The 42429-nt window shown below is 68.3% G+C and carries 42 protein-coding genes and 1 pseudogene (1 of these 43 only partly in view); 11 read left to right on the plus strand and 32 right to left on the minus strand.

From position 1 onward, the window contains the following. The 4 genes from BLR21_RS07660 to BLR21_RS07675 form a co-directional block, all read right to left on the minus strand. A protein-coding gene (locus tag BLR21_RS07660) for a hypothetical protein (RefSeq protein ID WP_090004957.1) crosses the window boundary here: on the minus strand, window positions 1-261 show its 5' end (the start). The gene continues 291 nt to the left of window position 1, outside the view; only the first 261 of its 552 coding nucleotides appear in the window; its start codon is at window positions 259-261; its stop codon lies off the left edge, out of view. 14 nt (window positions 262-275) lie between these two features. Next, the gene (locus tag BLR21_RS43610) at window positions 276-581 is read right to left on the minus strand and encodes a Scr1 family TA system antitoxin-like transcriptional regulator (protein WP_256334541.1); all 306 of its coding nucleotides are present in this window, start codon (window positions 579-581) and stop codon (window positions 276-278) included. Then, complete coding sequence (locus BLR21_RS07670) at window positions 503-1084, minus strand: Scr1 family TA system antitoxin-like transcriptional regulator (RefSeq protein ID WP_143027643.1); 582 nt, start codon at window positions 1082-1084, stop codon at window positions 503-505. The genes BLR21_RS43610 and BLR21_RS07670 overlap by 79 nt, the downstream gene beginning before the upstream one ends. 92 nt (window positions 1085-1176) lie before the next feature. Then, window positions 1177-1965 carry a bestrophin-like domain gene (locus tag BLR21_RS07675; RefSeq protein WP_090004960.1) on the minus strand — a complete coding sequence of 263 codons (789 nt, stop codon included), beginning with the start codon at window positions 1963-1965 and terminating at the stop codon, window positions 1177-1179. 254 nt (window positions 1966-2219) lie between these two features. Here BLR21_RS07675 and BLR21_RS07680 point away from each other — a divergent pair, with 254 nt between their 5' ends. From BLR21_RS07680 to BLR21_RS07700, 5 genes are all read left to right on the plus strand, one after another. Next, window positions 2220-4277 carry a hypothetical protein gene (locus BLR21_RS07680; RefSeq protein ID WP_090004961.1) on the plus strand — a complete coding sequence of 686 codons (2058 nt, stop codon included), beginning with the start codon at window positions 2220-2222 and terminating at the stop codon, window positions 4275-4277. A gap of 73 nt (window positions 4278-4350) precedes the next feature. Further along, window positions 4351-4905, plus strand: coding sequence for an EF-hand domain-containing protein (locus BLR21_RS07685; RefSeq protein WP_090004962.1), 555 nt, complete (start codon window positions 4351-4353; stop codon window positions 4903-4905). Between the two features lies 1 nt (window position 4906). After that, window positions 4907-5623, plus strand: coding sequence for a GNAT family N-acetyltransferase (locus BLR21_RS07690; protein ID WP_090004963.1), 717 nt, complete (start codon window positions 4907-4909; stop codon window positions 5621-5623). Between the two features lie 52 nt (window positions 5624-5675). Next, entirely contained in the window at window positions 5676-8072 is a 2397-nt protein-coding gene (locus BLR21_RS07695; RefSeq protein ID WP_090004964.1) for an ATP-binding cassette domain-containing protein, read from the plus strand. A gap of 18 nt (window positions 8073-8090) precedes the next feature. Then, on the plus strand, window positions 8091-8645 hold the full coding sequence (locus BLR21_RS07700) for an EF-hand domain-containing protein (RefSeq protein ID WP_090004965.1): 555 nt from the start codon (window positions 8091-8093) through the stop codon (window positions 8643-8645). A gap of 3 nt (window positions 8646-8648) precedes the next feature. On the opposite strand, the gene BLR21_RS07705 is transcribed toward BLR21_RS07700, so the two are convergent. The 14 genes and pseudogenes from BLR21_RS07705 to BLR21_RS07770 all read right to left on the minus strand — a co-directional run bounded on the left by BLR21_RS07705 (window position 8649) and on the right by BLR21_RS07770 (window position 24037). Beyond that, window positions 8649-9077, minus strand: a complete 429-nt coding sequence (locus BLR21_RS07705; RefSeq protein WP_090004966.1) for an SRPBCC family protein — start codon at window positions 9075-9077, stop codon at window positions 8649-8651. Between the two features lie 16 nt (window positions 9078-9093). Then, window positions 9094-10227 (minus strand): Glu/Leu/Phe/Val dehydrogenase dimerization domain-containing protein, encoded by a 1134-nt coding sequence (locus BLR21_RS07710; protein ID WP_090004967.1) that lies wholly within the window; start codon window positions 10225-10227, stop codon window positions 9094-9096. A 25-nt stretch (window positions 10228-10252) separates the two neighbouring features. After that, a pseudogene (rho, locus tag BLR21_RS07715) lies at window positions 10253-11269 on the minus strand (transcription termination factor Rho); the annotation flags it as partial. Between the two features lie 258 nt (window positions 11270-11527). Then, window positions 11528-12088, minus strand: a complete 561-nt coding sequence (locus BLR21_RS07720) for a DUF4360 domain-containing protein (protein ID WP_090004970.1) — start codon at window positions 12086-12088, stop codon at window positions 11528-11530. Between the two features lie 71 nt (window positions 12089-12159). Continuing rightward, window positions 12160-14148: an acetate--CoA ligase family protein gene (locus BLR21_RS44375; RefSeq protein ID WP_090004973.1), complete on the minus strand. Its 1989-nt coding sequence runs from the start codon at window positions 14146-14148 to the stop codon at window positions 12160-12162. Beyond that, window positions 14145-15311 (minus strand): acyl-CoA dehydrogenase family protein, encoded by a 1167-nt coding sequence (locus BLR21_RS07730; RefSeq protein ID WP_090004974.1) that lies wholly within the window; start codon window positions 15309-15311, stop codon window positions 14145-14147. The genes BLR21_RS44375 and BLR21_RS07730 overlap by 4 nt, the downstream gene beginning before the upstream one ends. 452 nt (window positions 15312-15763) lie before the next feature. Beyond that, window positions 15764-16117, minus strand: a complete 354-nt coding sequence (locus tag BLR21_RS07735) for a GntR family transcriptional regulator (protein WP_256334542.1) — start codon at window positions 16115-16117, stop codon at window positions 15764-15766. Between the two features lie 119 nt (window positions 16118-16236). Continuing rightward, on the minus strand, window positions 16237-16635 hold the full coding sequence (gene kal / locus BLR21_RS07740) for a 3-aminobutyryl-CoA ammonia lyase (protein WP_030476123.1): 399 nt from the start codon (window positions 16633-16635) through the stop codon (window positions 16237-16239). Further along, complete coding sequence (gene kamE / locus BLR21_RS07745; RefSeq protein ID WP_090004977.1) at window positions 16632-17384, minus strand: lysine 5,6-aminomutase subunit beta; 753 nt, start codon at window positions 17382-17384, stop codon at window positions 16632-16634. Before kamE ends, kal begins: the two co-directional genes overlap by 4 nt. Continuing rightward, window positions 17377-18948: a lysine 5,6-aminomutase subunit alpha gene (gene kamD / locus BLR21_RS07750; protein ID WP_090004979.1), complete on the minus strand. Its 1572-nt coding sequence runs from the start codon at window positions 18946-18948 to the stop codon at window positions 17377-17379. Before kamD ends, kamE begins: the two co-directional genes overlap by 8 nt. 3 nt (window positions 18949-18951) lie before the next feature. Next, window positions 18952-20499, minus strand: a complete 1548-nt coding sequence (locus tag BLR21_RS07755; RefSeq protein WP_218130811.1) for an amidohydrolase — start codon at window positions 20497-20499, stop codon at window positions 18952-18954. After that, entirely contained in the window at window positions 20492-21502 is a 1011-nt protein-coding gene (kdd, locus tag BLR21_RS07760) for an L-erythro-3,5-diaminohexanoate dehydrogenase (RefSeq protein WP_090004983.1), read from the minus strand. The genes BLR21_RS07755 and kdd overlap by 8 nt, the downstream gene beginning before the upstream one ends. A gap of 70 nt (window positions 21503-21572) precedes the next feature. Continuing rightward, window positions 21573-23081 carry an alpha-amylase family glycosyl hydrolase gene (locus BLR21_RS07765; protein ID WP_090004985.1) on the minus strand — a complete coding sequence of 503 codons (1509 nt, stop codon included), beginning with the start codon at window positions 23079-23081 and terminating at the stop codon, window positions 21573-21575. Then, window positions 23078-24037: a TIGR03885 family FMN-dependent LLM class oxidoreductase gene (locus tag BLR21_RS07770; protein WP_090004987.1), complete on the minus strand. Its 960-nt coding sequence runs from the start codon at window positions 24035-24037 to the stop codon at window positions 23078-23080. Before BLR21_RS07770 ends, BLR21_RS07765 begins: the two co-directional genes overlap by 4 nt. A 102-nt stretch (window positions 24038-24139) precedes the next feature. On the opposite strand from BLR21_RS07770, the gene BLR21_RS07775 reads away from it, so the two are divergent. Further along, entirely contained in the window at window positions 24140-24535 is a 396-nt protein-coding gene (locus BLR21_RS07775; protein ID WP_090004989.1) for an SsgA family sporulation/cell division regulator, read from the plus strand. On the opposite strand, the gene BLR21_RS07780 is transcribed toward BLR21_RS07775, so the two are convergent. Both BLR21_RS07780 and BLR21_RS07785 read right to left on the minus strand, forming a co-directional pair. Next, on the minus strand, window positions 24532-25092 hold the full coding sequence (locus tag BLR21_RS07780; RefSeq protein ID WP_218130788.1) for a GNAT family N-acetyltransferase: 561 nt from the start codon (window positions 25090-25092) through the stop codon (window positions 24532-24534). The two genes, BLR21_RS07775 and BLR21_RS07780, sit on opposite strands and share 4 nt — an antisense overlap. Further along, window positions 25089-25553, minus strand: a complete 465-nt coding sequence (locus tag BLR21_RS07785) for an FxsA family protein (RefSeq protein ID WP_090004991.1) — start codon at window positions 25551-25553, stop codon at window positions 25089-25091. The genes BLR21_RS07780 and BLR21_RS07785 overlap by 4 nt, the downstream gene beginning before the upstream one ends. A 130-nt stretch (window positions 25554-25683) precedes the next feature. On the opposite strand from BLR21_RS07785, the gene BLR21_RS07790 reads away from it, so the two are divergent. Further along, entirely contained in the window at window positions 25684-27072 is a 1389-nt protein-coding gene (locus tag BLR21_RS07790) for a KamA family radical SAM protein (protein WP_090004992.1), read from the plus strand. Window positions 27073-27313: 241 nt separating this feature from the next. Here the strand turns inward: BLR21_RS07790 and BLR21_RS44800 are convergent, their stop codons facing one another. Further along, window positions 27314-27577 (minus strand): four-helix bundle copper-binding protein, encoded by a 264-nt coding sequence (locus BLR21_RS44800; RefSeq protein WP_476737556.1) that lies wholly within the window; start codon window positions 27575-27577, stop codon window positions 27314-27316. Window positions 27578-27893: 316 nt separating this feature from the next. Then, window positions 27894-28181 carry a DUF2238 domain-containing protein gene (locus BLR21_RS44625; protein ID WP_420843859.1) on the minus strand — a complete coding sequence of 96 codons (288 nt, stop codon included), beginning with the start codon at window positions 28179-28181 and terminating at the stop codon, window positions 27894-27896. Window positions 28182-28231: 50 nt separating this feature from the next. On the opposite strand from BLR21_RS44625, the gene BLR21_RS07800 reads away from it, so the two are divergent. Continuing rightward, window positions 28232-28444, plus strand: coding sequence for a CBS domain-containing protein (locus BLR21_RS07800; RefSeq protein WP_218130789.1), 213 nt, complete (start codon window positions 28232-28234; stop codon window positions 28442-28444). Window positions 28445-28503: 59 nt separating this feature from the next. Here the strand turns inward: BLR21_RS07800 and BLR21_RS07805 are convergent, their stop codons facing one another. The 5 genes from BLR21_RS07805 to BLR21_RS07825 form a co-directional block, all read right to left on the minus strand. After that, window positions 28504-29211, minus strand: a complete 708-nt coding sequence (locus BLR21_RS07805) for a tail fiber domain-containing protein (protein ID WP_176929526.1) — start codon at window positions 29209-29211, stop codon at window positions 28504-28506. 89 nt (window positions 29212-29300) lie between these two features. Continuing rightward, the gene (locus tag BLR21_RS07810; protein ID WP_143027644.1) at window positions 29301-29957 is read right to left on the minus strand and encodes a hypothetical protein; all 657 of its coding nucleotides are present in this window, start codon (window positions 29955-29957) and stop codon (window positions 29301-29303) included. Between the two features lie 115 nt (window positions 29958-30072). Continuing rightward, window positions 30073-30525 carry a hypothetical protein gene (locus BLR21_RS07815; protein ID WP_143027645.1) on the minus strand — a complete coding sequence of 151 codons (453 nt, stop codon included), beginning with the start codon at window positions 30523-30525 and terminating at the stop codon, window positions 30073-30075. 995 nt (window positions 30526-31520) lie between these two features. Next, entirely contained in the window at window positions 31521-31742 is a 222-nt protein-coding gene (locus BLR21_RS07820; RefSeq protein WP_090005003.1) for a hypothetical protein, read from the minus strand. Window positions 31743-32104: 362 nt separating this feature from the next. After that, entirely contained in the window at window positions 32105-33706 is a 1602-nt protein-coding gene (locus tag BLR21_RS07825; RefSeq protein WP_176929527.1) for a flavin monoamine oxidase family protein, read from the minus strand. Window positions 33707-34375: 669 nt separating this feature from the next. On the opposite strand from BLR21_RS07825, the gene BLR21_RS07830 reads away from it, so the two are divergent. Together BLR21_RS07830 and BLR21_RS44630 are read left to right on the plus strand one after the other, a co-directional pair. Then, window positions 34376-35179 (plus strand): MBL fold metallo-hydrolase, encoded by an 804-nt coding sequence (locus BLR21_RS07830; protein WP_090005007.1) that lies wholly within the window; start codon window positions 34376-34378, stop codon window positions 35177-35179. Window positions 35180-35250: 71 nt separating this feature from the next. Then, window positions 35251-35586 (plus strand): class I SAM-dependent methyltransferase, encoded by a 336-nt coding sequence (locus BLR21_RS44630; protein WP_420843861.1) that lies wholly within the window; start codon window positions 35251-35253, stop codon window positions 35584-35586. On the opposite strand, the gene BLR21_RS07840 is transcribed toward BLR21_RS44630, so the two are convergent. The 4 genes from BLR21_RS07840 to BLR21_RS07855 are packed head-to-tail and all read right to left on the minus strand — an operon-like array spanning window position 35532 to window position 40394. After that, window positions 35532-36611: an XdhC family protein gene (locus BLR21_RS07840; protein WP_090005010.1), complete on the minus strand. Its 1080-nt coding sequence runs from the start codon at window positions 36609-36611 to the stop codon at window positions 35532-35534. The two genes, BLR21_RS44630 and BLR21_RS07840, sit on opposite strands and share 55 nt — an antisense overlap. Window positions 36612-36622: 11 nt before the next feature. Beyond that, entirely contained in the window at window positions 36623-38797 is a 2175-nt protein-coding gene (locus tag BLR21_RS07845; RefSeq protein ID WP_090005012.1) for a xanthine dehydrogenase family protein molybdopterin-binding subunit, read from the minus strand. After that, window positions 38794-39777, minus strand: coding sequence for an FAD binding domain-containing protein (locus tag BLR21_RS07850; protein ID WP_090005015.1), 984 nt, complete (start codon window positions 39775-39777; stop codon window positions 38794-38796). Before BLR21_RS07850 ends, BLR21_RS07845 begins: the two co-directional genes overlap by 4 nt. Further along, window positions 39774-40394: a (2Fe-2S)-binding protein gene (locus BLR21_RS07855; RefSeq protein WP_090005016.1), complete on the minus strand. Its 621-nt coding sequence runs from the start codon at window positions 40392-40394 to the stop codon at window positions 39774-39776. Before BLR21_RS07855 ends, BLR21_RS07850 begins: the two co-directional genes overlap by 4 nt. Window positions 40395-40502: 108 nt before the next feature. On the opposite strand from BLR21_RS07855, the gene BLR21_RS07860 reads away from it, so the two are divergent. Then, window positions 40503-41192 (plus strand): TetR/AcrR family transcriptional regulator, encoded by a 690-nt coding sequence (locus tag BLR21_RS07860; protein WP_090005018.1) that lies wholly within the window; start codon window positions 40503-40505, stop codon window positions 41190-41192. Between the two features lie 187 nt (window positions 41193-41379). Here BLR21_RS07860 and BLR21_RS42350 read toward each other — a convergent pair. Further along, window positions 41380-42429, minus strand: a 1050-nt coding sequence (locus BLR21_RS42350; protein WP_176929528.1) for a hypothetical protein, incomplete at its 5' end; no start/stop codon positions are given.

Here is a 42429-nt window from a genome sequence, read left to right on the forward strand (position 1 = left end):
GCGAAGCTGCGCCAGGCCGTGCGAGGCGAGGTTCTGCAGGTCCTCGACCAGCGCCACCACGAGGTCGTGGTTGGCCTCCTCGGCGGCCAGCTTCTCCGCGACCTTCCCGACCATCGGCAGCACGTCGCCGGGCGCCGCCCGGTTCGCGGCCACGTACGCCGTCATCGTGGCGACGTTCAGCTCGCTCTGGTCCTCGACGTGCTTCCAGGTGAACCCGGCCGACTCGGCCAGGCGCTGCGGCGCGGTCCTGCGTCCCCACATGTGCTTCCCCCAGGTCAGGCTTGTCGGGGGATCATCTCAGAGGCCTCGGCCGGTGGGGCCGGCGGCTTCTCGAGCACCTTCGAGTAGAGCGAGATCGATGCCCTGTCGTCGAGGAACAGCGCCGAGTTCAGACCCTCGACGTAGGCCATCGGCTCGTACTTGGCGAACGACAGCATGGTGAAGTCGCCTGTCAACGCCCGGCCGGCTGGCACGATCCGAACGCTGATGTACGGCCGAATCATCAGGCGCAGAATCTCGTGGAGTTGCTCCGCCAACACATCGAGACCTCCCACCGACGAGTACAACACAGGCTCGTACACACGTAGAAGACGAATCGCTTGGTGTCGTCGATGAGCTCTCGGCGCTCGACGCGAGCGGCGACGAGCGCCTCCACATCCTTCGCCTCCACAAACGGCGAGTCTTCGGCCAGAACGCGGATGTACGACTCGACCTGAGTCAGACCTGGCAGGAACAACGAACTCCAGGCCACCACCGTCTCGGCCATCTTCTGCTGACGGTTGAGCGCCCGAAGGCGGGGCGGCACCGGCGAATCGTAAAGCTGCAGCCAGCCTCTCTCCCTGGATTCCAGGTAGAGCTCCTTCAAGTACTTGAAATCATCCGGCGCAGCCTGACACATGCCCAGCAGGTAGGTGAAATCGTCGAGAGACACCCCGGCCTTGCCGTTGACCAGATCCGACAGCTTGGCGTGCTCCCACTTGACCCGCCGCGCCAGCTCACTCTCCAGCATTCCGGTTCGCGCGATCGCTTCCCGCAGGCATTCACCGAACTCGCGCCCCAGCACAATGGACACTCTCTTTGGCATGCCAGAGAAATTAGCCCCGCCGCTCCCCGCGCCTCCATCATTTCGGGCCCAAATTGACCTGAAAGAAGCAGATGTAGAAGGGTTCTACGACTTTATCGGCTCTCTTCCACGGGTATGCCGGCCAACTCCTCCGACAGGCTCGTGAACGCCTCCGGCTGCACCCGGAACCACCCGTCGAACGGTTGCGTCATCCCCACGCACAGCACACAGACGAACGCCAGCACGGCCGAGGTCAGGCTCATCTGCAGGATGTGCCGCTTGCGCGCCGTGAACCCGATCAGCATCGGGAACACGATCATCGCGACGGCACCCGCGATCGTGCCGATCAGCATGATCCGGCCGGTGTTGTCCAGGCCACCGGCCGAATCCAGCCGGTCGCGCCGCAGGTCGGTGATCTCCCGCATCCGTTCCAGCGACCGTTCGCGCGCGCTCTTCACCTGGTCCGGTGACGTGGGCAGCGACAGGATCTCGGTGTGCAGCGAGTTCAGCGTCTCGGTGGTCTTGTCGTCGGGCTCCCCCGTCGCCAGCTTGGGCCATTCCTGGTCCACCACCAGTTTCGGGTACTCGGTGAGCAGTGAGCGGATGTGTTCGCGCTGCGGCTGCGGCACGACGGCGGTCTGCCAGTAGACGTCGGCGACCGCGGCGGCCTCGCGGGCGGCGTTGTCCTCGGCGGCGCCGCCCTCCTCCCAGACGATCACCATGTAGAAGGCCAGCGCGACGATGAACAGGCCGCTGATCACCGCGCCGAGGAAGCCGCGCGAGTCCGCGTCCCGGTCGTCGGCCTGGTCGTGGGCACGGGAACGCCCGAACAGCAGGAGGGCGATCGCCGTGACGACCACCGACGCGACAATGATGACGAGCCCGGTCCACATGGCCTCCATCTCCCCACAGCGGGCACCGTTTGGCCACCGACACCACGCTTCCCGGCAGTCTTCCCCGCCCGACAAGAGCAACGGGCGTTGATCAAGTACACAGCAAGTCCACTTCGAACGGCCGGCTCGGAAGCCTTTGACACGAACAGGAGAACCGGCGGCGTCAGTCCTCGACGGAGAGTGAGGACGTGGTGATCAACGGGCGGTGACAACGCCGGTCCAACCGTGCCAACCTGTGCGGCGACCCGACCGGAAGGCCTGGCATGCGTGTACCGATCCTCATCGCCGTCGTGCTGCTGGTTCCGTTGCTCACCCCGGGTCCGCCGGTCGCCGCGGCCGAGGTGTGGCGCACCCAGTTCGACGAGGCGGTGTACGGAGACGTCACGGTCGTCGGCAACTCCGTTCTGACCTGCCCGACGCCCGAGCAGGCGGGACCGGACCCCAAGTACTCCCCGAAGTCCTGTGTGGATGCCTTGAACCGCAAGGGACACGGGCCGTCCGCGCTGAACAACAGCCATCGCATGTCGTGGACCGACGTCGACGACGACCCGGCGACGTTCAACTCGTCCCACGCCCAGATCGGCATCCCGGCCGGCGCGACCGTCGCCTACGCCAAGCTCGGCTGGGCGGGCAGCGCGACCTGCCGTGACGGTGTAACCCCACCTGGCACCCCACGAGACCCCGTCACCTTCAACGGCACCCGCGTCAGCCCCGGCCGGTTCGTCATCGACGGGCCGGACGACCTCTCGCACACCGACAACGTCTTCTACAGCGCCGAGGCCGACGTCACGCGGGCGTTGACGAGCGGCACCGTGACGGTCGGCAACGTCTGGGCGCCGCAGGGGTTCGACTGCTTCGGCGGCTGGTCGCTGACGGTCGTGTGGAAGTTCGCGAACGCCACCGCGGCAGCACCCGCGAAGCGGCACATCGCGGTGCACGGCGGACATGTCCGGCTCCCCACGAGGAAGCCGGTGCTGCACACCCCGATCGCGCCGACGCACCCCACCGGTGGGGTCATCCGTGTGGGTATGACCGCGTACGAGGGCGACTGGGCCACGGACGGCGACCAGATGCTGATCAACGGCACCGCGGTCGGCGGGCGCAACGCGTTCGTGTCGTCCGCACAGGGTGCCGCGTACCCCAACAACATGAGCGTCGACGCGCGCACGATCACCGTCGACGCCAACGTCCTCAAGCCCGGCACGAAGAGCGCCGAACTGGCGTTCAGGAGAGCGGAGGACGCGTTCCTCGTCCAGAGCATCGCGTGGTCGTTCCCACTCCCCGAACTCACCCTCGCCGTCGACCCCGTGAAGCCCGTCGCGCACCCCAAGGACACCGTCGCGCAGACCGCGACGGTCACCAACGCCGGTGACGCGCCCGCCGCCGACGTGACCGTGTGCGGCCAGCAGGTCGGCACGATCGCCCCGCACGCCACGGCGACGCGCACGTGCTCGTCCACGGCGGCCGACGACGACTACCCCACGACGGTCGCGGTGAGCGGCACCAGCCTCGCGGGCGATCCACTCGCGGCGCAGCAGTCGTCGACCGTGGACGTGCTGCACCCGGCATTGCGCGCGACCGCCACGACCGAGCCACTGACGGCGCTGCCGGGCCAGGCCGTGAAGTTCACGACGACGGTCACGAACACCGGCGACACCCCGCTCTACGGCCTCACAGCCCGTGCGGCTGCCGGGTGTGACCCCATGCAGGGTCAGCTCGACCCCGGAGCCACGGCGGCGGTCGCCTGCACGGCCCCGGCGGGCGACGAGAGCGGCGCGCTGACCGCGACCGTCTCGGCCGCCGACAGGATCGGCGGCAAGGTCGAGGCGTCGGCGTCCGTACGGGTCGAGGTGATCTACCCGCGCCTGACCATCAGCGCGGTCTGGTCGAAGGACCGCGCGCGGGACGGCGAGGTCGTCACCGTCACGGTCACGGTCGGCAACCCGTCCGGCCTGCCGATCGCGAACGTCCGGGTGGACGGCGAGCCCGCCGCCTGCCGCCGGACGTTCCCGGTGCTGGCACCCCGTTCCCGCGTCACCTACACCTGCCAGGTCACCGCCCCGATGAACTCCCGGCTGACGGTGTCCGGTGCGGGTGCCGGCGCGGCGATCAGCGAGACCGCGGTCGTCCGGATCGAGTCGGTGAACGCCCCGCCCGATCCCGCTCCGCCCGTGCCGACACCTGACGAACCACCGCCCCCGCGGCCGGTCGCGCACGTCCAGCAGGTGTCGAAACCCGCGGTCGGTGGTGTGGCGGCGGTGATCGGGATGATCGGCATGGTGGTCGTCGCGAGCGCGTTGGGCGGGCTGGGGCGTCGCTGAGGTCCGGCGAAATCGTTTTCGTGGTGTGGACACGGGCGTGTTGCTCCAGGGCCGGATGCGGTAGAAGGGTCCTGTGGAGATCACCGCCTTCCTCGACCGCAAGCTCGCCCGCAGGTTCCGGACGTACGACATCGACGGCGACGGGTTCATCGAGCGGGAGGACTTCACACAGGCGGGCGAACGCACCACCAAGGCGTTCGGGCTGGCGGCGGACGATCCGAAGGCCGTGCGGTTCCACGACATGCTGATCGGGCTGTGGGAGCACCTGTCGTCGGCCGCCGATCTGGACCGCGACGGGCGCATCAGCGTCGAGGAGTACAAGAACGCGTTCGCGAACGGGCTGCTGGAGACGCCGGAGTCGTTCGACGAGGGTTATGTGCCGTTCCTGGACGCGCTGATGTCGGTCGCGGACGAGGACGACGACGGCAAGCTCACGCTCGAAGAGCACGTGAAGTGGACCGGCGCGCTGATGAACCTCTCGGAGCGCGACGCGCGCGGAATCCACGACCTGTTGTCCGACGAGGACGGGCTGCTGCCCACCCAGGCCATGCTGGCGGCCATCCGGGAGTTCTACTTCTCCGAGGATCCCGCCGAGGCAGGCAACTGGCTGCTGGGGTCGTTGGACTGACGTGCTGCTGAAGACGCTGCAGGAGTACGCGGCACGGGCCCAGCCCGCCGCGCACGTCGAGGAGGCGGGCGGCTGGTGGCTGCGGCACTCCCCCGGCGACGCCTGGTGGGTGAGCGCCGTGCTGCCGCACGACCGCGAGGACCGGGTGGCGCTGGCCGAGGAGTTCTGCGCCGAACGCGGGGCCGGGGCGCGGTTCCAGATCACGCCGGGCGTGTGCGCGGACGATCTCGACCGGACGTTGCACAACCGGGGTTATGTGCGGGGTCATGACATGTCCCTGCAGATCGCATCGACCTCCGAGGTGCTGCGCCAGTCCCACGCGGACGCGGGCGAGGTGACGGCACGGCCGACCGACGAGTGGCTCGCGGCGTGGCAGGCGGCGACCACACGGGACGTCAGTGCCGAACGCGACCTGCTCAGCCGCGTCGAGCACCCGTCCGCGTACGCGTACGCCGAGGTGGACGGCCAGGTGGTGGCCGTGGGGCGTGCGGTGACCGAGGAGGGGTGGGCCGGGGTGTTCGGCATGGCGACACTCCCGCACGCACGCGGTCAGGGCGCAGCACGGTCCGTGCTCGCCGCACTGGCGTCGTGGGCGGCCGCGCGCGAGGCGAACCACATGTACCTGCAGATGGAGAAGGCGAACACCACGGCGTTCCGGCTGTACGAACGGACGGGGTTCCGCGAGGTGTGCACCTACCACTACCGGATTCGTGCGTAACCAATCAGGAATCAAGAAGGCAGAGCCGGGTGGCGCGAGTTAGTTTTGCGCCATGACCAGGACAGCACCGGCGGCGCATGATGCCGACACCCACGACCTGATCCGCGTGCAGGGCGCGCGGGTCAACAACCTGCGCGACGTCGACGTGGAGATCCCGAAGCGCCGGCTGACGGTCTTCACCGGTGTCTCCGGGTCCGGCAAGAGCTCGCTGGTGTTCGGCACCATCGCCGCGGAGTCGCAGCGGCTGATCAACGAGACCTACAGCGCGTTCATCCAGGGGTTCATGCCGACGCTGCCGCGCCCCGAGGTGTACCTCCTGGAGGGCATCACCACGGCGATCCTGGTCGACCAGCAGCGAATGGGCGCCGACCCGCGCTCGACCGTCGGCACCGCGACCGACGTGCACGCGATGCTGCGCATCCTGTTCAGCCGCCTCGGCACGCCGCACATCGGTGGCCCGCAGGCGTTCTCGTTCAACGTCGCCTCGATCTCCGGCGCGGGCGCCGTGACGATCGAGAAGGGCGGCCAGAAGATCAAGGAGCGCCGCGAGTTCTCCATCACCGGCGGCATGTGCCCGCGCTGCGAGGGACGCGGCCAGACCTCCGACATCGACCTGACCGAGGTCTACGACGACTCGAAGTCGATCATCGAGGGCGCGATCAAGGTGCCCGGCTACAACATCGACAACCAGTGGACCGTGCAGACGTTCACGCAGTCCGGTTTCATCGACCCGGCCAAGCCGATCCGTAAGTACACCAAGAAGGAACTGCACGACTTCCTGTACCGGGACCCGATCAAGATCAAGGTCAACGGCATCAACGTGACCTACGAGGGTCTGATCCCGAAGCTGCAGAAGTCCATGCTGTCCAAGGACCGCGAGGCGCTGCAGCCGCACATCCGCGCGTTCGTGGACCGCGCGGCGACGTTCGGCACCTGCCCCGACTGCTCCGGTACCCGCCTGACGGAGGCGGCGCGGTCGTCCAGGATCAAGGGCGTCTCGATCGCGGACCTGTGCGACATGCAGATCACGGACCTGGCGGACTGGATCCGCGGTGTGCAGGACAAGTCGGTCGCGCCGCTGGTGGACAAGCTCGCGCACGCCCTGGACTCGTTCGTGGAGATCGGTCTCGGGTACCTGTCCCTGAACCGGCCGGCGGGCACGCTGTCCGGCGGTGAGGCGCAGCGCGTCAAGATGATCCGGCACCTCGGGTCCGCGCTGACCGACGTGACGTACGTGTTCGACGAGCCGACGATCGGGCTGCACCCGCACGACATCGAGCGGATGAACAACCTGCTGCTCCGCCTGCGGGACAAGGGCAACACCGTCCTCGTCGTCGAGCACAAGCCCGAGACGATCGCGATCGCGGACCACATCGTCGACCTCGGTCCCGGCGCCGGCCGGGGCGGCGGCACGATCTGCTTCGAGGGAACGCTGGAGGGGTTGCGCAAGAGCGACACCGTGACCGGCCGCCACCTCGACGACCGCGCGGCGCTGAAGCCGTCGGTGCGGGAGAGGACCGGGGTCCTGGAGATCCGCGGGGCGTCCACGAACAACCTGCGCGACGTCGACGTCGACGTCCCCCTCGGGGTGCTGACCGTGGTCACGGGTGTGGCGGGCTCGGGCAAGTCGTCGCTGATCCACCGGTCGCTGCCGCGCGACTCCGGCGCGATCGTGGTCGACCAGACGCCCATCAAGGGTTCGCGCCGGTCCAACCCCGCGACCTACACCGGTCTGCTGGAGCCGATCCGCAAGGCGTTCGCCAAGGCCAACGGCGTGAAGCCCGCGCTGTTCAGCGCGAACTCCGAGGGCGCGTGCCCGAACTGCAACGGCGCCGGCGTGGTGTTCACCGACCTCGGCATCATGGCGACGATCGAGTCCCCCTGCGACGTGTGCGAGGGCAAGCGGTTCGACCAGGCCGTGCTGGAGTTCAAGTTCGGCGGCCGCGACATCTCCGAGGTGCTCGCGATGCCCGTCTCCGAGGCCGTGGAGTTCTTCGGCTCCGGTGAGGCTCGCACGCCCGCCGCGCACGCGATCCTGGAGCGGCTCAACGACGTCGGCCTCGGCTACCTGTCGCTCGGCCAGCCGCTGACGACCCTCTCCGGCGGCGAACGGCAGCGTCTGAAGCTCGCCACGCACATGGCGGACAAGGGCGGCGTCTACGTCCTCGACGAGCCGACGACCGGCCTGCACCTCGCGGACGTCGAGCAACTCCTGGCGCTCCTGGACCGCCTGGTCGAGTCGGGCAAGTCGGTGATCGTGATCGAGCACCACCAGGCCGTGATGGCGCACGCCGACTGGATCATCGACCTGGGCCCCGGCGCCGGTCACGACGGCGGCAAGGTGGTGTTCGAGGGCACCCCGGCCGACCTGGTCGCCGGCCGCTCGACGCTGACCGGCGAGCACCTCGCGGACTACGTGGGAGCCCCGGCACGCAAGAAGAGGCGCTGACGGGGTACACAAGGGGGCATGAAGATCACGCCGTTCCTCGACCGCAGGCTCAGTCGCAGGTTCGAGACCTACGACAGCGACGGGGACGGGTACGTCGAGCGCTCGGACTTCGACCTGGCGAGCGCCCGGCTGACCTCGGCGTTCGGCCTGACGGACGACGACGTGCGGGCGAAGCGGTTCCACGAGCAGTTGCTGGGCGTGTGGGGCCACCTCGCCGCCATGACGGACACGAACGACGACGACCGGATCAGCCTGGCCGAGTACCGGACGGCGTTCGTGCGCGGGCTGCTGGGACGCCCCGAGGCGTTCGACGACGTCTACGTGCCGTACCTCGACGCGCTGCTGGCCGTCGCCGACCACGACGGTGACGGCCGGCTCGGCGTGGACGAGCACGTGCGGTGGTCCAAGGCGTTGATGCACGTGTCCGAGGCCGACGCACGGGCCGTGCACGCGCGGCTCGACCACGACGGTGACGGGTTGATCGGGACCGAGGACCTGCTCGCCGCGTGGCGGGCGTTCTACTTCTCGGAGGACGAGGACGGGCCGGGAGCCTGGCTGCTCGGCCCGCTCTAGCCACTAGCTCTGGCTCTGCTCGGCTGCCTTCTTGATCGAGGCTGCCTCGGTCTCGACGTACCGCTTGGCCCGCGCCTTCGTCATCAGCCAGCCGACACCCGCGAGCGGGCCGGACACGGTCAGCGCGAGGGTGAGCCGGGTGCCGCCGGAATGCGGCTCGACGACGTGCGAGGCGACACCGAGGACGCCCGGCGACTTCGACTCCCACGTGTACGAGGTGCCGTCGGTCAGTTCGGTCACGGTCCACACGGCCTCGGGCAGCTTCGGCTGGCGGAGGCGGGCGCTGGAGCCGACGGCGAACGGTCCTTCGTCGAGGCGTTCCACGGAGTCGACCGTCGGGATACGGTCCGGCCAGCGCTCGATGTCGACGAGGATCGCCCAGACGCGGTCCGGCGGGGCCGCGATCGTGATGGTGTGCTCCAGGCCTGGCATGCGCCGAGTCTACGGCTCAGGGGAACCGCAGTTCGATCTCCGTCACGGCGGCGGCCGCGAGGTGCCGCGCCGCTGCTCGCGGTGACGGTTCGCTGATGACCGCGGTGACGAGCCGGCGCATGTTCGTGCCGATCTTCTCGAACGCCGACTCGGCCGTGGCGTCGATGTCGCCGAACAGGGTCCACCACCACCAGGAGTTCGTGGCGGAGTTCGCGACGACGTCCGGGATGACCAACGCGTCGATCATCGCCTCCGCCTCGGGTGTCACGGGCATGTTCGCCGCTTCGACGATGAGCTTGGCCCTGACCTGTCCCGCGTTGCCGCTGTCGATCGCGTAGCTGGTCGCGGCGGGGACGAGGACGTCCGCCTGGACGTCGAGCCAGCTGTCGCCGGGGAGTTCCCGGTCCTCTGGGCGGAGTTTCGTTCTGTCGATGGCCCCGTGCGCGTCGCGGGACAGCAGCAGGGTTTCCACGTCGAGCCCGGCCGGGTTGGCCACGACGCCGTGGACGTCCGCGAGCCCCACGACCCTGACTTTCGCCTTGGCGAGGTAGCGGGCGGTGGCGCCACCCATCGAGCCGAAACCCTGCACGAACGCGGTGGGGTTATGCAGGTGGAGATGGTCGATGCCGGTCAGCGCGGCCTCGGCCACGCCGTAGCCACCGGCCAGTTCGTCCAGGCTGACACCGTCAACGGTGACCTGGAAGGCGTCCGCGAGGCGTTGCCTGGCCTTCTTCTCGTCGTCGAGCAGCGGGTAGACCGCCTGGATGGACGACTGGAGGCCGATCTTCGCGATGGCCTCGTCGATGGTGGACTGCCGTAACCCCAGGTCCTCCCCCATCGTCCAGAAGCGTTCGATGTAGGGCGACATGGCGTGCAGGTAGGCCGTGAGGACGTCCTTCGCCCGCGGGTCGTAGGGGTCGAAGTCGATACCGCCCTTGGCGCCGCCGAGCGGGACATAGCGCGCCGCCGGGTCGTAGTTGAGGGCTTCCTTGGCGGTCATGCCCTCGGCCAGGGCGCGAACCTCGTCGAGCGTGCAGCCCGCGCGCATGCGCAGACCCCCACTGCTGACCCCGCGCACCAGCCGGTCGATGACCAGGTAGCCGCGCGCTTGGGTGGCCGGGTCGGTCCACGTGACCTGGAGAAGACTCATCGCCGCCAGTCAACCACCTGGAGCGTCACCGCGACATCTGCAGGAGGAACTCCGCGTTGCTCTGCGTCTTGCGCAGTCCGTCGACGATCACGTCGATGTCCCGGTCCGCCAGCGCGCGTCGCAGCGCGTTCGTGATGACGAGTTCCTGGGGCGACACCAGCAGTTCCGACTTGCGCGTGCTCGACTGCTGGAGGTCGATCGCGGGGTAGATCCGCCGCTGCGCCGCCTTGCGGTCGAGCTTCAGCTCGGCGTTGCCGGTGCTCTTGAGCTCCTCGAAGATCGCCGTGTCGGCGAGCGACCCGGTCTCGACGAGCGCGGTGGCGAAGATCGTGAGGCTGCCGCCGTCCTCGATGTTGCGTGCCGCGCCGAGGAACTGCTTCGGCGGCGTCAGCGCCCTGGCGTCGATGCCACCACTGAGGATGCGCCCGCCGTTGGGCTGCGCGAGGTTGTAGGCACGCCCGAGCCGCGTCAGCGAGTCGAGCAGGATCACCACGTCCTGCCCGTCCTCGACGAGCCGCTTGGCCCGCTCGACGGCGAGCTCGGCGACCCGGATGTGCTCATTGGGGTGCTCGTCGAAGGTCGACGTGAACATCTCGCCCGGAATGGTGGTGCGCATGTCGGTCACCTCCTCCGGCCGTTCGCCGACGAGCGCGACGATAAGGTGGGCCTCGGGGTGGTTCTTGGCGATCGCGGCCGCGATCTGTTGCAGCACAATGGTCTTGCCTGCCTTGGGCGGCGCGACGATCAGCGCCCGCTGCCCCTTGCCGACCGGCATGACCAGGTCGATCGCCCGGCTGGTGAGCTCGTTCGGATCGTGCTCCAGCCGCAGCCGCTCGTTGGGATAGAGCGGCGTCAGGTCCTCGAACCGTGGCCGCTTGTGCGGCGCACGTCCGTTGACCGTGTCGACGCCGACGAGCTTGTCGTTCTCCGCTTCGCCGCTGATCTGGTCGCCGCGCCGCAGGTCGTACTGCCTCACGAGACTCTGCGGGACCTGCGGCCCGTCCACGAGAAACGCCTTGTTGTTACGTACGTCGAGTACACCGATGTGCATCGGGTCTGTCCTTTCAGGAGGGTTGTTCGAGACGCGCTTCGTCGACTCCGCGCACGGGGTGCGACGGGAGGAGAGCGCTGCAGATGCCGTTGACCGACTGCATCTGATGTGGGTCCGCCGGCGTGAGAAGCCGGGGGTGGTGGCTGCGGCGTTGTGATCGTCCAGCAGCTGGTCGGAACTTACGTGCGCTTACCTGCGCACCGCCGGGTTATGAACGAACTGTAGCAGAGAACGCCGGCAGCGCGCTTGTTATTCCGCGCACCTCTTCCACGAGAGCCGGAACGTCGTGCTCACACTCGAGTCGGTCGAGTCCATGGTCATGAAGCCGCCACTCCCCTTGCCGGTGAGCTTCAGCTCGGTCTCCACGGTCAACGGCTTGCGATCCTTGCACGGCCCGTGCGCCACCCCGCTGGGCGTGTCGGTCACCTGCCAGTTGTCACTCATCGGCGCCTGATACGTACGGCTGCTGTGCCGCGTGGGAAATCCAGGGAACCAGTAGTCGTTGCGCACCACACCGCGAGCCTTGCCGGTCAGATGCGCGAACCCCCGGTAGTCCGTGGCCGCGATGCCGTACGTGTACCCGGCCGCGTGGTTGATCCTCAGCGCGATCGTGCAGCTCCGCTTGGCCTCGCTCCCGTTGCCCTGCACCAGGAAGTCGCTGTAGGTGACCGTGAACGCCTCGTTGTCCGGCGACATGGCGACGTTCGTCGTGCCGGCCGGGCACCCGGAGCCGCCGACGCCGGCCACGTCGATCGTCACCGGGCCGGGCGGCGGCACGAGGAAAGCCAGCAGCGCCACCACAACCAGCATCGAGGCCTCCTCACGTCACTGCAGGAGAACCTATCGGGGCCCGCAATCCCGCAATCGGACCAGCCTTGTGCTCAAGCCACGCGTCGCCCGCCCGTGTCGTTCACCGTCTCCTCCGAAGGGATGATCAGCGCGTCCACGGCCAGCACGCCGTCCGGGCCCACGCGCACGGGATTCAGCTCGATCTCGGCGAGGTCCGGGCTGGCCGCGAGCGTCTCGGAGATCCGGGCGATCACCTCGGCCAACGCGGCCACGTCGGCTGGCGGGGCGCCCCGCCAGCCGGACAGGAGCGGGGCACAGGTGAGGCGCGCCAGCATGTCCCGTGCTGTCGCGGGGGTCACGGGGGCGAGCTCGATCGCGGTGTCCCTGAACAACTCCGCGTGGACGCCGCCCGCGCCGACGAGAACGACCGGGCCGAACGAGTGGTCGCGCTTCGCGCCGATGATCAGTTCGACGGTGTGTTCGCGCGTGTCCATCTCCTCGAGGACGTACGTGCCGGGGCCGAGCCTCGCCCGCATCTCCTCGAACGCCGCCGCGGGGTCGGTGAGGCCGATCCGCACTCCGCCGTGCTCGCTCTTGTGGGGCAGCCAGTCCGCCTTGAGCGCGAACGGGCCCTTCAGGGCGGTCGCGGTGACCTCGGCGGCGGTCGTGACGGCGTGGGCCCTGGGGAACTCGACGAAGCTCAGCAGTTCGCGGGCCGCGAGGTAGCCGGGGCGGAAGGGGGTGGCGGAAGTAGTGCGTGGCACGACCTCCAGCGAGTTCCTGCCCAGCCGGCTGGCGTGACCCAGCGCGGCGACGGCACGTTCGATCGTGTGCTGCACGGGGATGCCGCCCGTTCGCAACGCACGCACCGCGGCGGAGTCCTCGCGCATGCTGTGCACGACGACGGTGACGCCCGTTTCCCTTACCAGCGAACAGATCCGGGCAGCCACCGCCACCTCCGCCTCCTCCAGCGAAGGCGCGTCGGGCCCGTAGCTGCCGAAGTAGCCCGACAGCACGACCGTGTCGACCTCACCTCCGCGCGCCAGCACCTCGACCGCCCTGGCGTAGTTCGCCAGGTCCTGCTCCCCCGTCCCGGCGAGGTCGATCGGGTTCCGCGTCGACGCACCCACCGGCAGACCGTCCACAACGGACAGAGCGGGCACCGTCAGGCCCGCCGCCACCGCGAGGTCCGCCGCGATCGCGCCCTGGCCGCCCGAGTCGGAGATGACCCCCACCCTGCCCCCACGTGGCACCCCGGACGTCAGTACCGCCGCCAGGTCCACCAGAGCCGCGGGTGTCGTCACGCGGACCGCGCCCGCCCGGCGGCAGGCCGCGTCCACCACGTCCGAAGACGAGGTCAGGGCACCGGTGTGGGTGCGGGCGGCTTCCCGCGCCGCGACCGACGTTCCGACGGTCAGCAGCACCACGGGCTTGCCGGCCGCGCGCAGTTCCGACATGGCCGCCACGATCCCGGCGCCGAAGCTCTCCAGGTAGACCCCCACGACGGTGGTCAGGTCGTGCGACACCAGGTCCAGCAACGCTTCCGTCGCCGTCACGTCCGCCTGGTTGCCCACCGAGACGAACCGCGAGACCCCGGTGCCCGACGACGCCGCGAGCCCGGCGATCTCCAGCCCGACCTGCCCGCTCTGCGACACCACGCCCAGCGAGCCGGCCTGGAACCGGCCCCAGGCGAGGTGCAGCGACGTCGCCGCGTCGAACACGCCCAGGCAGTTCGGCCCGAGCAACCGAGCGCCCGCGTCACGGATCCGGCGGATGACGCGATCGTCGATTCCCGAGGTGATGCCGACGAATCCGCGCACGCCGACCGCCAGCGCCTCGTCCACCACGGCCGGTACGTGCGCCGCGGGCACGGCGAGCACGACCAACTCGGGGGCCTCGGCGAGCTCGGAGAGCGAACGCACGGTGGGCTGCCCCAGAACGGCGCCACCACCCCGGTTCACCAGGTGCACGGCGCGGCGATCATGACCGACGAGCGCGCCGCGCGCGAGCCAGTGGCCCCACTTGGCGGGGTCGTCGCTGGCGCCGACGACGGCGACGGACGCGGGATCGGAGAAGATCATCTCGCACCGAGGCCGCGGGAGATGATCAGGCGCTGGATGTCCGAGGTGCCTTCCTCGATCTCCTCGAGCTTCGCGTCACGCATCCAGCGCTCGACGGGGTACTCGCGGGAGTATCCGTAGCCCCCCAACGTCTGCACGGCCGCGTGCGTGCACCACATGGCGTTCTCCGAGCCGACGAGCTTGGCCATCGCCGACTCCTGCGCCACCGCGTGCCCCGCGTCGTACAACGTCGCGGCGCGCACGGTCAGCAGGTGCGAGGTGTCGACGCGCGTGGCCATGTCCGCGAGCCGGAACGCCACCGCCTGGTGCTCGATGATCGGCACCCCGAACTGCACGCGCCCGGCAGCGTAGGAGGTGGCGAAGTCCAGCGCGGCACGGGCGAGCCCCGTCGTGGCCGCGCCGATGAGGATGCGCGACGCGTCGAACGTCCGCATCAGCCCGGCGAACCCCTGCCCCTCCTCGCCGAGCCGGTCCTCCACAGGCACGCGCACGTCGTCGAGGAACACCTCGGCGTTGACGATCGCGCGCTGCCCCATCTTCCGGAACGGCGGCCCGACCGTCAGCCCCGCCGCGGAGCGCGGCACGACGAATGCCGTGACACCACGGGACCTCAGCGACGGATCCACCGTCGCGAAGATCACGAACATCTCGGCGTACGGAGCGTTGGAGATCCAGGTCTTCTGTCCATTGAGGACGTACTCGTCGCCCTCGCGCCGCGCCGACGTCTGGATGCCGGCCGCGTCCGACCCACTGCCGGGCTCGGTCACGGCGACGGCGGTGAGCGGCGGGCACGCGGCCCCCAGCGGACTGAGGAACCGGTCCTGCTGCTCGGGCGTGCCGAGGTGCTCGACCGGTGCGCCGAAGAAGCCGTTGGACGTGACCAGGTTGCCGATGCCGATGTCGCCGTGGCACAGCTCCTGCTGGACGAGCACCTGGGTGAGCAGGTCGGTGACACCACCGCCGCCGAACTTCTCGGGGAGCATGAACGACGTCAGCCCGAGCGCGGACGCCTTCTCCCACACGTCGAGTGGCGACTCGGTGTCCGCCTCGTCGACGGCACGTCCCCGCGGCCGGATCTCCCTGGCGGCGAACTCCCTGGCCACCTCGACGAACTGCTCCTGTTCAGCCGTGAGCCGCAGCCCGTCGCGGACGGTCCGCCCCATCGCGCACTCCTAGATTGACTGACGAATCAGTTATTCACGACCCACGGGGCAGCCTAGCTCCGCCACGGCGGGTCAGCGGGGTCGCGAACGGGTGACTACCAGGGCAAATGCACAACGGTGAGTCGGTCCGACCGCCCTGCCGCGAGCCCCGAAGGAGTAGTGATCACCTGCATGGAGCAGCCCGAGGTCCGGGGAGCCCGAGCGGCAGCAGGACCTGGCACGGCACGAGAGCGCGATGGCACGAGAGCGCGATGGCACGAGAGCGCGATGGCCGGCCTGCGCGATGGCCGGCCTGCGCGATGGCCGGCCTGCGCGGAGGCGCCGGCTCCGGCCACCTCCGCGCGGCGAGAACTCGAAGCCAGCCTTCATGATCACACAGCCGGGGCGTGACCATGCCGGCGACCATTGTGGAACGTTGCTGTTCCAAAACCGCGATATACCCAGAAGAGTGACTACGCCCGCAGGGCCGCGCGCACGATCTCCATGGCCTCCTGGGACGAGAGGCCCAGCTCCGCGGACATCGCCGCGTACTGGGCCGCCGCCGCACGCACCCGCTCACGGTTGCTGTCACCGTTCGCGCTGACCACGGTGCCGGCCCGGCCCCTGGTCTCCACGAGGCCGGCTTCCTCCAGCTCACGGTAGGCGCGAGCGACCGTGTTCACCGCCAGCCCCAGGTCTTTCGCCAGGGCACGCACCGTGGGCAGCTTCGCTCCCACCGGCAGCTCTCGGTTCGCGATGGCGTGCGCGTAGTGCACGCGCACCTGCTCGTAGGGAGGTGTCTCCCCCTGGTGGTCGATCTTCACCACGCCGCATCCTCCCCGCATGTAGCTACTTCTGTATTGACCAACGGGAGAAGGCGGCGAAGGTTGCGGTCGATTCAGCGTGAATCGGTCCGAGCAGGGCGTCGCTGTGTGTTGTTTCCGGGTTATTCAGCGGCTTTCGGAGCAACGACCGTGCCGCGGGCGCGCGTTACGACGATCGGCTCAGTGAGCAGATCGGCCGCCGACGGACCGCGCTCGGGCGCCGAACGGCACACGACGCGCGCCTCGAACTCGATCTCACGCGACCGCTTGCCGATGCGCACCAGTGTCGCGGACGCCTCGATGACGTCGCCGGCCTGGATCGGCGCGACGAACTCCACGGAGCTGTACCCCGCGAACAGCCCCTCGTCGGAGTCGGTGTGGATGAGCAGCTCGGTGGCGACGTCGCCGAACATGCCGAGCCCGTAGGCCCCGTCGACCAGACTGCCTCCGTAGTGCGCGTGCGAGTGCGGGACGTAACGGCGGTGCGTCACCGAGAAACCTTCGACCAAAGCCCCGCTCACGCGGCAACCCCCTTCTTCTCCTGCATCGCGTGCACCAGGTAGCTCGCGACCTCACCCGGAGTGGTACCCCGGGAGAACACCCGATCGACCCCCAGTTCGCCCGCCATCAACGGGTCGAACCGCGGGCCGCCGGCCACCAGTAGCGGCCTGCGGTCCCCCATCGCCTCGCGGAACGCCGCCGACATCTCCTGCGTGTTCAGGATGTGCGCGTCGCGCTGGGTCACGACCTGGGAGATCAGCACCGCGTCGGCCTTCTCGGTACGGGCGGAACGGACCAGTTCCGGTACCGAGACCTGGGCGCCGAGGTTCACGACCTTCAGCTCGCGGTAGTACTCCAGGCCCTTCTCGCCCGCGAAGCCCTTGATGTTGAGGATCGCGTCGATGCCTACCGTGTGCGCGTCCGTGCCGATGCACCCGCCGACGACGACGAGCTTGCGCCGCAACACCTTCTTGAGCGCCGAGTTGACCTCGGCCGGGGACAGCAGCGGGTACTCGCGCTCGACGACCTTGACCTCGTCGAGGTCCACGAGGTGCCGCACCGACCCGTAGACGACGAAGAACGTGAAGTCGTCGCCGATCGGGTTCGAGTGGACCACCATCGCGGGGTCCATGCCCATCCTGTTCGCGAGCTGCAGCGCCGCGCCGTCCGCCTTGGGGCCGAAGGGGATCGGCAGCGTGAACGACGTCTGAATCATGCCGTCGCCGGTGGTGTCGCCGTAGGGGCGCACGTACCTCTTCGCGTCAGACACTCTGCGCCTCCAGCATCTCCGAAGCCGGGTTGAAGTACTCGGGCGCCTTCTCGACGACGCCGTCCGCGCCCTTGCCCTTGTGCGCCGGGCGTTTCATCAGGCCGAACGTGCCGTCCGCGATGGCGTTGAGCAGGCCGTCGTCGACGATGCGCTCCAGCAGGCCGACGGCCTCGCCGAGCACCTGGTGCGCCCGCTTGACGATGAGGCCGTCCGGCGCGGGACGGAAGTCCTCGGCGAGGCTGCCCGCCGCGTTCAGCACGTACCGGACGTTCTTCAGCGCCAGGTCGCGGTCCGACAGGAACGGTGTCACGACGGCCTCGGTCATCATGCCGACGAGCAGAATGGATTGTCCTGTCAGGACACCCGCGAGGTTGAAGAACCCGTCCAGCAGATAGCCGTCGAACACGTCGCCGGTCATGTGCTTGGTCGGCGGCATCCACTTCAGCGGCGCGTCCGGGAAGAGTTCGCGGGCCAGCAACGCGTGCGCGAGCTCCAGCCGGAACGAGTCGGGCACCTTCGGGTTGATCTCGAAGGCGTGCCCGAGGCCCAGCAGGTGGTCGGGCAGTCCCGCCTCGTGGGCGAAGTGCTCGTTCAACAACTGCGAAACCGTGACGGTGTGCGCGGCGTCGACGGCGTCCGCGGTGGTGAGGTAGTTGTCCTCGCCGGTGTTGATGATGATGCCCGCGCGGGCGTGCACCTGACGGGAGAACCGCTGGTCCACGAACGTGCGGATCGGGTTGATGTCGCGGAACAGGATGCCGTACATCGAGTCGTTCAGCATCATGTCCAGGCGCTGAAGTCCTGCCAGGACAGCGATCTCCGGCATGCACAGGCCGGACGCGTAGTTGGTCAGCCGCACGTACCGGCCGACCTCCTTCGACACGTCGTCGAGCGCCGCGCGCATGATCCGGAAGTTCTCCTGCGTGGCGTACGTGCCCGCGAACCCGTGGTGCGTGGCGCCTTCCGGGACGTAGTCGAGCAGCGACTGCCCGGTCGAGCGGATCACCGCGATGATGTCGGCGCCCGCGCGGGCCGCGTTCTGGGCCTGGACGACGTCCTCGTCGATGTCGCCGGTCGCGACGATCAGGTAGATCCACGGGCGTTGCGCGGGGTCACCCCACTTGGTGATCAGCTTGTCGCGCTGGGCCCGGTTGCGGTCGACCGACCTGAGACCCTTCGACACCGCGGACGTGGACGCCTTGCGCGCCGCCGTCAGATCCTTGCCGGTGGGGATCCTGAACTGGATCTGGCCGGCCGCCGTGGCTTCGGCGAGTTCGGTGAGGGTGCCGAGGTTGTGCTCGCGCAGCGCGTGGAACGCCGGCAGCACGACGCCGTGCTCCAGTCCGCACTGCTCGCGCACCGTGTCGATCACGCGGTTGACCCACGGGACGTCACCGGCGCGGTGCGTGGAGTCCGCGCCGGTGATGCCCGCCAGGCGGAGTGTGGCGCGCTCGACGGCGACGGTGGTGTGCGCCTTCGCGAGGGACACCACCGGTTCGGCCGCCCGCGCGGCGAGTTCGCGCGCGGTGGCGACCACCGAGGGGTCGAGGTCGAGCAACGCCATGAGTCACTTCCTTTCGTAAATCGTCCGGCCGTTCAGGACGGTGCGCACGCAGACCGGCGCCGGGCCGGTGAGGTCGGGCAGTCCGGGCACGCCCGAACGGGGGTCGGTGGACCAGCGCTGCACCCGCGCGTCGCTGCCCGCGACGACCAGGTCACCGGTCTCCCACACCGCGTACGTCGCGGGCGCGCCGGGCTGCAGGGTGCCGGTCAGGCCGTCGTTCACGCCCGCCGCACGCCAGCCACCACGCGTGTGCGCGGTGAAGGCGGCACGGGGAGAGACGCCGTGACCGTCGGTCTTGTGGTGCACCGCCGCGCGCACGGCAGCCCACGGGTCGATGGCGGTCACCGGGGTGTCCGAACCGAACGCGAGCACCACGCCCGCGGCGGCGAGCCGCGAAAAGGGGTTGAGCCCCACCCCGCGCTCGTCACCGAGTCGCTGCGCGTACATGCCGGTCGGGCCGCCCCACTCGGCGTCGAACAGCGGCTGGACGGAGGCGACGACGCCCCACCCGGCCAGTTTCTCGGCCTGTTCCTTCGACACCATCTCGACGTGTTCGAGGCGGTGGCGGGCCGACGCGAGCTCGGGGGTGCCGAGTGTCTTCTCCGCGAGGGAGAAACCTTCGATCACGGCGGCCATCGCGGCGTCGCCGATGACGTGGAACCCCGCCTGGATGCCCAGTTCGGTGCACTTGACCAGGTGGTCGGCGATCTGGCGTCCGTCGAGATAGAGCGCTCCGGACGTGCCGGCGTCGGCGTAGGGCTCGGTCAGCGCGGCCGTGCGGGAGCCGATGGCGCCGTCGACGAAGTGGTCGCCGGCGAGTCCGCGCACCGGCACCGCAGGCAGGTCGTGGGCGCCCCAGTAGGCCACCACCTGGGGGCCTTCGGTGAGCGCGAGGAGTTCGCGCAGGTCGTCCTCGCCGGAGATGTCCGGGCCCGCGCACTCGTGCACGGACGCGATGCCGCGAGAAGCCGCGTAGTTCAGGAACGCGAGTTGTGCGGCCTGGCGCTGTTCGGGCGTGATCGCAGCTTTCGCCGTGCCGCGCACGTGGTGGTGTGCGGCCCGCGAGAGAGGGCCGTCGGCGGAGAAGCCGTCGGCGGCACGTGCCTCGTCGCTGACCAGATTCGAGGAGACCAGGGCGGAGTGCACGTCGATGCGCGACAGGTACACCGTCTTGCCCTGGGCGGCCTCGTCGATCTGGGCGCGCGTCGGCGGGCGGTTCTCCGGCCAGCGCGTCTCGTCCCACCCGTGACCCCACACCAGGGGGCCCTCGGCGGAGCGCACCCGGTCGAGCAGGTCGTCCACAGAGGACGTCTTCGTCAGGTCGAGGCCGGTCAGGAGCAGGCCGGCGGACGTGGCGTGCACGTGCGCGTCGACGAACGCGGGCGCGACGAACGCGCCGTCGAGCTCGATGACCTCGGCGTCCGGGTGCAGTGCGTGCCCGACCGAGTCCTGTCCGATCCACACGACGACACCGTCCGTGACGGCCATCGCCGTCGCATCCGGTGCGTAGATGCGGCCGCCGACCAAAAGTTGCGTACTCACGTCACGCAGTCTGCCGTTGTTCGAACAACGCCCGCACACCCGCCCGCGTCCGGACCAGGTCCAACGCGAACTGGGCGTGACCAGGCACATACCCGTTGCCGACGATCATCTCCACGTCCGCCGCGAGACCCTCCGCTCCCAAAGCGGCGGCACTGAACGAGGTCGCCATCGAGAAGAAGATCACGGTGCCGCCGTCCGCGGTCGCGAGGATGGCGCCGTGCTCGCACCCCGGCACGTCCACACACACGACCGTGACGTCGACCTGCTTGCCCACGGCCTCGGCCACGGCCACCGGATTGCGTGCGTCCGCGATCACGACCTCGTCCGCGAGACCGGCCTCACGCACCTGCGCGGCCTCACGTTCGGTCGGCACCAACGCGACGAGACGCGACGCACCGGCCTGACGGGCGGCCGCAAGAGACAGCGACCCGGACTTACCGCCACCGCCGAGCACGACCACCGAGCCACCGGGGTGCTTGCGCACGACACGGTCGGTCAGCGCCGGTGCACCGCACACGTCGAGCACGGACAGTGCGAGCTCGTTCGGCATGTCGTCCGGCAGCACGGCCGCGATCGAGCGCCCGAACAGCACCGCGGTCCCCCGGCAAGGCACCTGCTCGTCCTCGCCGTCCCAGTCCTGCAAGCCGTCGTTGATCCGCAGCGGCGTCAGCGTGAGGCTGACCAGCGTCGCGATCCGGTCGCCGGCCTTGAGCCCGAGCGGCGACTCCGGCCCCACCTCGAGCACGGTGCCGAGCAGCATCCCGCCCGAGCCGGTGACCGGGTTCTGCATCTTGCCGCGCTCGCCGACGATGTCGAGCACGGCCTGCCGGACCGCCGCGCCGCTGCCGTGCTGCTCCCTGAGCTGCCGGAACGAGGCCGCGTCCAGGTTGAGCCGCTCGACCGAGACGATCACCTCGTCGGCGGCGGGCACGGGTTCCGCGTCGAGCCGCCAGGCCTGCTGCGGCAGCACACCGGCGGGCTCGATGACGCGGTGCAGTCCGTACGCGCTCACGCGAAAATCCTTCGGTCGACGACGCTGTCTCGAAGATATCTTCACGTGAGGCGTCAAGATTGCGCAAGTATCACTCCGGCAACAGGCGATACCAGCGGCAGTCGTAGGGCGCGAGGTCGACCTTGGCCCCGGTCTTCGCGGGCTTCACGCGGCCGCCCGTCAGCAGATCGGCGAGCACACCTTCGGCCGGGACCCGCACGGTGATCTCCCGGTCCGCGAGGTTGTGCACGGCGATCACCGAGCCGCCATCGCAGTCGGCGCGGTGCGCGAACACGCACGGCTCTCCCGTGTCGAGCACCTGGAACGTGCCCCAGGCGAGTTCCGGGCACTCCCGGTACCGCGCGATCATGAGCCGCATCCACATCAGCAACGACTCCGAATCGTGGCGCTGCTCCCCCGCGGCCTCCCAGTCCATCGGCACGCGCACCGCCAGCCTGCCCTCCAGCGACAGGTCCTCCACCAGGCCGACCTCCTCGCCGTAGAACAGCACCGGCGTACCCGGCAGCGTGAACAGCAGGCTGTAGACCATCCGGATGCGGCGCTGGTCGCCGTTCAGCATCGACGGCAGCCGCCGGCGCAGGCCCCGCCCGTAGAGCTGCATGGACTTCTCCGGGCCGAAGGCGTCGAAGACCTCCTGGCGTTCGTCGGTGGGCAGCTTGTCCAGGGTCAGCTCGTCGTGGTTGCGCACGAACGTCGCCCAGTGCCCGTCCCGTGGCGGCTCCGGGCGTTCCTGCAACGCCTTGACCAGTGGTCCGCTCGACCGCCGCGCCAGCGACAGGTACATCGCCTGCATCCCGACGAAGTCGAAGCACATGGTCAGCTCGTCGCCGACGCCCTGGCCGTAGAAGGCCATCGTGTCCTTGTACGGCAGGTTCACCTCGCCCAGCAGCACGCCCTCGCCGTTGCGGCGGTTGAGGAACGCCCTCAGGTCGGTGAGGTAGTCGTGCGGGTCGGGCAGCGAGACGGCGTCCACGGGGTCGTTGTGCTCCAGCAGGAACGGGACGGCGTCGACCCGGAACCCGCTCAGCCCCAGCTCCATCCAGAAGCCCATGATGCGCGCGATCTCGTCCCGCACCTCGGGGTTGGACACGTTGAGGTCGGGCTGGTGCTTGTAGAAGCGGTGCAGGTAGTACCTGCCGACCTCCTCCGAGTACTCCCAGAGCGACTTCTCCTTGTCGGGGAACGTGACTCCCTGCGGTCCATCGGCCTGGGGCTCGTCGGCCCAGACGTACCAGTCGCGTTTCTCCGGGTCGTGGAACCACGGGTGCTGGTCGGACGTGTGGTTGACGACGAGGTCGGCGATCACACGCATGCCTCGGTCCCGTGCGGCGCGCACGAACTCCACGAAGTCGCCGAGCGAACCCAGACGTGCGTCGACGGAGTAGAAGTCGGTGATGTCGTAGCCATCGTCGCGTTCGGCGGTCGGGTAGAACGGCATCAACCACACACACGTGACGCCCAGGGCGTTGAGGTGGTCGATGCGTTCGGTGGCACCCCGGAAGCCGTCTTCGGAGAAGGTCTCCACGTCCAGGCAGTACAGAACGGCGTTCTTCCACCAGACGTCGGACGTTCGGATCACGCGGTCACCTCCGGCAACACGTGCTCGCCGAACGCGTCGACGAACGGGATCAGGTCCTGGCCCACGTGGTGCAGGTAGATCTCCTCGAACCCCAGCGACGCGTACTCGTTCAGCCGCTCGGCGTGCCATTTCAGGTCGGAGGACACGTTCACGACCTCGGCCACCTCGGCCGGCGTGACGTGCTCGGCGACCACGTCGAAGTGCTCGGCCAGTTCCAGGTCCCAGCAGACCGGTGGACGGAAGATGTTGGTGCGCCACTGTTCGTGCGCGATCGCGAGAGCCGTGTCGTCGTCATCGGCCCAGCTCAGGTGTACCTGCAGGTGGAGCTTGCCCTTGCCGCCCGCGTCGCTATAGGCGTCCGCGACCTCGCGCAGTCGTTCGGGCGGGGCGTTGACGGTGATCAGCCCGTCGGCCCACTCGGCGCACCAGCGGGCGGTCGCCGGGCTCACGGCGGCACCGATCAGCAGCGGCATCTCGCTGGGCAGGGTCCAGAGCTTGGCGCGGTCGACCGTGACCAGGCCGTCGTGGCTGACCTCCTCGCCCGACAGCAGCGCGCGGATCACGTCGACGCACTCGCGCAGCCGTGCCGTGCGCACGTCCTTGCGGGGCCAGCCGTCGCCGGTGATGTGCTCGTTGCTCGCCTCGCCGGTGCCGAGCGCGGCCCAGAACCGGCCGGGGTTCATCGCGGCCAGCGTGCCGATCGCCTGGGCGGTGATCGCCGGGTGGTAGCGCTGCCCCGGCGCCGTGACCACGCCGAACGGCAGTTCGGTGGCCTGCAGGGCCGCGCCGAGCCAGGACCAGGCGAACCCGGACTGCCCCTGGCGCGCGCTCCACGGTGAGAAGTGGTCCGAGCTCATCGCCGCGCCGAACCCTGCCTCCTCAGCCCTGCGCACGGCGGTCAGCAGGTCTGCGGGGTGTATCTGCTCGTGTGACGCGTGGATGCCATAGACCGTCATGGGACTTCAGGTACCCAATGAAGAAGTTCGGGAAAGCTTTGAACCGACTCCGGACGGCGTCCGTGTTGAGTGCAGCACCCTCACCGCGGAGGAGGAACGGCGATGTTCAACGAGACCCGGGTCGGCACTGCCACCGTCGTCGAGTTCATCCGGCCGGACGGCTCGGTCGAGCCCATGAACGTCGACTTCCAGTACCGATCAGACGATCCGCATGCCGTGACCCTGCGTTTCCAGGCGCGGGACCAGGAGTCGACCTGGCTCGTCGGCCGCGAGCTGCTCGCGGACGGGTTGCTGTCGCCGACCGGGCTCGGGGACGTGCGGCTGCGGCCGGGCGACGGCGACGTGCTCGTGCTGGAACTGCTGACCGAGGACTCGCACGCGGTGTTCCACCTGTCCGCGGCCGAGTTGCAGCGGTTCCTCGACTCGACCTACGCGGCGGTCCCGGCCGGGCGTGAGGCCATCGACTTCGACCTCCTGATGAAGGACCTTCTCGGCTAGAGACGTAGTCCCAGAACGAGCTTCTCCGCGGAGTCGACCACGCGGAAGCCCATGTGCTCCCAGAAGCCGACCGCGTGTGTGTTGTGGTGCCGCACGTGCACATGGACGCCCTTCTCCAGGCGTTCGAGCACGCTGCGGACGAGCGCACCGCCGAACCCCGTGCCCTTCGCGCGGGGCAGCAGGTTCGCGTGCATGTGTGCCGGATAGTCGCCCGCGATCATCAGATCGGCACGGGCCGGGTGGTGGATCTGCTGCACGATCCGGTTCGCGTCCGGCATCATCGGGTAGCGGACGCGCAGGTCAGGCCACCAGTCGCGGTCGCAGCGGTCCTCGAAGGCCTCCGTGTCGGACGCCGCGAGCGCGTACCCGCAGATCCCCTCGTCGTCCTCCGCCACGAACACCAGGTCGGGTTCGAACGCCACGTACGGGCCGACATAGGCGTGGCCCATCAGGCGTGGATCGTCGAACAGGTGACGCGCGCCAAGGCCACCGTTGCCGGTGTCGAGGCAGATGTCGTACAGCGCGTCCAGGTCAGCGGGCCGGTACGCGCGGATCACCTGATCTCGCGCCGCTCCGTGATGACCACCGGGTCGGTGTCGACGTCGACGACCTCGCCCTCGACGACCTGACCGGCGCCGAAGCGGCGTTCGTGCTCGAACTTGAGCGCCGCCGCCTCCGCCTTGCGCGCGATCCGCCGGCTCACGAGCCTGCGCGTGGGCGGGAAGAGCAGGAACAACGCGGCCACGTCACTGACGAAGCCCGGCACCATGATCAACGCACCGGCCGCCGCGATCAGCACGCCGTCCGCCATCTCCTGGTGGGGCTGCTGGCGTTTGAACACCGACTCGGAGAACGCGGCCATCGTCTGCGCGCCCTGGCGGCGCACCAGCGACAGTCCGACGAGGGTGCCGAGCAGGAGCAACGCGATCATCCAGAGCCCGCCGATGGCGTTGCCGACGGCGACCATGACCGCGATCTCGGCGAACATCCCGAGCAGCAGCAGCGCGAAGAGGGGCATGCCCGTTCAACGCACGACAGGCCGTCTTTGCTCCCGACCGGCCTTCGACCAGGCCTTGAGCAGAAATATTTACGGCAGCCTAGCGATATGACAGGATATCTTTACGCGACCTCGACGCTGAGGAGTACGGATGACCGCGCTGCACGACGCCCCCACGGCGCTGGAGCGGCTGGACCGCCAGCCGTACACGTACGTCCGCCGTGAGCTGGTCGAACCAGACTGGCGACGGTTCCCCGGCTGGTCCCACGTGACCGAGGCGCAGTGGCGCGACGCCCAGTGGCAACGCGTGAACTGCGTGAAGAACGTGAAGCAGCTCCGCAAGGTCGCGGGCGACCTGCTGACCGACCGGTTCTACGACGACCTCGCCAAGGACATGGACGCCTTCGCGACGATGTCGATGCTGATCCCGCCGCAGATGTTCAACACGATGGCGGTCGACGCGGAACTTTCTCCCGACGCCTTCACCGAGGCGTTCCTGAACGACCCGGTCCGCCGCTACATGCTGCCGGTCTCCTCGGACCGCGACCCGAAGTGGCCGTCGCACCCGCACTCCCAGCGCGACTCGCTGCACGAGGCGGAGATGTGGGTGGTGGAGGGCCTCACCCACCGCTACCCCACCAAGGTCCTGGCCGAGATGGTGTCGACCTGCCCGCAGTACTGCGGCCACTGCACCCGCATGGACCTGGTCGGCAACTCCACGCCGTTGATCGACAAGCACAAGCTCTCGCTCAAGCCGGTCGACCGTCAGGACCAGATGATCGAGTACCTGAAGAAGACCCCGGGCGTCCGCGACGTGGTGGTCTCCGGCGGCGACGTGGCGAACGTGCCGTGGCCACAACTCGAGTCGTTCCTGATGCGCCTGCTCGACATCGAAACGGTCCGCGACATCCGCCTGGCCACCAAGGCCCTGGCCGGGTTGCCGCAGCACTGGCTCCAGCCGCGCGTGGTCGAAGGCCTGGAGCGCGTGGCCCGCACCGCGTCCCGGCGCGGCGTGAACCTCGCGATCCACACGCACGTGAACCACGCACAGTCCGTGACACCTCTCGTCGCCGAGGCCGCCCGTACCGCACTGGAAGTCGGCGTGCGGGACGTGCGCAACCAGGGCGTGTTGATGAAGGGCGTCAACGCGACGTCGGACGACCTGCTGGACCTTTGCTTTGCGCTGCAAGGGGAAGCGAACATCCTGCCGTACTACTTCTATATGTGCGACATGATTCCCAACGCGGAGCACTGGAGGGTGTCCGTCTGGGAGGCGCAGGAGCTGCAGCACGCGATCATGGGCTATCTGCCTGGATACGCGACGCCGCGCATCGTGTGCGACGTGCCGTATGTGGGGAAGCGGTGGGTGCACCAGCTCGCCGAGTACGACCGTGAGCTCGGGATTTCGTACTGGACCAAGAACTACCGGACCGGGATCGAGCTTGAGGATCCCGAGGCGCTCGACCGTCGTTACCCCTACTACGACCCGATCTCCACCCTGGGCGCGGCAGGCCAGAAGTGGTGGGCCGACCAGACCTGACGGGTCGCGATGGGGCCGTCTTCGGGACAACCTCCGAAGGCGGCCCCATCGGCATGTTTTGCCTGGTCATCACCCATAGAGTCCCATTGGACCCCGACGCCAAATGCCCCCAGAGTGCCCCGGGAGGTCCACAAAGGACACGACTGATAGTCTACATTGGACGCTTGAATTTACGGATTGGTCTAGCTCTCTGCGCCGACCCCCACTGGGACCCCAACGGGGTCGCGGACAGGAGGAGATCTCATGTCGACCGAGAGCAACCCCGATTCGGCAATGGTCGTGCATGTTCGCGTGCGCCTCGCACGCGAGCTCTTGCGCTGCAGACATCCGCGCAGTCCAAGTCCGTGCGCACGCACTTGGTCAGCTCCGCCACCGAGCTCTCGCTCAGACACGTGTTAGCGCACGCGGTGCACGCTTTAGCGCACGCGATCAACGCGTCGATCGCGGCGGCCAGCTTGCCTCGGTCCAGGTTGATCTTCGCGGGATAGCTCTCCAGCATCGGCATCGTCGTGGTGGTCACGTCAGCCCTCTGCCGTCGTATTCCGTTCCCGTGGCGGCTACCCAGGACGTGCCGACGAACCTCACGAGCGCAGCGATCGCGCTCCGAAGCGATGATCGATCATTGGAACCGGGCCGAGTCATCTGGCTGCCGATCCAACTTGAGATCCGGCCGTGCCCGCATGGTGAGAACCAGACTGAGAGACGTCAGCATGACCACGATCGCACCGACCATGATGCCCGGCTAACGCGGCGCTGCGTCCACGCCATGTTCGCGGTCTTCGCGGTTCCCTTCCCACGAGGCGACTGCTGGCACCGCGCGGTCAGCAGGACGACGTCACGCAGGTTTGTCCGCAGTCGGCCGACTGAATCTGCTGTCCGCAACAGACGGTCCGGCAGTGATCTGCCGGTCGTGAACGGAGGCGAGCAGCAGCTGAGAGCACTGCGCCGGCCAAGGCGTGGAGCATGTCCCACTGAGTATCCAGCGGATCACCTTGGGTGCCGAGATGGGCCTGACCGGCCTGACCGCTGAGCGACGCGGCCACACCCTCAACGATCTCGAACCACCGCTTACGCGCAGGCAGGCGAACGTGATGACACCGAACAACCACGACCTGGTCGTGCGCGATGGCCGACCGCGACGGACCTGTCCGACTGCTGCGTGCGCGACGTGTGCGGCGACCAGGTCGTCACCGCGGGTCTCGCGGAGGCCCTGGACACGGCGTTCTCGCGCATGCGCGAGAACGCCGTGCGCCGCATCCCGGTCGTCGACGTCGGCCGGCCCGTCGGAGTCCTCTTTCTCGGCGACGCCGCCGTGGAATGCGATCCCGACTCCGTCCTCGGCCAGGTCAGCGCCGCGGCAGGAAGCACCTGATGCAATGTCCACGCCCGTGTTGCGGGTACACGGACACGCCATCACGCAGCCGGTGATGACTACGGTGACCCGTGCGAGGCAGGGAGTGCTCGGCGTACCTCGCTGCGAAGCTGCGCAATCTCGGCCCGTAGTTCGCCGAGCTGGCGGTGGAGCACCTGGATAGATGCGAGCGTCACGCCGTTGACGTCCATGCAGCCGATGACGGTCGTGCCGTCACCCAGTCCGAAGGTCGCGTTCCAGTCCTGGGCCATCGGGCCCAGATGACGGATGTGGTTCGGCTCCCACCGGTAGCGCCATGTGCTGATGGGTAGGGTGCCTACCTTTTCCAGAATCGCCGAGCTGTCCGCTGTGACGCCGGTGATCGCGCGGATGTCCTCCTTGAGGTTGCGATCACTGGGGTTGCGACCGCTGCACCGGTGCCAAAGCCGCGTGAGTTCCGCGTTGTCACCGCGATCCAGTCCGTTCTTGTGCTTCTCATGCAGGAGCTCGGTGTACCGCACCCACTCCGCCAGGCTGCATGACCACCCCTCCTCGGGCGTGAAGGCGTCGATCTTGTTGTGCGCGGCCTGCCGCGCCTTCTCGATCCCCCGGACGCCCTCCTTCTTGGCCTCTTCAGCTATGTCGTCGATTTTCTTCTTGGACTCTTTGACGTTGGGCAAGCGCTCATTCCTGAGTTCGTTGACGAACAGGTTGACGCACCGCCGCATTCGTTCTTGATAGCGTTCGGCGGTGGCCGACAGGTCGATATCGGCACGGTTATCAGTCATGGCGCCAACGCTCCTGTTCATCGGTCACCTGCGCGTCTGGAGCGCAGGTGACCGAGCGAATACTGGTCTCGATCTTGCGAGATGCGTGGTCAGGCCGCGATGTAGCCCACCAGCCGTTTCATCCCGTCGATGATCTTGTTCCATTGATCGCGTATCCACTTGACGGCTTCCAGGAGCGCCTTCCGCAACTTGTTCCAGACCTCCGTCAAGACAGCCAGGATCTGCTCCCAGGCCTTCTTGATGATACCCACGACGGTCTTGAACGCGGTGACGATCATCTCGATGACGTTATCGTCGTCCTCATGTTCGTCGATCAGGGCTTTCGCCTTGGCGGCCCCATCGTCGATGGCCTTGCTGGACTCTTTCTTGGCCTTGGCGGCCTCCTGGTCGACCCTGCTCCTGGCGTTTCCGTTGCCCTTCTTCGGATCCTTCTTCTTCTCTTCGACGTATTCCGCGACGATTTCGGTGTACTTCTCGGAGGCCTTCTTGATGATGACAACCGTGTCGTTCGCCATGGAATCCCTCAGCTGTTTTATCTGCTCCGTGGCGTTGCCCGCGAACGAAACGGGATCAGCGGCGTCGTCATCGCGGAGGAAGCGTTCCAGCACTTCGTCGAACGGCAGCGGACCGGCTGAGGTGTCGACCAACCACTCACCTGGGACCGGATAGGACGAGAACGTGTGAGTGCCGTTGCGGGCTTGGTCGGCGATCTCGTCGATCATCTGCTTGGCCTGCTCGGCCGTCACCGGGGACAACACTGTCGATGTCATGACACCCCTCGATTTGCGATAGAAGAAATGAGCGTTTCGGCACTGGACAACTTCTCAATGGCTGGAGAAACTCGATCGGGAACCGTGAACTTCAGACACGCTTCAGCGTGCCGCCATTTCCGGGACCGTCCGACAGGCTGATAAGAAGCGTTTTTGCGACCTTGCCGTCAGGGGTGCTGTCGCCGATAACCGCAGAGAAGTCCATGTCGCCGGCAATCAGCCGGGCCACGCCGCCGCCCACGACCCCAACCTGGTAACCGCAGTCCGACAACTCCTTCCCGTCGATGATCGCCACCACCTTCGACGAGGTGACCTCAAGGGTCATCTTGTGGGTTGTGCTCGTGTCCTTCTGCGGAGCAGGTTTCACCCCGAGTGCCGTCTTTGTTCCCCCCACGACCTGTCCGGTGGTGAACTCCGGAATCGAGTTCACCAGGTTCTGCGCGAACCCCGTACTATCAACAATCTGCGACTCCACCCCCAGCCTTTTTACCGTTCCGGCGTACTTGCCGTAGTATGATTCGCGTTTACCTCGGTCGGCGTCCATCTCGCTACCTCCGTGAGCAGTTGACTCGATGTCAGACGGGCTACGGCGCCCACTCTTCGGTCTACCTGACGTGGACAGCAAGCCGGAAGTGGTCAACGGACATCGTGCACGATCGTGGTGCGTTACTCTCGGAAAGTCATCGAATTGACCTGCCTGGAATAGCCCTTCGGTGGATTCGACCCGAGCAAGAGGGTGGATTCAGATCTGAATGCTTGTCACGTCGGCGAAGATCGCAAGGACACCGGAAGCACCGAGCAGGTCCCAGCCCTCATGAGTCCCGTAAACGCGGCGCGCGTCGGCCTGTCGTCGTACCAGGTCGTCGAGGAGCTCGTGGCGCGTATCGGAGCGAACGGTAACCCCCGGCACGCGACAGGTTCACCGCAAGAGACAGCGCACTCGAGTCGGTGCTCGACAAGGGATCGTTCGCCACAGGTGAACCTGCCGGACCTCACGGAAGGCGCCACCCACCGTCCCGAATCTGCCGATGGACTCGAGCCGATCGTCGTGGGCGGGCCGACCTCGGGAATCCGACGAGGTCTGAAACTGATCGCGGCGGCATCGTGTGAGACAACCGAGAGTGCCTTGATGCCTGTTACGCGCGGTGTGACCGGCCCAGGCACGGCAGCACCGCTTGGCCATGCCCGAAAGGCTCTGTCTGTTTCGTGAGACGCTGCGCAGCTGGACTGCGAGTCCCTATGGGAGGCCGGAAATCGAAGGGCCAAGGTCTACCTTGCTCCGCGGGGAGTCGGCCATGTGCTCGGTGAGTGTGACCGGCGCGAGTCGCTCACCACGACATTGTCGTCATGACGGAGTTCGAGGTGGGCGCCGTGGTGCCCTGCGTGTCGGAGGACCACAGGACGAGGCAGAGGTCGGTGCAGACTACGAAGACGCCGTGGTGGAGCATCCTGCGCCTCGCAGGCGCCGGCCTCTCGGTGCCGCTGGACCATGGTGGAAGCTGTCGTCGGCGAGGGAGTAGGCGGCCATCATCGGAGCGGTCAGGCGGCCCTGCGCAGCGCGACGATCACCTCCAGCCCGTGACTTTCCTGACCCGCCACCACGATCGGCCCAGAGCTCGGGTTCGCGCGCAACGCCGCCACGGCCGCGTCGGTGGGATCGGCCGACACGACGAGCTGGTGGTCGACCGTGCCAGGCTTGCCGAACGTGCTGACGAAGCCGTCGCGGATGGTGCGGCCGTACTCGGTGTCCTCGCTGAGCACCGAGGCCGAGCACCTCGGTGATGTAGGCGGCGAACTCGCTTTGCGCGCGGTTGCCGAACATGGTCTGGAAGTATCACGGCGAGGAGGCGACGAGGTCGTCCGGCGTGGCGGTCGGGGTGATCGCGTCGTCGTGGACGAGCAGCTCCATCGGGCCGCCGCGACGTGGCCCTCCTCGTGCCGCGCACTGGCCTCGCGGACGCTGCTGCTGCGTCCGGCGACGTCGGCATGGCTCTGCCCTCTTTGACACCGTCCCCACTGCGATTGTGCTCAGTCCGTAGAGGCCCGAAGGCGGTCTCACCCGCTCACGCCCGTGATCATCCGATCAGGACACCGATCGAGACGAGGTACGAGGCCGCCACTGATCAGCCTGCTGGGTCGACAGCTGCCGAATCCGGTGCCCGGCGCGGCGCGGGCACCTCCGCCCGCTCCAGCCCGACCACCTGACGGGTCACGTACTCGGCGGACATCAGCGCGCCCTCGATCCACCCCGGCAGCGGCGACACCTGGTCACCGATCACGTGGAACCGGCCGTCGGGGGCGAGCAGCCTGCCGTAAGCCCGGCGGTCCGCAGCCGTGTCCCGCCACCATGCCCACCCGGCGAGCTGGTAGGGCACCTTGTGCCAGGCGATCGACATGCCCTTGTCGTTCGGCACGATCCGGTCGTCGGCGAACTCCGGGTGCAGCCGGGTGGCCACCTGACGGGCGGTCCGGAGCCGTTCCGCGTGGCCGAGTTCGCCGAACTTCGCGGCGTTCTCACGGGAGTTGTATGCGCCGGTCAACGTCCCCTTCGCGGTGAAGTAGTCGTACGACGGGTACCAGATCTGGGTGATCATGTGGTCGATCGCGCTGATGCCGCCGTACATCTGGTAGGTGTCGTTCTCCCAGAACCGCTCGTTCGCCTGCCAGCCCACCTTGCACGACGGAGTGGGGCTGGTGAAGGCGACCGCGTCGGTGAAGGAGGTGTCGAAGTTCTCCAGCACAGTGGTCTTCAGGACCGGGAAGGGGATGCTGCTCAAGCAGTGTTCGGCGCGCAGTGTGTACGGCCGGCCGTTCTGCACGCCGGACACCTCGACCCCGTCGGGCATCAGGCGGATCCGGTTGACGGGCGCGTGGTAGGCGATGAGGTGGCCGACCTTCGCGAGGAAGCCGTCGACCATCTTGTCCATGCCGCCCACTGGCTGGAACATGGTGTCCTGCCACAGATGGTTCAGCGGGTTGTACAGGTGGGTCTTCCAGTAGCCGGACTCCAGCAAGCCGTTCAGCTCCAGTGGAGCCGGCGCTTCGTACGGCTGGGTGACGCTCAGCTGCGCGTTCGGGCCGGATCTGATGGAGCCGCGATAACTGCCGTCCGGTCGTAGGTCGCCGAATACTCGCAACAGGTCGAGCAGGCTCGTGCGGTCGGCGTTGATCTCCGGCGCGCCGGACTTCGCCATGCGGGTCAGCATCTCGGCCAGGTGGCCCCTGATGTCGTTGGTGACCCGGCGGATCGTCTGCGGCCGACCGTGGAAGCCGTCCTGGCTCTGCACGAAGTTCGCGCTGGACTCCACGATGTACGGTTCCAGTGCGACACCGAGCTCACGGCAGTACCGCATCACGCGGCGGTGGTGGTGCGGCAGCCGACCCGGCCCCAGGTTGAGGTACAGGCCGTCGTCGAACTGGCAGAACCGCAGCTCGCCGCTGCCGTCCGGGTTCCGCTCGTTCACCGCCGTGCCCCGTCGCGCCGTCAGGTTCCGCCCACCGGCGCGACCCTGCGCCTCCAGCACCTGGACCGTGAAGCCGGCTCGGGTCAGCTCGTAGGCCGCGGCCAGCCCGGCCATACCCGCGCCGAGCAGGAGTACCGACCGGCCGGCACCGACGCGGGGCAGCCGGGGCGCTGGTGCGGCTTCCGCCACCAACCCGGTCATGACCGGCAGCAGCATGCCCGTCGCGCCCATCGTCAGCAACCGTCTTCGCGTTGTTCTCATGGCGCTCATCGTTGCCCCGAGCCTCAATCCTCCGGACAAGTTTTCACCGGGGTGTGTGTCACCCCGCCTTCCGGTGACGAAGTAACAGGACGTGACCGTCAGGGCACTGCGAACAGGCGGCGAGGCAAGCGTGCCCGGAGCACCAACTGATCACGGCTGGGTGGGTTACCAGAGACCCGGCTATCGCGCCTGGCGGGTGTGGTGGTCGAGCGGATCGAGCAGACGTGCCGAACTAACACGCCAACCGGGTCGCGAACGAGGAACTGCAGCGCGAGCATTCGCCCCGTCCGGTGGGCGAGCGTGCCGCAGGTCGACGACAACCTGGTCCCGTTCGAGAGCCACTTCGTCGATATCCCTGCCGCTGTCTCCGCTTCCGTGCGGCGCGGTGACGCGATTTCGCCGCCTGACGGGGCCGCTCCGGGCGGGCCTGGCTTTCCCCTGCCCCAACCGGATCTGTCCAAGTAACCAGCGCCCCCTCGGGAACGCGCCTCGAACCTGGGACGCTGGCCCATGACATCCTCATCTGCCGCCGATCGTGTGCCAGCAGAGGCGCGCTCATGCCGAATTGCGGACGGGTCATCGGTAGTCCGATGTGGAAGACGAGTTCGAGGTGGCGGATCAGGCCAGGAAGATGCACTCGACGATGTCATCGAATGGCATGCTGCCCGGATGCGGCAGATCACCGTACTGGGCAGTTGTGGCGCGTTCCCCGAGCCTGGGCGAGCATGCAGCGGGTTTCTGGTGGACTGGGACGGATACCGGCTGGTGCTCGATCTCGGCTACGCCACGCTGCCTCGGCTGCTGGCCCGCTGCCCGGATGGCGCGGTGGACGCTGTGGTCATCACCCACGAGCATCCCGATCACTGCATCGACCTGCACGGCCTGTTCCGCATACGCTTCTACGGCGGTCCACGCGAGACGAAGGTGCCGCTGTACTGCCCGCCCGGTGTTCTCGCCCGGCTCGGCGGCCTGGAGCCGGATGTGGACCTGCGCGCGGTCTTCGAGGTGCACCCCCTGCCCGGCGCCTACCGGGTCGGCCCGTTCGCCCTGACCGGTGTGCCGCTGCCGCACTACGTGCCCAACGCCGGCGTCCGGCTGCAGGCCGACGGGATGACCCTCGCCTACACCGGAGACACCGGTCCCGACCCGTTGCTGGCCGAACTCGGGCGGGATGCCGACCTGTTCATCGTCGAGGCCACCGATCGGGACGGCGAGGCCGGCCGACCGGTGCGCAACCTGATGACTTCGGCTGAGGCGGGTCGATGGGCCCAGCTGGCGGGCGCGCGCCGGCTCCTGCTCACCCACTTCTGGCCGGGCAACGATCGGGCCGCCTCAGTGGCCGCCGCGCGGGTCGAGTTCGGTGGCGATGTGCTGGCAGCGGAGGAAGATCTCGTCATCCCCCTCACCATCGACCCAACACCGACCCCGGTCGACAACACTTCTCCCTGTCTCCGCTCCTTCGGTTCGCCATGAGCCGGGCTCACCTCAACCAGAACATCGAGTTCTGGTGTTCGCTGCCGCAGCCCCTGTCCGTCGTCTGTGAGATGGGATGCGGCACCGGTCGCGTCACCTCCCATCTTGAGTCCGTGGCGCGCACGGTAGGCATCGACCCGTCGCCACCCATGCCTGAAGCAGCACGGAAGCGCATGCCCGCAGTAGATCTCCGCATCGGCGAGCTCTCGGCGATTCCTGCCGCGGACGGCGAGTTCGACCACGTGTACTGCATCAGGGGCGCGTTCTCCCACTTGATCATTCTCGGCACGTACAACGCTGACCGGCACGGCTTCCGGGCTCGGCCGGCGCACGAACCGTTGCTGCGACAGACTCAGACAGTCGGGCCCACGCACACTTCTCGTGATCCGTTCGCAGAACGGGCATGAACAGAGCCGCTGAGTTCGGTCAGTGGGCGTCCCGTCGCCGAGGTGCGATGAGCCGTGACTTCAGCAGCGATGGACAACGCTGTCTCCGCCGGCGTGTGTGCGCCCAGGTCAAGTCCGAGCGGTGACCGCAACCGACCGAGTTGATCGGGTGTGACGCCGGCTTCGCGTAACAACGAGACGCGCTCCGCATGGGTGCGACGCGAACCCATCGCCCCGACGTATGCCAGTGGCATCCGCAGGGCGCGGGTCAGCACGGGAATGTCGAACTTGGGATCGTGGGTCAGAACGCACACGACTGTGCGTTCGTCCGTTTCCGTGCGCTCCAAGTAGCGGTGCGGCCAATCGACGACCACCTCCGCGGACGGAAACCGGGCGCGAGTGGCGAACACGGGCCTCGGATCGCAGACGGTGACCCGGTAGCCGAGGAATTTTCCTACCTCGCTGAGTGCCGCGGCGAAGTCGAGCGCGCCGAAGATCAGCATTCGGGGGGCCGGGGACGCGACCTCGACCAGCACCTCCACGGGCTCGCCGGTGACGCAGTCGATCCAGCGGATCATGCCCGTGCCCCGGCATGCGAGAACGGCGTTGTCCAGCGCCGGATCTCCGAGGGTGACCGCCGTGACACCGTCGTACGCGATCAGCCAACGGCCCGGCCAGCCGAGCGGTCCGCGGATGACCCTCGCCACGAGCAGATGTTCTCCGCGGGCGGGGACCTCAGGTGTCGGATGCACGAACACCTCTATCGTTCCGCCACAGGTCAGCCCCACGGCGAACGCCGACTCGCCGGACCAGCCGAACCGGTGGACAGCGGGCTCACCGGTGGCCAGCGACTCGCGGCACAGGTCGTAGACGGCGCCCTCCACACAGCCCCCGGAGACGTTGCCGATCACCTCGCCGGACTCGTCCACCGCGAGCGCGGAACCGATCGGGCGCGGCGCGCTGCCGGTGACGGACACCACCGTCGCCACGGCGAAGCGGCGTTCCTCTCGGCGCCATGTCGTCAGAGCATCGACCAGTTCGAGCAACGCGCGCTCCTCTACAGCAGCTTGTCCTGTGTGATGGGCAGGTCTCGGACGCGCCGGCCGGTGGCGTGGTAGATCGCGTTGCCGATCGCGGCGGGGACGCCCGTGATCGGCGTCTCGCCGAAGCCACGTGCGCCCAGCGCGGTGCTTCCGGGGTCGGGTTCGTCGACGAACAGTGCTTCCAGTTCGGGAGGCGCGTCCGCGCACACGGGCACCAGGTAGGTCGACAGGTTGGGGTTGACCACCCTGCCGCTGTTCCGGTCGTAGACGGTGTGCTCCATCAACGCGTGGCCGATTCCCCAGGTGACGCCACCGATCACCTGCCCGCGCGCGGTGCGGCGGTTCATCACCCTGCCGATGTCGTGTGCTGTGACCACCCGCGTCACCCGCACCGAGCCCAGTCGCGCGTGGACACGGACTTCCGCGAACACCACGCCGTAGGACAGGCCTGGGAGGTTCGGCCCACTGCCCGTCGCCTCGACCGGCTTACCCGCCCTGCTCACCACAGCGCCATAGCTGTCCCGACGCTGGCGGTTGCGGGTGTGGATCAGGTGACCGTGCCTGGTTTCGACTTCGTCCGCCGGGACCGCGAACAACGGGGATCGCTCGTCGGCCACGGCGAGCCCTACCACCGCGTCCCGTGCGGCTCTGGCCGCTCGGTCCACCGGGCCGCTGACGCTGGCGATCGTGGCCGAAGCGGCCGACAGACCGGCGACGGGCAGGGCCGTGTCACCGATGTGTGCCTGGATGACGTCGAGTGGAACGCCCATGGCGTCGGCGACGATCTGGCTGATGATCGTGTAGGTGCCGGTGCCGATGTCCTGGGTGCCTATGCGGAGCACGACCTTGCCGTCGGGACCGACCGTGACCGAGGCAGTGGACGGCATGGCACCGAAGGTGTGCATCTCGGTGGCCATCCCCCACCCGACGTACTCGTCGCCGTCCTTCGTGGCGCCCGGCCTGCGCTTGCGCTGCGACCAGCCGAACGCCTCGGAGGCCATGTCGTAGCACTTGAGCAGGTGCTTGCTGCCGAACCGCTGACCGGTCTCCTGGTTGAACTCGGTGTGGTTGCGCCGGCGCAGTTCCACCGGGTCCAGGTCCAGTGCCCAGCCGAGTTCGTCGAGAGCGGTTTCCAGTCCGAAGTGGGCGGTCATCTCCGGCGAACGCATGTAACTGGATGTGGCGACGTCGAGCCGCACGCCCTCCTGCCTGACGTGCAGGTTCGGGCAGTCGTAGAGCAGACGGGCCGACTCGCTGCTGTTGAAGATCGACTCTTCGGTGTTGCTCAACTGAGCGATCGTCGTGCTGAGGAGGGCGGTCAGCTTCCCCGCGCGGGTGGCACCGAGCCGAATCTGCTGACGGAACTCCGCACGGTGACCTGCCATCGTGTACATCTGGGCACGACTGAGCACCAGCCGGACAGGGCGGCGCAGAATCCGCGCCGCCGCGGCGTTGATCATGGTGTGTGACCAGGTGGGCCCCTTCGCACCGAAGCCGCCGCCCAGATACGGGGCCACCACCCGGACGTTGTCGGCCGGCAGCGCGAAGGCGGTGGCGATCGTCGACTTGGTGAAGTGCACGCCCTGCGTCGTCTCGTGCAGCGTCAACCGGTCGCCGTCCCACTGCGCCGTGGTGGCGTGCGGCTCGATCGGGTTGTGATGCCGGGCAGGACTCGAATAGCGCGCTTCCACGCGCACCTCCGCCCCTGCCAGCGCCGCTGTCGCGTCACCGCGCTTGAACTCGTTGGGCCGGTTCCGGAACGGTGGTGGCAGGTACGGTGCCCCAGCCGCGTCGTCGATCACCACTCGCGGCCGCTCCGTGCGGTAGCGGACGGCTACCAGGGTGGCGGCCTCCTGTGCCTGCTCGACCGTCTGCGCGACCACGATCGCCACGGGCTGACCAACGTGGTGAATCACCGTGTCCTGCATGGGAATGAACCCCTTGGGGTAGGGGAACGACGGCACGGTCAGCCGCGGCATGTCGCGATGCGTCAGCACGGCGACCACACCCGGATGAGCCAGAGCGGCCGACGTGTCGATGTCCGTCACCTCGCCCTTCGCGACCTCACTGGTCACCAGGAACCCGTGCAGGGCACCGGGAACCGGGTTGTCCGCCGGATACCGGGCGGCACCGGTCACCTTGGCCCTGCCGTCGACCCGCGCGACCGGGCGCCCCACCAGACCCGTCATCGAAGACCTCCCAGACCCAGCACCAACTCGGCCAGCGCGCGCTGCACCAGTTCGACCTTGAACTCGTTGTCCTGTCTCGGCACGGCCCCACGCACGAGCACGCGGCCGGCCTGTTCGACCCTCTCCACCGTCAGGTTCTTCCCCCGCAGTTCCGCTTCGGCCTCGGCGGAACGCCAGGGCTTGGTCCCGATCCCGCCGAACGCCAGCCTGATGTCGCGCACGAAGTGCCCGCGCAGATCCAGAGCGGCCGCGACCGAGACCACGGCGAACTCGAACGTGGCGCGGTCGCGCAACTTGAGATACCGCGACCTCGTCGCGGTCGGGTGCCGCGGCACCTCGACCGCGGTGATGAGCTCCGCCGGCCGCAGAGATGTCTCGATCTGAGGCGTGTCGCCAGGAAGGCGGTAGAACTCACCGACCGGAATCCGGCGCGTGCCACCTGGTCCGAGCACGTGGACCGACGCGTCCAGCGCCGTCAGAGCCACCGCGAGATCGGACGGGTGGGTGGCGATGCAACTTTCGCTACCGCCCAGAACCGCGTGCCCTCGGTTCCACCCCTGCAAGGCGGAGCACCCGCTGCCAGGCACGCGCTTGTTGCATGCCGACCCGATGTCGCGGAAGTAGCCGCACCTCGTGCGCTGCAACAGGTTTCCGCCGATCGTGGCCATGTTGCGCACCTGCGGCGACGCGGATGCCAGCAGCGCCTCCGCGAGCACCGGGAAACGAGCGCGGACCGCATGGTGTTCGGCCACCTGTCGCATCCTGGCCAGCCCGCCGATGCGCAGGCCGCTCGCGGACTCGGTGACGCGAGCCAGGTCGAGCTTGTTGACGTCGACCAGATGCCGGTGGTGCTGCACCCCGTCCTTCATCAGGTTCAGCAGATCGGTACCACCCGCGATGAACGCCGCTCCGGGCGTCCGGTCAGCCAGGCGAACAGCGTCGGCGGAGTCACGTGCCGAGGCATAGCCGAAGGACCTCACCGCCGCACCTCCCGTGCCGCGTCGGCCACGGCGGCGACGATGTTCTGGTAGCAGGCGCAACGACAGATGTTGCCGCTCATCCACTGCCGGATCTCTTCGTCGGACCCGGTGTGGCCTTCCCGGATGCACGCGACCGCGGACATGATCTGTCCAGACGTGCAACCACCGCACTGGAACGCGTCGCGGCGGATGAACGCCTCCTGCACGGGATGGAGGCGGTCGCCGTCAGCGAGTCCCTCGACAGTCGTGATGGCGCTGCCCTGACGCATCACCGCAAGCGTCAGACAGGACTTGATTCGCTCCCCGTCAACGAGAACTGTGCACGCGCCGCACTCCCCGCGGTCGCAGCCCTTCTTCGTACCGGTCAGCGCCAGGCGCTCACGGAGCGCGTCCAGCAGCGTGACCCTCGGCTCGACCGTGACGGCGTGCTTGCGCCCGTTGACCGACAGCGTGATCTCCATGACCTCCGCTACGTCCCCGGCCGTCGTTGGCGCGGCTGCGGCCGCGACTGCGGGCGCGGGCGCGGGCGCGGGCGTGGCGCCGGCGGCTGCCACAGCCGTGGACTTCAACACGGTTCGGCGGGTGTGGGTCGTCGCAGGACGAGGTGACTCAGGCACCGCTCCTCCTCAACCAGATCGATGTAACGGCGATACAAGAAATTAGGTAACAGCGGTAGAGTAGCCCGCCGACCTAACGTCGACAAGCCCGCGATGTAACATCGATATATGGCAACTTCGACTCGGGAACACATTCTCGAGGTGACGACAGCGCTGCTCAGCGACGTCGGAGCTGCAGCGGTGTCGGTTCGTGACGTGTGCCAGGCCGCCGGCGTCACGGCACCAACGCTGTACCACCACTTCGGGGACAAACAGGGCCTGCTGGAAGCGGTTGCCGAACAAGGCTTCAAGCGCTACCTCGCCACCAAGCAGGGCAACGGGCCGTCGGCTGATCCGCTGGCCGACCTGCGAGCAGGATGGGATCGGCACGTCGAGTTCGGCCTGACGCACCCGGCGTTCTACCGGCTCATGTACGGCCCCACCGGCAGCCGCCCACACGCCGCCGAGCAGCAGGGACTGCAGATCCTGCACGCCATGCTGGTGCGCCTCGCGGAGCAGGGACGCCTGTCCATGACACCCGACGAGGCGGTTCCGGTCATTCACGCCGCGTGCGTCGGAACGACGTTGATGATGCTGGCGAACCCCGACAGCCCCGCACACCGAGGGCTGCCGGAACGAGTGCGTGAGGCCATCTTCGCCGCGATCATCACGCACCAGCACTCCGATGACGATCCGGCCACGACGCTGTCAACGCAGGCAGGCACTTTGCTCGCGACGCTCGCCGGTCAGCACGACCTGGACCTGTCACCGGGCGAGCGGCTTCTGCTCACCGAGTTGCTGTCTCGTTGGATCCGATGACCCACACGCCACTGACGAGTCGCACCCGAGACAGTTGATCGGGCCGCACGTCGGCCACGACGGTTCGCCGTCTGAGCTCCCTGAAAGCGGCTCGACCCCGCCACCTTCGCTTCGCGAGCCAGGGTACGGACCGAGCCCACGACGACGAGCCGGGCGAGGTGTCCTCGCCCGGCTCGCGCCCCTCACCTCACCCCTGCGGTCCGGTGGCGAACAGGTAGAGACCGTCGTCGCGGTCACTGCCCGCGACGTAGGTCCTGCCATTGCGGGTGAACGTCTCGACGCCCCAGAAGTCGTTGCCGCTGGGCGCGAGATATCCGCCGCTCTCCACCAGCTCGCAGTTGTCCGGGCTGCTGCACTGGATCTTCAGTGAGCGCATACCGCCCGCGTAGTACGACAGGTAGGCACGGCCCGCGTTGTTGGGGTCGGTCGCGACCTCGTGGACGCTCAGGTCACCGAACCCGACCGCGTAGTTCTCGTCCATGGCCTCGGGGATGGCGAACGTGTCCAACTCGGCGAACTTCTTGTTCGCGTCCGCCTGGTTGCTGAACAGGTGCACGTAACCCCAGCCGTCGAACGCCGCGGTCGCCTCGATCCGCGCGCCGACGGTGCCGATCGCCGGCCCGTCGGGGTAGGCGAAGCTGACCGGCGTGCCGAACATCTTGTGGTACGCCTCGTGGTTCGTGCACACGCCGACGACGAGGTCGACGAAGGCGCCGGAGCCGCAGAACGGCGGGTTCTCGGTTCCGCCATGCCGCTGAACGAAGACCACGGCGTCCCAGCCGGCGAGCACGGCCTCATGTGCCTTCTCACCGGGGAAGCAGGCAGGTTCAGGCGCGCTCGGGTCGCCGGTCGGTCCGCGCTGCAGCGCCACGACCTTCTCTTCGCCCGCCCGCAGCGACGCCTCGTAGCCAGGAATCGAGGCAGGCGTCGGGATCGGTGCCGATCCTGGGCAGCCGTAGCCGCCGTAGACGACCGGTCCGTTGAGCTTGTCGTCGTCGAGGACGACGATCGGCGCGGAACCGGGCACCGGCACGGACGGGTACGCGCCCGCGTTCGTACCGCTGGTGATCGAGAAGTTCGTTGCTCCGTAGGGCGCGAAGTCCTCGTCGGTTCCGATGAAGTACTGGTTGTCGGCGGTGAACTCGCCCTGGTGCCCGTTGCCTTCGGCGGTGCGCGCTGCTCCGGTCGACTCCAGCAGCTGCGGATCGGGATGGCTGAAGTCCGTGTCGCCGATCAG

The sequence above is a fragment of the Lentzea albidocapillata subsp. violacea genome (assembly GCF_900100275.1).
Classification (GTDB): domain Bacteria; phylum Actinomycetota; class Actinomycetes; order Mycobacteriales; family Pseudonocardiaceae; genus Lentzea; species Lentzea violacea.

Bases quoted from the DNA above. Each gene is read 5' to 3' on its own strand.
- BLR21_RS07670 (WP_143027643.1), bottom strand. From the start codon at position 1,084: ATGCCAAAGAGAGTGTCCATTGTGCTGGGGCGCGAGTTCGGTGAATGC.
- BLR21_RS07675 (WP_090004960.1), bottom strand. From the start codon at position 1,965: ATGGAGGCCATGTGGACCGGGCTCGTCATCATTGTCGCGTCGGTGGTC.
- BLR21_RS07680 (WP_090004961.1), top strand. From the start codon at position 2,220: ATGCGTGTACCGATCCTCATCGCCGTCGTGCTGCTGGTTCCGTTGCTC.
- BLR21_RS07695 (WP_090004964.1), top strand. From the start codon at position 5,676: ATGACCAGGACAGCACCGGCGGCGCATGATGCCGACACCCACGACCTG.
- BLR21_RS07700 (WP_090004965.1), top strand. From the start codon at position 8,091: ATGAAGATCACGCCGTTCCTCGACCGCAGGCTCAGTCGCAGGTTCGAG.
- BLR21_RS07705 (WP_090004966.1), bottom strand. From the start codon at position 9,077: ATGCCAGGCCTGGAGCACACCATCACGATCGCGGCCCCGCCGGACCGC.
- BLR21_RS07710 (WP_090004967.1), bottom strand. From the start codon at position 10,227: ATGAGTCTTCTCCAGGTCACGTGGACCGACCCGGCCACCCAAGCGCGC.
- BLR21_RS07720 (WP_090004970.1), bottom strand. From the start codon at position 12,088: ATGCTGGTTGTGGTGGCGCTGCTGGCTTTCCTCGTGCCGCCGCCCGGC.
- BLR21_RS44375 (WP_090004973.1), bottom strand. From the start codon at position 14,148: ATGATCTTCTCCGATCCCGCGTCCGTCGCCGTCGTCGGCGCCAGCGAC.
- BLR21_RS07730 (WP_090004974.1), bottom strand. From the start codon at position 15,311: ATGGGGCGGACCGTCCGCGACGGGCTGCGGCTCACGGCTGAACAGGAG.
- kamD (WP_090004979.1), bottom strand. From the start codon at position 18,948: ATGGCGTTGCTCGACCTCGACCCCTCGGTGGTCGCCACCGCGCGCGAA.
- BLR21_RS07770 (WP_090004987.1), bottom strand. From the start codon at position 24,037: ATGACGGTCTATGGCATCCACGCGTCACACGAGCAGATACACCCCGCA.
- BLR21_RS07775 (WP_090004989.1), top strand. From the start codon at position 24,140: ATGTTCAACGAGACCCGGGTCGGCACTGCCACCGTCGTCGAGTTCATC.
- BLR21_RS07785 (WP_090004991.1), bottom strand. From the start codon at position 25,553: ATGCCCCTCTTCGCGCTGCTGCTGCTCGGGATGTTCGCCGAGATCGCG.
- BLR21_RS07790 (WP_090004992.1), top strand. From the start codon at position 25,684: ATGACCGCGCTGCACGACGCCCCCACGGCGCTGGAGCGGCTGGACCGC.
- BLR21_RS44800 (WP_476737556.1), bottom strand. From the start codon at position 27,577: ATGCCGATGCTGGAGAGCTATCCCGCGAAGATCAACCTGGACCGAGGC.
- BLR21_RS07805 (WP_176929526.1), bottom strand. From the start codon at position 29,211: ATGACTGATAACCGTGCCGATATCGACCTGTCGGCCACCGCCGAACGC.
- BLR21_RS07815 (WP_143027645.1), bottom strand. From the start codon at position 30,525: ATGGACGCCGACCGAGGTAAACGCGAATCATACTACGGCAAGTACGCC.
- BLR21_RS07825 (WP_176929527.1), bottom strand. From the start codon at position 33,706: ATGAGAACAACGCGAAGACGGTTGCTGACGATGGGCGCGACGGGCATG.
- BLR21_RS07830 (WP_090005007.1), top strand. From the start codon at position 34,376: ATGCGGCAGATCACCGTACTGGGCAGTTGTGGCGCGTTCCCCGAGCCT.
- BLR21_RS44630 (WP_420843861.1), top strand. From the start codon at position 35,251: ATGGGATGCGGCACCGGTCGCGTCACCTCCCATCTTGAGTCCGTGGCG.
- BLR21_RS07845 (WP_090005012.1), bottom strand. From the start codon at position 38,797: ATGACGGGTCTGGTGGGGCGCCCGGTCGCGCGGGTCGACGGCAGGGCC.
- BLR21_RS07860 (WP_090005018.1), top strand. From the start codon at position 40,503: ATGGCAACTTCGACTCGGGAACACATTCTCGAGGTGACGACAGCGCTG.